This window comes from Moraxella sp. HMSC061H09, from assembly GCF_001809255.1.
In the GTDB taxonomy this organism is placed as follows: Bacteria; Pseudomonadota; Gammaproteobacteria; order Pseudomonadales; family Moraxellaceae; genus Moraxella; species Moraxella catarrhalis.
This window is the reverse complement of the sequence record NZ_KV796838.1, coordinates 1-57,671: the sequence shown is the minus strand read 5'-3', so window position 1 is coordinate 57,671 and position 57,671 is coordinate 1. Positions and strand designations below refer to the sequence as shown.

Below are 57,671 nucleotides of genomic sequence, written 5' to 3'. Positions count from 1 at the left end.
AGCTCTGGTTCATGTTCGTCTAAAGGATTAGCCGTATCAGTAGACGCTGATTGTGTCGCACTTTGGACATCAATGGGTAATTCATTGTCTTGCCCAAGATCATTTTCACTGCGTACTTCGTCAACAAATGCCACAGGATTTGGTACAGCTTGTGCTTGCTGAATGGCTAGGATAGCAAAACATGGCAAAATAGATAAAGTCAATGTAGACAGTGAAACTTTCATGAACGGCTACTCTGGACAACTGATTGCATTAAATGATGACTTAAAATAAAATCCTGCCCATCATAACATACTCTTAAATCCAAACAAAGAAAAAGTTAGGTGGGTGGAGTTAAAGACCATCCAACCTGTCTGTATCACAACAACTACTTAGCCAATGTCACCGCCACCGCATTGGTTTTGATTGACTTTCCCAAAAGTACCTGTTTGGCTATATTAATTTCACGGTCATCAGCAAAACCTGTAAAATGATATTCAATGCCCCGATCAACAATTGTCATTTTGTTATCTTTAGCAGATATTGTTGCCGATGCTGATAAGGTTAGTGATTTGTTATGAATCTCAAAGCGTTTGGGCGTAATCTTTAAGCGACCTTGTGAAAACATATGACAAGTTTTAGCTTTTTGCCTTTGAATATTAAACACAAATACCACAACTGCAAATAAAGCCAACGCACCGATTGCATAAAAAACGGGTGCAATCAAACAAATGATTGCCACCAAGACACCCAGCAGCAGCAATATCATCGACCACCAAAATAATGGGTCTTTTACTTGTCCATTTAATGTGATGATCACGCCATTATCTTCAACGATTAGCATATCACCAGCCTAATACTTGCTTTTGGGCTTCGATAATCTGCCCAATTCCCAGCTCTGCCAAATCAAGCATCGCATTAGCTTCAGCACGAGTAAATGGCTTTTCTTCTGCTGTGCCTTGAATCTCAATAAACCCACCTGCCTGCGTCATGACCACATTTAAATCGGTATCACAAGTTGAATCTTCAGCATAATCCAAATCAAGCAATACACGGCCTTGATTAACACCCACAGAAACCGCTGCCACCAAGCCCAAAAGCGGATCTTGGGTAAGCTTTTTACGACGCTGCAAGTGTTCTAAAGCATCGATGAGTGCCACCGCAGCACCACTGATACTGGCTGTGCGTGTACCGCCATCTGCCTGTATAACATCACAATCGATATAAATGGTATTTTCGCCAAGTTTTGATAAGTCAAGCATGGCACGCAGTGAGCGTCCAATCAAACGCTGAATCTCTTGGGTGCGTCCTGATTGCTTGCCCCGTGCTGCTTCACGCTGTGTACGAGTACCTGTCGCGCGTGGCAACATACCATATTCAGCGGTCAGCCAGCCCTTACCTTGACCTTTAAGCCAACGAGGCACACCAGCTTCGATACTGGCAGTACACAAAACTTTGGTATCCCCAAAACACACCAATACCGAACCTTCGGCATGTTTGGTATATTGGCGGATAAAATGAATGGGACGAAGCTCGTTATTTTGGCGATTGTTGCTACGCATAATTTTTCTCACTATACATTTTTGTTAACGATTGTAAGCATTATTTTATCAGGTTATGTATGATATTACAAAATATCAGGGTAACCTAGGGGTGTACTTAGCCTTTATCGCATCATCGATAGTTTAAACAGCTTATAAAAATAAAATAATTATTTTTGCATGAAATTTGCATGAAAAATGGCTAAATCTTATGTTGCATTTGCTGCATTATAAATACCAAAAACCCACCAACTGTGGCGGGTTTTTGTGGCGGTTTTTAAAAAATTGTCATAACAGATGATTGTTATTTGCTTTGCTCAAGTACTCTTAATTCCTTACGCAAAATTTTACCAACATTAGATTTGGGAAGCTCACTGATAAACTCAATATATTTGGGGCGTTTGTAACCTGTTAGGTTTTCTTTTGCCCAAGCACGCACCTCGTCGGCGGTCAAGGAGGGATCTTTTTTGACCACAAAGACCTTAACCACTTCACCACTGTGATCATCAGGCACACCAATCACGCCACATTCAATGACTTTTGGATGGGCAGTAATGATATCTTCAACCTCATTGGGGTAGACATTAAATCCAGACACCAAAATCATATCTTTTTTGCGATCAACAATTTTAATAAAGCCACGATCATCCATCACGCCAATATCGCCTGTACGAAAAAACCCATCTTTGGTCATAACCTTTTCGGTTTCATCAAGGCGATTCCAGTAGCCGACCATGATTTGTGGACCTTTGGCACAAATTTCACCAGCCTCGCCCATCGCCAACTCGTTGCCCTCATCATCCAAAATTTTAATGTCGGTGGCAGGAATTGGAATGCCAATCTTACCTGTGTATCCACCTGGTGGATTTAGGGTCAAAACAGGCGAGGTTTCAGATAAACCATAGCCTTCGATGATATAATTACCCGTCAAACGCTCCCATGCTTTGGCAGTATCGGATAAAACTGACATGCCACCGCCTAATGATAATTTTAAATTACTATGGTCAAGTGACCGAAATCCTTCATGATGCACCAAACCATTAAATAAAGTATTCACTGCAGGAAAAAATGCAGGCTTATATTTGGCATAATCTTTACACAGTGCTGGAAAATCTCTTGGGTTGGTAATTAATAACATACTAAAACCCATCTTCATCCCCAACAAACCACACGCTGTGAATGAAAAAATATGGTAAAGCGGTAAGGCAACTGCGATATACTGACCAGATAGATTGTCTTTAGAAAATACCAAGCTAAGAAATGGCGCACACTGCTCAACATTTGAAGCAAGATTACGATGGGTGAGCATCGCACCTTTTGCCACGCCTGTTGTACCGCCTGTATACTGCAATACAGCAATATCATCCAAAGCCAAATTAGGGCGATTGTAGTTACCTATCGGCACTTTGTTGAGTGCGTCTTTAAATGATACATGACCAGGGATATTCCATTCAGGCACCATTTTTTTAACATGACGCACCACTGCATTGACCAAAAAGCCTTTTAAGCCAAGCATATCGCCCAAAGATGCAACAATTACATGGCGAACTTGACCTTTATTAACCACTTTTTCAAAAGTATGAGCAAAATTTTCTACAATAAATAACGCTTTAGCTTCTGAGTCATTGAGCTGATGTTCAAGCTCATTCGAGGTATACAAAGGGTTGACATTCACCAATGTCAATCCAGCACGCACAATCGCAATCATCGCAATCGGATATTGCAAAATATTTGGCATCATGACCGCTACTTTATCACCTTTGACCAAGCCTAGCGATTGTAAATATGCCGCCATTTGACGACTATAGTTATCCAGTTGTCGATAGGTGATAGATTTATCCATGCAAGTAAACGCAACTTGATTACCGAAGCGTGCAAATGCCTGATCAAAAATATCCATGAGTGAATTGATATTGTCAGGCAAATCAAAGTTAAAATCAAGACCATGTTCTTGATAGGTTTTATACCAAGGTGCATCCGTTGAAACGGTAAAATCAGTCATGTTACTCATATTCATTTATTTCCTTATATCAAATCAAGCCATCAAAAGCCAAAAAAGAGGCATGATGTATAGCGTATGGTATGCTTGTCAATCTAGCACAAGTTACCTAATTAGACAAGAATTATGACCAAAAAATTACAATTTACTTTGTGATCTTATGTCATGCAACAAAGCAAGAAAACCCCGCTTGATGCCACTGCTATATATTACTCTCAAGTATTCATTTATCTCAAGTATTAATTTAAAGATTTCTTAACTCTTTTCTTAAGATTTTACCGACATTAGACTTGGGTAATTCATCCAAAAAAGCAATTTTTTTGGGGCGTTTATAGCCTGTCAGATTTTGTTTTGCCCAAGTTTTGATATCTGCTTCGGTCAATTCAGGATCTTTTTTAACGATAAAGGCCTTAACCACCTCACCGCTATGCTCATCAGGCACGCCAATAACACCGCACTCCAAAACGCCTGAATGGCTTGCAATCACTTCTTCAACTTCATTAGGATAGACATTAAATCCTGAAACCAAAATCATGTCTTTTTTGCGATCAACGATTTTAAAGTAACCATTTTCGTCCATCACACCAATATCACCTGTACGAAAATAACCATCCGCTGTCATCGCTCGTGCGGTCTCTTCAGGCTGATTCCAATAGCCTTTCATAACTTGAGGACCTTTGGCGACAATCTCACCTACTTCGCCTTGAGCAACTTGATTGCCCTCATCATCCAATAAAAGAATGTCTGTTGAAGGAAAAGGAATGCCGATTTTACCTGTATAACTGCCCAATGGATTAAAGGTCAAAACAGGTGAGGTTTCAGACAAACCATAGCCCTCGATAATATAGTTGCCTGTTATTTTTTCCCAAGCATCAGCTGTGCTTGGTAATACCGACATGCCGCCACCCAATGATACCTTAAGATTACTATGATCTAATGATTTAAAACCATCATGATGTGCTAAAGCATTAAATAATGTATTCACCGCAGGGAAAAACTGTGGGCGATATTTGCCAAATTGCTTGGTTAGATCATCTAAGTCTCGTGCATTAGGAATCAATAAAAGTGCAAAGCCCATTTTCATGCCAAGCATCGTTACCATAAATGAAAAAATATGATACAAAGGTAACGCTACCGCCATATATTCACCATGCTGATGGGATTTTTCAAATCCAGATTTGACATAAGTTGTGCATTGCTCGACATTGGCAATTAAATTACCGTGGGTTAGCATCGCACCTTTTGCCACACCTGTTGTACCGCCCGTGTACTGCAATACAGCAATATCATCCAAACCGACACTTGGCTTAGTGTATGGATATTTTTTATTTAATATATCTTTAAATTTTATTTTATTAGGGATACAATAATTAGGCACCATTTTTTTGACATGACGCACCACAGCATTAATTAGCAAGCCTTTTAGGCGCATCATATCGCCAATGCCTGTGATGATTACTTGTTGAATTTGACCTTTATTCACCACTTTTTCAAAGGTATGGGCGAAATTTTCTACAATAAATAACACTTTGGCTTCTGAGTCATTGAGCTGATGCTCAAGCTCATGTGCGGTATACAGCGGATTGACATTCACCAATATATAGCCTGCTCGTACAATGCCTATCATCACGGCCAAATACTGCGGTGTGTTTGGCATCATCACCGCCACTTTATCGCCTTTTTTTAAGCCCAAAGACTGCAAATAACCTGCGATATTTTGACTAATACCATCTAGCTCATCATAGCCAATATGTACGCCCATAAATGTTATGCCACGCTGCCCTCGATTGGCACGAAAATGAACATCAAAAAAATCAAGTAATGACGATACCTCTTTGGGCATGGTCAATTGAATGTCTAACTTATTTTTTTGATAAGTTGCTTGCCAAGCACGATCCGCTGGCGTAATAAAGTCTGAATAATGAGTCATAAACACTCCTATTTATGATGATGTATTGTATCAAAAGTAATAAAAAAGACAAAAAGCCTCAAACACAAACACGATGCATCATGCACGATCATACCACCCTACAAAGCTTACCGATACTTGACAACCTATTTTTGTGAATCATACTTCATTATTTTTTATTGACAAATGCGTTAAAATCTACCATATGTAGATGATTTAATCTAAATTCTAAATGATGACAAAATCATTCGCCTACAAATGATGAACCCATCATACCGCCAGATGATTTTTTGATTCATTGTTTTTGATTCATGATTTTTACCACACATGCCACCAATTGCTCAGCAATTTTTGATTTATGTGCCTTGGGTAGATTTTGGGGCATTTGGTCGTATTGTTCGGCAAAAAAAACGGTCATCGCATTATTTTCACTACCAAAACCTATGGTTTTATCCGAAACATCATTCACCGCAATCATGTCCAACTGTTTGGCGGCCAGCTTGCTTTTGGCACAATTGTTAGCATCTTGAGTTTCTGCGGCAAAGCCAACGCAGATAAGATCGGGATAAGTATGACAAATTGTGGCAAGCACATCTGGATTTTTAATTAATTGTAGTGTCATGGTCTGCTGGTCTTTGGTTTTTTTGATTTTATGGTCAGCAACTGATGCCGCTTTAAAATCAGCCACTGCGGCAGCTGCAATGAATATATCTGCCTTTTGGCAGACGCTCAAACAAACCTTTAGCATTTGCTCTGCTGTACCCACATCAAGGCGACGAACCCCAAACGGTGTCTTTAAACTGACATGCTTACCTGACACTAAAATAACATCGGCACCTGCATGATAACACGCATTTGCCAAAGCATAACCCATCTTGCCTGTTGAGTGATTGGATAAAAAACGCACAGGATCAATCGGTTCAACTGTTGCACCAGCTGTAATGACAACTGTTTTACCTAATAATGACGGCTGGATATGTCGGCACTTATCAAACGCCAGAATCTGCTGGCACAAGTCTTCAGGTTCGGGCAAGCGCCCCAATCCCACATCACCACACGCCTGCTCACCGCTATCTGGGGTCATGATGTGATAACCAAATTGGCGTAATTTTTTAAGATTATCTTGGACGATGGCATTTGCCCACATTTGCTGATTCATCGCAGGTGCAATGAGTATGGGTGCATCGGTTGCAAGGCAAACCGTTGTTACCAAATTATCAGCAAAACCGCCTGCAAGTTTTGCGATGGTATTGGCAGACGCAGGTGCGACAACCACCAAATCCGCCCATTTAGCAAGCGTGATATGTCCCATACCACGCTCGGCAGTCTCATCAAGTAGCTTAGTATGTACCGCTTGCCCCGTCAAGGCTTGAAATGTCAAAGGTGTAATAAATTCACACGCCCCTGCTGTCATCATAACACGCACCTGACAGCCTGATTTAATCAGCAGGCGAGCAAGCATGGCAGACTTGTAGGCAGCAATGCCCCCTGTCACCGCCAATAAAATTTTTGGTAATTGAGTCATAACCTTCATCTGACATTTGGCAAAAACCATCATTATACACGATAACGCCTTTATCATCACGCACAATCACGCTATGAGACAAGTTTTCAGGCAAATTTTAATCAAAATACTGAAAAATAAACTATCAATTTTTATCAGAGTAATTTTGAGTCATAGCTATTTTGGGACATACCCCAAAATAAAATTTCTCAAATTTTGTAATCAAGCCTTTATCATTACCATATTTTTATGATAAAGTTAATCCCAAATTAATCTAATTTATCAATTTTGCCATCAGCTAACAAAAATTAAATCATCCTAACTGGTCAACTGATTTTTTAGATCCTGTTAGCTGAACGCACCTAAGTTGGGAAGTTTATGTTTGCACAATTCAAACGATTTTTAGAGCTTGAAGCTGCAGGCGGTATTGTACTGGCAGCGGCAGCTTTACTGGCGATGATTATTGCCAATTCACCGCTTGACGAGATGTACCATGCCTTTATTCATGCGCCTGTTGTGGTTCAAATAGGCACATTTCAAATTGCCAAAGATGCCCATCATTGGATTAATGACGGTTTGATGGCAATATTTTTCTTTTTGGTTGGACTTGAGTTAAAAAGAGAAGCCTTAATTGGTGAGCTGTCTGATGTTAAACAAATTTTAATGCCTGCCTTGGCAGCGGTTGGCGGTATGATTATGCCAGCGTTAATTTATGCTGCTTTTAATCAGAGCAATCCTGAACAGTTGGCAGGCTGGGCGATTCCTGCCGCTACCGATATTGCGTTTGCCTTGGGGGTATTAAGCTTATTGGGCAATCGTGTACCAAATGCTTTAAAAGTCTTTTTGGTCTCTATCGCCATTTTTGATGACCTTGGTGCAATTGTCATCATCGCTTTATTTTACACCAGCGATTTATCTTTATCATCTTTGGCGGTGGCTGGGGTTTGTTTTCCATTTTTGTTCATTCTAAATAAAATGAATGTCGTGCGACTGACACCTTATTTATTGATTGGTTTGGTCATGTGGGCGGCATTTTTAAAATCAGGTGTTCATGCCACTTTAGCAGGGGTTTTGCTGGCATTTTTTATCCCCTTGCGTAATAAAAGCGACCCTGAGCATTCGCCCCTAGAAGAGCTTGAACACGATTTACACAATACTGTCGCTTTTGGCGTGCTGCCTTTATTTGCTTTTGCCAATGCAGGCATTGGGTTGGCAGGAACAGGCATTGACAGTTTATTACATTCAGTCCCACTTGGCATCGCCGCAGGATTATTCATTGGCAAGCAAATCGGTGTGATGGCAGCGGTCTTTTTATGTTTAAAGCTTGGGTTAGCGTCCCTACCAAAAGGCACAACCATCAAGCAGTTGTATGGGGTATCTTTGCTGTGTGGTATTGGTTTTACGATGAGTTTATTCATCTCAGGCTTGGCGTTTGGCAACACTCCTAAGGATTTTGATCCACGCCTAGGGATTATTTTAGGCTCAATCATTTCAGGCGTGATCGGTTATATGATTTTACGAGGCAATATTCCAAATGCTGACCATCCCGTCCTTGCCAAAGATACAGGCGAAGGGTTTATTCCCACACAACACGACGCTCAGGCTTAATCCATTTAAATAAGGTATATTTATCTTTGCTAGTTATGATAAAAAATACCTATTTAAACAGTAAAGCCGTCGTAAATTGTTCAAAATCAGGCACGCTCTAACAACCAAAATTATCAAACCAAGCCCACACATCTCTAAGCTTGGTTTGGTGATGCGTCGAAATCTTGACCCACACCAAGCACCAAAGCAACTAACAATCAATAAAAGAAAGAGTTAAGCAACATTTTTCACATGACTATCACAGATTAGCCATCAAAAATCACTCAGCCCATCATGATTTGACCTATAATGAATTTACCAATTCTGGCTTTTTATCTAAATAAAAGGATAACTTATGAAAAAATTACTTTTGAGTTCTGCTGCTGTTATGATGGCAATTACAGGCTGTACAACACCATCAACTGTTAGTGTGCCAGCCAATCAAGCAGGCGTTGTTGTTGTGCCAACAGCTGGTACTCATCATCATGGTACCCAACACCAACATGGCGTTTATGGGCAAGACATCACAGCGGTTTATCAATGTGATGAAGGTGCCAAAGTTGTGGCAAACTATCAACCAGAAAATGATCGTGCAGTATTGACCGTCAGCGCACCAACTTGGCACCTACACAACCAAGAGATCGTGATGCGTCCAGCTGTTAGAGCATCAGGCATGCGTTTTGTTAATGACACCAATCCAAACAGTGTCTATGATTGGCATGCCAAAGGCTCTGAGGCTTTATTATCCGTCATCCTTGGTGAAACAGATCAAGAACATACGCTACATTGCCGTACCGACTCACCTGCTTTGATGTAATCTCATCTAAGATAAGTACCACCATTAATAAAATGCAGTCAAAATTGCTGGCTGCATTTTATTAATATAGAACTGTAAGGAAAACTTTAAGATTAATATCCATCAAACTAATGATTTTGTTGGCTATTTTTTTGAAAGTGCCTTTCGCTTAGCCATTGGATTAATGGTCAAGGGTCGGTAGATTTCTATGCGATCGCCTGCCAAAAGTATGGTATCAAGGCGTTTTTTTTGGCTAAAAATACCCACATACCAAGACTTATGATTTGGGCTGTTGTCCAAATTATTTTGTACCCAATGCCAAAAATCTTCAAACTCTTCGCCATGCACCCAAGGCACAAGCGTCAATGCTTCATAGATGGTTGTACCCATCGGTAGGCTAAGTTCACTATAATACTGCTTACCTGAGGATGCAACATGGCTGATGGCGATGGTCATACATTGCTCTAAACAATCCATTCAAGCACCAAACCGATGATTGCTACAATAATGGCAATAGGCACAATAATGCGTACAAAAACACGCCAAGTATTATATCGAAGCTCACTACTCATATTCAGCGTTTTTCTTAAATGGCTAATTTTCATCACAAATCCTGAAAAAATAGACAACATCAAAACCGCCACCAAGCTTAGACAGATAATGATGATTAATAAAATATTAGCAGGAATAATACTAAACACAATCGCCAATAATAATACCATCGCCACCGCCATCAGTATGCCAAAGCGTGTACTAAGCTGTGTGTACGCATAATATAATAAAAATGCCGCAACCAATAACATGCCTAGGCTGGTAACGACAAATGACGCCACGCCTACCAAAGCTGAGCCTGCTAAGATGGCAATTGAACCAAAGATTAGCTGAGTGAGCCAAACAGGCAAAATATAGCCTGCCAAAGATTTTTTGGCAGTCATCAAACTTGGTGCGGTCGCCATACCCCCAAACCAGTATAAGCCTGTACCAATACCAACGCACAAAAGTGCAAGTATGACTGCACGAGACCACTCAAGCAGTCCAACCTCGGTCATGACAGGAACGCTAACCGCACTGTCATATAACGACAACAGTGAACCCAATAAAATCAACAAGACGCCCACCATCAGCAAACGACTTTTTAATAAGCTTAATATCAATGCAATGACCATCAAGCCTGCTGCCATACCAAATATGGGAATACCTGACTGCTGTAACACCGAACCAAAGTGTACATAAGCTCTTATAGCAATCTGCCCTGAGAGATTGGCTGCGATTAATATTGAGATAACAACAGACAGCAGCGCAAAACCTCGCCAAACTAAGCCTGCATCTGCTTCACGGGTCAGTTTTTGCATACCCTGCCACGGCATATCACCTGAACGCGCCGACAAGGCAAATTCAGCAAATAAGACAGGCAAGCCAACCAAAACCATCGCTGCCACCCAAAGCAGCCAAAAATCCAATTCTCGTGCCATATTTGGTGCAACTTGACCAATGAACATCAAAGGCAAAGCACACGCCACAAAAAAGACCGTATATCGATGAAGCATATTTGATACCATGATAAAGATTTGGCATATTTTAACACAAAAACCAATAAAGCCCTAAAACTGCCATACATTAAAAAACCCCCTTTTTGGGAGCTTTTTAATACAATATTTTTAATACAATAATAGATATAATGGTAGATTTTCTGATACACTTGTTATACCGACCATCAAATCTAAAGTATATGCCTAACGCTAACCGTTGATGGCTATCGTATCGTTGTTATGTTTGTGTTTTAATCATCATATTTAAGACTTAAGCAGCTTGATGTATATCATCGCCTCGTGTATCAGTGAAGTGCTGATAAATATTCAGATAAAATCTTAATATCACGATCTGATAATCGTGATGCCACCATCTGCATCATGCCTTTATCACCTGCCTTGGCAGAATCGTTGGTACGCACCTCTGTATCTGACGAAACATCATCTTCACGACCTGCGGCACGGAACAGTTTTAATTGTGTTGCCAAATAGGCAGCGTGCTGACCACCTAAGCGAGGAAAGCCTGCGTACGCATTACCTGCACCTTTGGGATCATGACAACCTGAACACGGAATAACGCCACGAGTTTTATCACCGCCTAAGTATAGTTTGGTTGCTTCGGCAACTGTTGCTTTATTGCCATAGCCTGGTGTCCAAGGGGTTCTACTGGCATAATAACCTGCCAAATTTGCCAAATCCTGCTGAGTCAATCCAGCCAGCTGAGCTTCCATAATACCATTACGGCGTGCTTTGGTCTTAAAATCAACCAACTGCTTATAAAGATACTTGATATTTTGACCACCGAGGTTTGGCTGAGTAGGCACAGGACTCATGCCATCAAGACCATGACAGGCAGCACAGTTGGCTTCAACGATGGCTTTGCCTGCTTCAATGTCATATGTCGGGACAGTGACAGCAGCATACGCTGAAAAACTGGCAAGACCAATTCCTGAGGCTAGAGTGAGTTTGGCTAAAGTTGCTTTTTTGGCAGGTTTCATAATAATTTCCTACTAACTTGGCTAAGTCTTGGGTGATATTGTGGCTAAATCTTGGTTTATTTAGCCCATCATTTATAATTCAAAAAACTACTTATGGCAATTTATCTGAGTAACTTTTGTTATTATAGCAAGAGTTAGCTAAATTTTCCTACAAAAATTGTGGTTTTGGTAACATTTTTTCAAATAATCGTCATTTTATTGATAAAATGATGGTATGAATGACATTTTGATCACAGCCAAGCAGACCGATTTTTATCATTTAATTTATCTGCTCATATAGTCAATCAGCTTAGCAAAGTCTTCATCTGTGCAATTTTGGCACAGACCCATGGCAGGCATCTGCGGCATGCCTTGGCGGATTGATTTAATCAATGCCTCTTGACCCTTTTGCTGATTTAGGCGATGCCATATGGCAACATCACCTTTTTTGGGTGCATTAAAAGTACCGCTATCATGACAAGTTGCACAGCTTTGAGCGTATATTTTTTCGATATCAGCATACGCATTTGATGCCACGACCAAACCCAAAACCATCAGCGACCATATCAACATTTTCATAAGAGCGTTCTCATATATAAAATCAGCCTTTATTATGGGTATTTTTGGCACAATGACAAGGGTAATTTGGTAAAGAGCAAATTACCCTTTAAAACGCTTATGCCTTATATCCGTCGCCAAGTCGTACCCATACGACCATCTTCAAGCTCAATGCCTTGACGGTTAAGCTCATCACGGATCGCATCTGCCTTGGCAAAGTTTTTTTGAGCTTTGGCTTGTTGTCTTTGGGCGATTTTATTGGCAATCTCGGCATCACTTAAGCCATCAGGCTTATTACCAATATTGGCTTGCAAAAACTCATGGGGCGATGATTGGGCGATATTAAGCACCGAGGCCAGCGTCTTGAGCGTCGATGCTTCTTGAGTGGCTTTTTGGTATTCGCCTGCTTTCATGGCTCGATTAATCTCAGTAACAACGCTAAAAAGCACGCTCACCGCTTTGGGGGTATTAAAATCATCATTCATCGCTTTGGCAAATGCCTGCCCTGCTTCACTCTCCCAAGCATTTGGCATGATTGATATGACGCCAAAGTTTTCGGCCGATTTTAGTGATTGGTAGATGCGTGATAATGCGGTATGACTTTCTTTGAGTGCTGTATCTGAAAAATTAACAGGACTGCGATAATGACTGGATAATAAAAAAAACCGTATCGTTTCAGGATGAAACTTATCCATAACCTCACGAATGGTGAAAAAATTACCCAAAGACTTGCTCATTTTTTCGCCATCAATATTAATAAACCCCATATGCATCCAATGATTGGCATAGGTTTTACCAGTTGCACCTTCAGATTGGGCAATCTCATTTTCGTGATGTGGAAACTGCAGATCATGCCCACCGCCATGAATGTCAAAAGTTTCGCCCAAACAGCAAGTACTCATGGCACTACATTCAATATGCCAACCAGGTCGACCCAAACCCCACGGCGATTGCCAATGTGGTTCAGACGGCTTGGCGGTTTTCCATAATACAAAATCAAAAGGATGGCGTTTATCTTCTGCGGTACTCACACGCTCTGATGCACCTGCTTGCATATCATCTACATGACGCTTGGAGAGCTTGCCATAATTAGGAAATTTTTCGATTGCATAATACACATCGCCGCCACTGCCTTGATAGGCCAAGTTTTTTGTCAGCAAAACATCAATCAGATGCTGCATATTTTCAATATGTTCGGTCGCACGAGGTTCTATGTTGGGAGATTGACAACCCAAAAATTGTTCATCTTGATGCATAGCTGTGATGAAGCGGTCGGTCAGCTCGGTAATGGTCTCGCCGTTATCGTAGGCTCTTTGAATAATTTTATCGTCAATATCCGTAATATTTCGTACATAATTAACCTGATAGCCAATGGCTCTAAGCCAGCGTACAATCACATCAAACCCCACCATGACACGCGCATGACCCATATGGCAGTAGTCATAAACTGTCATACCACACACATAAATCCCAATTTGCCCTGCATGAATCGGTTTAAATGGACGCTTGCTGGCACTTAGGGTATCATAAAGCTGTAACTGCGATTGGGTCTGGCGTAATGCACTCATGGTTTTATTTTCCAAACATCACTATAAAAACTGCCATCATAACAAATTTTGCTGTTAAATTCAGTAAATTTATCAAAACATTTTTACCAAAAAAACAAACCAAACCATCATCAAATGGCCTTAACTTTCAGTAAAGTAACTTTAGCATACATACTGGCATCTTAAAGATTACCATGCCAGATGCTTAATGTCTTTTATCATCAAACTGAGTTTTGATTGAGTTGATGCACGATTGAGCTATTTTGATACGATTATGCTATAATGAGACCATTTTTATAGCAATTTTTTAATGGGATTTTTATGAAAACAAGCCGTAAAATTTTGGTAACCTCTGCCCTACCTTATGCCAACGGACCCATTCATTTGGGGCATTTGGTTGAATACATCCAAACTGACATTTGGGTGCGTGCCATGAAAGCCATGGGGCATAATGTGACTTATGTGTGTGCCGATGATGCACATGGCACCGCAATCATGCTAAAAGCACAAGACAATGGCATCACCCCAGAAGAACAAATTGCTACCGTTAAGGCAAGTCATGAAAAGGATTTTGCAGGATTTTTGATTGATTTTGATAATTACCACTCTACCCACAGCTCCGAAAATCAATATTTTTCCCAAAAAATTTACACCACACTCAAGCAAAATGGTTATATTTTTACCAAAGATGTGGAACAGCTGTTTGATACTGAAAAAGGGCTTTTTTTGGCTGACCGTTTTGTCAAAGGCACTTGTCCTGAATGCGACGCACCCAATCAATACGGCGATAATTGCGAAGTCTGCTCTAGCACCTACAATGCCACCGAACTAAAAAACCCTTATTCAACACTCTCAAACTCATCACCCATCATTCGATCATCTAAGCACTATTTTTTCAATTTACCGCAGTTTGATGAATTTTTAAGGACTTGGACAAAGTCTCAAGGACGACTTCAAAGCAGCATCTATAATAAGCTATCTGAATGGTTTGACGCAGGTCTTGCACCTTGGGATATCAGTCGTGATGCACCATATTTTGGCTTTAAGATTCCAGATACACCTGCAGATGAGCCTGATAAATATTTTTATGTTTGGCTAGATGCCCCTGTTGGTTATATGGCAAGCTTTAAAAATCTGTGCGACCGTACCGATATGGATTTTGATGAATATTTTAATAAAGACAGTCAAACTGAGCTATATCATTTTATCGGTAAAGATATCGTATATTTTCATTCACTGTTTTGGCCAGCCATGCTTGAAGGTGCAGGCTATCGCACCCCAACAGCGGTTAATGCACATGGATTTTTGACCGTCAATGGTGAAAAAATGAGTAAATCTCGTGGCACATTCATCAAGGCAGAAACCTATTTGACGCATTTAGATCCTGAATATTTACGCTATTATTTTGCCAGCAAACTGTCAGCAAATGTCGAGGATATTAACCTTGATCTTGAAGATTTTATGCAAAAAGTCAATTCAGATTTGGTTGGTAAAGTGGTTAATATTGCCTCTCGCTCAGCAGGATTTATTCACAAAAATCATGATGGTAAATTATCAGATGAATTGACCGAACCCAAACTGATTGATGAGATTATCTGTGCAGGTGATGAGATTGCTGCCGCTTATGAGGCGCGTGAGTTTGCCAAGGTCACCCGTCTCATTATGGCCTGTGCTGACAAAGCCAATGAGTATATCGATACCCAAAAACCATGGGCATTAAATAAAGCAGGTAAATTTGATGAAGTTCAAAAGGTTTGTACGGTTTCGCTGAATATTTTTCATAAACTGATCATTTATCTTGCACCCATTTTACCAAAATTATCCGAACAAGCCCGTGAATTTTTAAATATTGACAGCTTAGAGTTTGATACACGCCATCGCCATTTACTCAGCCATCACATCAACCCCTTTACACCATTAATGCAGCGTATAGATAAAGATAAAGTTAATGCGATGATTCATGACTCTAAAGAAAATCTTACCCAAACCTCAGGCACTGATAACACCAAAAAAACAGTTTTAGATGATACGGATACCGCCAAATCGGCATACATTGGTATTGATGAGTTTGCCAAAGTGACTATGAAAGTTGCCCATGTGGTCAAATGCCAAAGTGTTGAAGGTGCCGATAAGCTCCTACAGTTTACTTTAGATGTGGGTGAAGAGCATACTCGCAATGTATTTAGCGGTATTGCCAAGTTTTATCAACCTGAAGAGCTGACCGATAAAAAAGTGATTTGTGTAACCAACTTAGCACCTCGCAAGATGAAGTTTGGTATCTCAGAGGGTATGATTTTATCAGCTGAAAAACAAGGGGTATTAACAGTCATCACACTGCCTGACACCATGCCCATCGGAGCGGTTTTGGCTTAACTTTATCAAGACAAATCAAACTCATAAAAACTGGTTAAACTCGTCTTTGACCAGTTTTTATACTTGATTGCTACTATAATCATTGCCTTCATACTCGACAAGTGCTTGTGTTAGCAATGATGGTAATGATTGAATATTTGGTAGGGCTGTTTGGCATGCCGTAATCCCAAAGTCAATGCAATCTTGATAATTGGTAAAGCTGATATTGAGTGCTTGACCATCAAATAAAACCGAAGCAGGATACATGGCTGTCAGCTTCGCCCCATTTAAATACAAAGGCGTACTGTCACCTGGGATATTGGAGATGATTAGGTTGAATGCCTGCTTAGCTGGATAAAGACGCATTGCCAAATTTATCCCTGCCCAAGCATAATGCACTGCCGTATAATTGATAAATTCAGCTTGTGTCATACGCCCAGCGCGCATCTTGCCTGCTTGCACACTGTCATGAATCAACCTAAGGCGTGCGATGGCATCAGGGTTATTTGTACCCAAATTGGTTGGAATAAATGAGATTTGATTGCCCAAAGCAGTATCATTTTTTCGTAAAGAAATCGGCACAAAAGCAATCAATGGCATATCTGGCAAAGCATTTTGAGACAGCAGGTAGTTTCTGATGGCAGTGGAACAAACTGCCAAAATCATATCATTGGTACTGACATTGAGCCGTTTTGCAACTTGGACAAACCGTGCTTTTTTTAAGGTCAGAACACAGATATGCCGACTGGTGCCAATGCGTTGATTGAGTATTGATGGCGGCGCTTGCAAACTACTGATAAACTGCGTTTTTGATGTTTGGGATGCGGTAGACTGGCTAAGCTGATAATCAGATTTAAGCTCTTGATAGACTGGCTTTAGGCCCGCAATTTGGTCTTTAAAACGCTCAACGATTGGCTTTTTATCCATCACAAAGCTTGATTCTTTGCGGCGAATATTACGAAGCCAAATTGGTTTAGACAGCTTTTCATCAGGTGAGTGCGATAGCGAACGCTGAAATAAACGCATTGCAGCAACGCCATCTATCATGGCATGATGAGCTTTTAGGTACAATAAAAATCGCCGAGTGCCGTTTTGCGTTTCTGGCTCAAGATTATCAAATAAATGCAGCTCCCATAATGGTCTGTTGCGATCCAATTGCTGTTCATGCAGTCTTGAGATTTGAGCGATCGCCTCCGACATCTTGCCAGTCTGTAGGCTGTGCCGATAACAATGGCGGTCGATATGAAATTTGCGAATGGTTTTCCAAGCAAATTTATGGTAAAGCACTTGATTAAATGGGAAATTAGGAATAGCATCAGAGTCAATTTGGTTGGCAAGCTCATTGATAAAGCTGATTTCATCTTGATCGCTGGGTAACTCAAATACACAAATGCCAGCCACATGCATGGGTTGTTTGGTATTTTCTAGCCATAAAAATAGTGAATCCACAATGCTCAGCGCACGCATAATCCAAGTTCCCTTAACCTAAAATCACCCAAAATTTTCTATGATAACAAAATTTTGGGTTAATGATAAGTTTTCAAATTTTATTTTTGATACCATTAAGTATTTCCCAAATCAAGCGACAACCACTCAATTTAAGATACCATCTGGCTATTTAAAAAAGTACCCTGTCTGCGGTGAGCTTGCTTGTGCCATATGGCGTGCAGGCATACGCCCTGCCAAAAACGCTTCTCGACCTGCGACAACTGCATGATTCATCGCCGAAGCCATCATCACTGGATTTTTGGCATGGGCGATGGCAGTATTCATTAAAACACCATCACAACCAAGCTCCATCGCTATTACTGCATCTGATGCTGTACCTACGCCTGCATCGACCAAAACAGGCACTTTGGTTTGCTCAATAATTAAGCTTAGAGTGTGGCGGTTTAAAATCCCAAGCCCTGAGCCAATCAAGCTACCCAATGGCATAATTGCCACACAGCCCATGCTTTCAAGCTCTTTGGCAACAATTGGGTCATCTGAAGTATAGACCATGACCTCAAAACCATCATCAATCAACACCTTTGCTGCTTTTAGTGTTTCGGTGACATTTGGATAAAGGTTTTTTTCATCACCAAGCACTTCAAGCTTAACCAAATTATGGCCATCAAGCAGCTCTCGTGCCAACATGCAAGTACGCACTGCACTATCGGCATCAAAGCACCCTGCAGTATTTGGTAAAATGGTGTATTTATTCGGTGAAATCACATCCAAAAGATTTGGCTCATCTTTATTTTGTCCAATATTGGTTCGGCGAATCGCAACCGTAACAATATTGGCACCACTGGCATGGATAGCGTCTTTGGTTTCATTTAGGTCTTTATACTTACCTGTACCAACCAACAAACGCGAATTAAAAGTTCTGCTACCAATAATCAATTGATCCAACATATTACCCCCATAACATCTAAAATTATTCATACTTTGATTGGTTCATCATCATGAAATACGCCAAATATTGTACAGTAAAGACCTTTTTATGACAATCATTCACCTTATAATTTCAACTATGGCAACAAATAAAAATCCCATCAATAATTTATTGATGGGATTTTGAAAAATGGGGCGACTAATGGGGCTCGAACCCACGACAACCGAGATCACAACCCGGGGCTCTACCAACTGAGCTATAGCCGCCATAGTAATGCAGGCATATGGCGCGCCTGGCAGGATTCGAACCTGCGACCACCTGCTTAGAAGGCAGATGCTCTATCCAACTGAGCTACAGGCGCTCGAGTGTCTTAATGTGTTGACAATGCCAATAAAAAATCCTATCGGCTTTAAATGGTCGGAGTGGAGGGATTCGAACCCCCGACCCTCTGCTCCCAAAGCAGATGCGCTACCAAGCTGCGCTACACTCCGATTTTATCACTTCAAGCTTCTTTATCAGCTCGTCGTTGTGGTGCGTATAATACAACTAAGGCTCCAAGCTGTCAACCACTAATTTATAAAATAAACCATAAAATCTATAACTTATTGATTTTAATATAAAAAATATTAATTTCTTTCTAACGGTTGCTCAGAAATAATCGCCATGCCACTGGCGATTGCCCCTCGGGTACCACCAGTTAAATGAATGATACGACGGTCATTATCCAGCTCATTGATGAGCTTTGCTGCTTTTTGTGCCTTAGTACCGCCGCCACATAAGACATAAATATCGCCTTTTGTGGCATCCAAAAGCGTTTTATCAATTGTGCTAAGCGGATGATTGACCGCATGTTCAATATGCCCTTCTTGGTACTGCTCGGCATCACGCACATCCCAAATGACCTTATCTTTGGTTGGTGTAAATTCAGTTATCTTAAGCTCAGTAATCATTGTTAACGCCTTTAATTATCCAAATAATTCTTATCAATCAGTTTATCACATATACTCAGTTTATCATATATGCTATGATGATTAAAAATTATTTCATCAATACCCATGATACCATTTAAGCCCAATCAGTTACGACAAAAATTACAGCACCCAAATCCATTTGCTAAGCCCAGTTTGGCGGATTTGGCATCTTTTTTACGGCACTTGGCATTTGGGCTATGGAAAATTTGGGCAGTATTAGCGTTGGTGCATAGACCATTTGGCTCAGCAGCTTATCCTGTCATACTAGTATTACCCAATCATTTATCTATACGCTTTTCGACGCTCAGCTGCCACTTAGACACTGTTATTAAAAGCCACGCTAAGCATAACAACCTTTTGGTTATATGCTCAAAAGCCAAGCAATGATCGACCTTGGCAAGATGAAGTTAAGGCACAGATCCAATTTCATCAAATCGGTGATCAAGTTACTGTCAAAAATGTCAGAAATTTTGAATGGATCAGCAAAACCGACTATTTGCCTAGATGGGAAGTACGCCGCTATGATTTATCCCAAATTAAATCACTGGATTTGATTGTCTCAATTTGGGATAACGACAATATCGCACATACTTTGCTTTCATTTGGCTTATTTGTATGCCGCTAAAACTCTTGCCACCCACCCTTCTTGGTATAATACTTTATTAAAAAACAGTACAACAGCAATATTTGATTTAATAAATCCAATACGCACGCGCCCAATGACTATCGCATCTTATTATCGGGTCGTTTGCCTGAATATTTATACGAAATTGGTATAATCGATACAGATTAAGTTTTAATGAGCTTAAAGCTTTGGCATTCATCAATCCAAAAGTTGAACAATACAATCATCACAATCCCATATCATCGGCAGAATTTTCCCACAAAATTCGTGAAAATACCCCTGATTCTCATATAAAATCCAACAAGCAGGCGAAATGAGTTTATAAATAACCAATAAAATCAAAAATTTATAAAATTTTTATGAAATTGTTATCATTTTATCAAAAAAAAGCTTGCCAAAATTTTAAAAATCTATATAATACCCAACATCAAGAATGCGTATATCGCTTGAAAAATAACTTGGGGACGTGGCGGAATTGGTAGACGCACTGGATTTAGGTTCCAGCGCCGCAAGGTGTGAGAGTTCGAGTCTCTCCGTCCCCACCAAATTTAAAAGAGCCAGTGACATTCATCATTGGTTTTTTTCTTATCCAAATTTGGGCCTATAGCTCAGTTGGTTAGAGCAGAGGACTCATAATCCTTTGGTCGCAGGTTCAAGTCCTGCTGGGCCTACCATTTTCAATTCATAAAAAAGGGTTTGTAAGTTTGCAAGCCCTTTTTTATACACAATACTTGATAACAATAACAACTCATATCCTAAGTCTTGATAAATCGGTCAGCTAAGACCATTTATGATATCAATCTCGATGATATTTTAGCCAAAACAAACAAACCGCCATTAAAGGCGGTATGTCTGCTTGAAAGCCAACAAGTTTTGGAGAAATGATTAAATAATAAACGATTAAATAATTTAGTTATACATTTAAGCAGTTAGTGCCAATGATTCACAATGACCTTTGGCAAGTTTTTTTAGGACAGCAGTGATCATCTCGGTGGTGATTGGCTTTTCGGTGCCTTTGGATAAAATATTCATTTCAATGTTTTGGCGTTTTGGCTGATTCATTGTCATATCCTATGTCTATCACCAGCAGCTGTTATAAATTTGCTTTGGTGTTTGATTGATTTGTTGAGATTAGTATAGCTTATGTTTACATATGTACACAACCAATTATTGCCAATTTATGCCCATAAAGTGTAAACACTTGTTTCATTTTTGACATATCTTGTCACATCTTTATTAATTTTAAGACAATCCCCTTAAATTTAATCAATCCCAATAAAAAATAACGCTCAAAAATGAGCGTTACTAGATATGACCATGATACATGCAAAGGCGTTTAGCCCACCAAAGCATTTTCCCAACGCGGTACGACCAATTGCATTAATGGTTTGAGCAATTTGACATTACAAGCAAACACAGAGCCAGTTGTCATCGCATTTGATGCACCTTTGTGATCAACCACCACACCACGCGCTTCGGTGACAATTAGCTCGCCTGCCGCCATATCCCAAGGCTTAAGCGACATCTCAAAATAACCATCATAGCGACCTGCTGCAACATAGCACAAATCTAAGGCAGCAGAACCAAAGCGGCGTACTTGACCACCATTTTCACAGATGGCTTGCAAGCTGGCAAAATGCTGACGGGCAAAGCTGACTCGCTCTTCGCCCACCATACGCTCATAGGGATGACCTGTCGTAAACAGTCCGCCTTCAATGGTCTTGCGTTCACTCACCTGCAAGCGACGCTGATTCATGACAGCACCACGACCACGACTGGCAGAAAACATTTCATCTCGAACAGGATCATAAATCACACCATGCTCAGTGACGCCATTTTTTTGGACAGCGATAGACACACAAAAATGTGGGACGCCATGGACAAAGTTTTGGGTGCCATCTAGTGGATCAATCACCCAACACCAATCAGCATCATGACCCTTACCCTCTTGTAAGCCAAATTCTTCACCCAAATACGAATGATTGGGATAGCTTTCTTTGAGTGTAGCAATCGTCAGCTCTTCAGCATAACGGTCAATTTGGGTAACCAAGCCATCAAGCCCCTTGGATTCTACCGCCAAATCAAGGCGATGGCGATTTTGATGTGCTCGCAAAATTTCATGACCCACTTTTTTGGCTGCGTTTGCCGCCATGACAACCATCGGTTCCATACTACACCTGCTTTATTAAATTAAACTGCTTAAAGAGTTAATTTGCACTCATCACGCAAAAGATTTTTATTATACGCCAAAAACTGCCAAAAAACCAATGAAAATTATGGTCATGGCAACAAATACACAAAACACAACCAACCCGACAAGGATTTAGTTTTTGATGATTAAATTACTTAAAGATTGATAAATACCATCAGTATCCAATCGGCAATACAACAGCTGTTCTTCATGGCTGGCATGATGAATGAACGCATCTTTGATACCGATATTTAACAGCTTAACCAACGCTTGTAGGCTTACGATGAATTCATTCACTGCACTGCCTGCACCGCCTGTGATTTGATGCTCTTCAACAGTAGCAATATGCGTCACACCCATCTCAATCAGCCTTAAAATAAGTGCCTCATCCAAAGGCTTAACCCAACGCATATCCACCACGATACAAGCGATTGCTTGACTTTCTGACAGTCTTTGGGCGGCGGTCAGAGCATCTTTTAGGCGAGTGCCGAACGATAATACTGCCAGTTTTTTGGTGCTTTTTGTATCAAAGTTTGATGACTGCCAGACCACATTGGCCCGCCCAATTGGGTAATGCTCATCTGTCATATCAACCTTACGCCCCACGCCAACACCACGAGGATAGCGTACGGCTGCCACACCGTCATACTGATAACAAGTGTTCAATAACTGATGGCACTCATGTTCATCACTTGGGGCAGCGATTATGACATTAGGCACACAGCGTAAAAATGCCAAATCAAAAACCCCAGCATGAGTCGCACCATCTTCACCGACCAAACCTGCACGGTCAATAGCAAAGGTAACATCAAGATTTTGTAGGGCGACATCATGAATCAGCTGATCATAACCCCGCTGCAAAAAAGTAGAATAAATCGCAACCACAGGTTTAATTTTGCCTGAAGTTGCCATGCCTGCCGCCAAAGTTACCGCATGCTGCTCAGCAATCGCCACATCAAAAAATCGCTTGGGGTATTTGGTGGCATACTCAACCATACCTGAACCTTCCGCCATAGCTGGCGTGATGGCAACCAAGCGCTCATCAATATTTGCCCAATGCAACAACCAATCACCAAAAATCTGTGAATATTTTTTGGCAGTTGGTGCAGATGTGGGTGCTTGATTTTTGCCTGCTTTGGGTAACTTTCCGATAGCATGATAGCCTATCGGATCAGCTTCGGCAGGTAAAAAACCCTTACCTTTGATGGTATGTACATGAATTAAGATAGCACCTTTTAACTGTTTGGCACGCTCAAGCACTTGGATGAGTTTGGGTAAATCATGCCCATCATACGGCCCAAGATAAGTAAAACCAATGGCTTTAAATAGATTATCTGCAAATAATTTATCGCCAATTTTTTCAGCAATTTTATCTGGCAAAGGTGAAGAGGTAACGCCATGAAAAAGCTCACTGATTTTTTCGCTGATTTTACTCGGTAGGCGACTTGAAACATCTTCAAAAGCACCGTTTGCCATATGCAAATAATGACGAATACGGCGGTCATCAGAGGAGATGGTGCGTTTGACCATCAAAATATTACCATGCTTATCAATATCCATGGCAAGTCCACGCTGCCATAGCTTTGCCAAATGGCGTGAAAAACCACCAATTGCCGCTGAGATTGACATGTCATTATCATTTAAGACAACCAGTAAATCGGCATTTTGTTGGACAGCATCATTCATCGCCTCAAATGCCATACCGCCTGTCATCGCACCATCGCCAATCACAGCTGCCACGGTACGATTTTCGCCAAGTAATCGTGCCGCCAAACTCATCCCTAACGCTGCTGATATTGAGGTTGATGAATGACCCACGCCAAAAGTATCATACTGGCTTTCTTCACGCTCAGGAAAGGCGGTCAGACCATCTTTTGAACGGATACTTGGAAGGCGTTCACGGCGACCTGTCAAAACTTTGTGCGCATAAGCTTGATGCCCAACATCCCAAACAAGCTTATCATAAGGGGTATTTAGCACAGCATGTAGTGCAATCGTCAGCTCAACTACGCCAAGATTAGCACCAAAATGCCCTCCGCTTACGCCTGTTGAGTAAAGTAAATACGCACGCAGCTCATCAGCCAACTGAATCAATTGATCGTTTGTCAGTGCCTTTAAATCATCAGGGCTGGCGATACAATCCAAAATCGGCGTGTCAGGACGCATCGTCAAAATCTCATCAAAGACTTTGGCGGTATATGGTTGGCGGTAGGTGGCTGAATCCGTCATGACTGTTTCGCTTCCAATTATCAAGAAATTCATATTTCATCATCAAAAAGAGTATGGCATAATAGCATTTTTGATGATATACCGCCAATCTTTTAACAAAATCACGGCTTTATTATTATCAGTTTACACAATGGTACTGATGCGTTATTTTACAAGACAAGCTTTATTTTTGCTAGAAAAACCCCATTGATTGCTTAATTTTTATTGAAATTGAGATGTTAGTAACACTCAAATCGTAAAAACACTCGTTACCCATCGCTTAAGTGGTTAGACCGACCCAAAGATTTGGGCAATTATTTATGATAAAAAACCGATTTTAAAAATGTTTAAGGTATTTTCCCTTGTATAAGTTTATTACCAAAGCCAAACTGCCGACCATTCATGGTGAATTTGACATTCATATTTTTGAAAATGACGATGGTCAAGAGCATATTTTATTAAGTACAGGGTTACCCAATCATACAGATAAATTACCTCTTATCCGTATCCATTCAGAATGCCTAACGGGCGATGCGTTTGGGTCACTAAAATGCGACTGCGGCCCACAGCTAAATGCTGCCATGAGTGCCATTCAATCACATGGCGTGGGTGCAATTTTGTATTTGCGACAAGAGGGGCGCGGGATTGGATTAACCAACAAAATACGCGCCTATGCGCTACAGGATCAAGGGCATGATACACTAGAGGCAAATTTATTATTAGGTCTGCCAGCTGATGCACGCACTTATGAGATGTGCCAAGCAATGCTTGCACATGTAGGCATTAATCAAGTGGCTTTAATGACAAATAATCCCAATAAAGTCAATGAGTTAAATGAATTGGGCATCACAGTGGTTGAGCGAATTCCTCTGATTGTTGGCATCAATCAACACAACACTTCTTATTTAACCGTTAAAGGTGAACGCATGAATCACTATATCAATACAGATGATTTGAGCCAAAAACCCTAATCCAGCAGGAACATCTTATGCAAGCACAAATCCAAGCAGTCAGAGATTTTTTGTTAAACTTACAACAAGCCATCGTTCACGCCCTTGAAAACCAAGAAAATTCAGGTGGCTTTGATGGTCGTACTGATACCAAATTCATCGCAGATACTTGGGAGCGTCCCGAAGGTGGCGGGGGTCGCTCTTGTGTCTTATCAGGCGGGCAAGTCATCGAAAAAGCAGGCGTCATGTTTAGCCATATTCATATCAAGCAGATGCCTGCTTCTGCGACAGTACGCCACCCTGAGCTGGTTGGTGCTCAAGCACAAGCACTGGGGGTCTCTTTGGTTGTCCACCCCAAAAACCCCTATGTACCGACAAGTCATGCCAATGTACGGTTATTTGTTGCCACGCCCACCGATGGTAGTGCACCAATTTGGTGGTTTGGTGGCGGATTTGATTTGACACCCTTTTATCCAAATCTCAATGATGTCAAGCATTGGCATCAGGTGGCTTATGAGTTATGTCAGCCTTTTGGCGATGAAGTTTATCCCAAGTATAAAACTTGGTGCGATGAATATTTTTATCTTAAACATCGTCATGAGCGTCGTGGCGTGGGTGGGTTGTTTTATGATGACATGAATACAGCATCCACAAACTGGGACTTTATGACATGTTTTAAGTTCATGCAGGCCGTCGGTCAAGGATATCTCGATGGCATCATACCAATCTTTGAGCATAATAAACACCAAAGCTATACCGAGCATGAACGCCAATTCCAACTATATCGCCGTGGTCGTTATGTGGAGTATAATTTGGTATTTGACCGTGGTACACTCTTTGGTTTACAATCTAATGGGCGTACCGAATCAATTTTGGTTTCTATGCCACCGCTGGCAGCTTGGGAATACAGATATGAACCCAAGCAAGGGACGCCCGAATTTGAGTTGACCGATTTTTATCTAAAACCCCAAGATTGGCTAAACTTATCAGATAAGCCATAACATAAATTGCCGTTGTCTTGGCTGGTCAATCAAATTTGGTCAATTTTTTAGGTATTGTTTCATCAAAAAACACTGTTATCCTGATTGCATGTCATCATTGTTTGTAATCAGAATAGACATTTCATCAATCATTTTGGTAAATAATATTAGGTTACCAAATAACCTGTTTTACCAAAATAAGGTATTTTAACAAAACGGAGCCGCCGCCATGTTTCATAAAATTACCTTAGCTGCTGCATGTTTTATGACTGTTATTTTAGCAGGTTGCAACAGCTCAGGGACTGCCACCGCCAATAATCCACAGGTTGAAGACCGTGCCAAACTCATGAAAGATTGGCGTCATGCCAATGAAGGTATGAAGGCAATGATTGAAGACCCAAGTCGCTTTGATGCCATCACCTTTAAAGAGCGAGCTGATTTTATTGCTGATACCAATGCCACCATGTGGGTACACTTTGAAGGAGAAATGGCTCAAGGTGGTCATGCTAAAGATGAGATATGGACAGACCCTGAAGGCTTTCAAACCAAAATCGAAGCGTTTACCAGCTCAATTAATGCACTTGCCTTAGCAGCATCAGAAGCTGCCTCGGCGGCTGATGTTGAAGCAAGCTATGGTGAAATGGCCAGCCAGTGTGGTTCTTGCCATAAGGCTTATAAGAAAAAATAGCACGCCCAGCAGTCGTTTAATCTCCCTATCAATGCCCCTAATATATGGGGGTATTTTTAGTACAATCATGGATAGGGTTTTAAGTTTTGATCGTATGTTATAAAAATATCATCAATGCTAAGCGTGCTTGATGCCAAAGCCGTAATACCCCAAATCAATCACCCAAATTGACGCTGAATAAATTGCACCGTGCTATCTTTTGCTTTTTTGATGGCAAGCTTTCGGTTGGCACCGAGCATCAGTTTGATCTGCCAAAGCTTTTCTTGATACAGTGCCAAATAATCTTGCCGCTGCGTGGTATTCATCACACGCTTGCTTGCAAGTACTACATCAGGTGAACGCATCTTGATGGCATCTATCAAAGATATCGCCATACAAACAGGGTCATCGCTGATATGCGTCAATAGTCCATAATCCTTGGCAATCGGTGCACCCATCATCTCAGCGGTCATGGCAATCTGCTGCATCACATCTCAGCGAATATCACAAGCGGTATGCGTAATGCCCATATCAGCAACCAAACCCCACTTAGTCTCAAGCACTGATAAGCAAGCATCCATCGCTGCGATACGAATATCCGCCCCAAGTGCCAGCTGAAGACCGCCGCCAACGCACACACCCTGTACAACAGCAATGACTGGCACAGGCAAACTCTGCCAAATCAAGCAAACCTTTTGAAACTTACTGGGTGTCGGTTTGGCAAGTTCATACAAAGCAAGACCTAAATTTTTAGGATCATTTAAATCCACCAAATCCAGCCCTGAGCTAAAATTCCCATCTACACCCATCAAAATCACCGCTCGAACTTCACGATTACGCTTGAGTTTATGAGCAACCTTAATCAGCTCATCCATCATCTGAAAGCTGATGGCATTTTTTTATTGGGGCGGTTGAGTGTGATGGTGGCGATTTGGTGTTCGATTTGTACAGTCAGTGTCTTTAACTGTTCCATCATTGCCCTTTTTTGGTTTGGTAATGGCGTCATACTTAATACATATTGAAATAAAAATCAATAACCAATCAGTCCATAAATAAGATGATTATCCAATATTTTATCTTTTTTTTGTATCAAAGCAATATAAAAAAGTACGGCGTTTATCCACATTTTGCCACTTGACAGGACAATTTACCCAGCGTATCTTATGATTATTGGGCTTTATGCACAAAAGCACCCGATGAAGGGACACGAGAATCTGCGGCAATCTTAGTACGCAGTGCTTTTGCTTCTTCTTCTGTTTTTTCGTTACCAACCAAGATACGCAACCCACGACTTGTATTGCTGGTTGTGACTTTATAGCCAGCATCACGATACTTTTTAACCACCTCATCAACCCGATCTTTATCTGGAGAGATTGCCACTTGAACCATGTACCGCTCAGATGTTTGGGAACTTTGAGATTTTGATTCAGTTTTTTTATCTGTCTTAGATTGAGGCTGATTGTCAGATTTTTTATTACCGTCTTTAGATGCGGATTCTCTGGCTTTATTATCACGCTCCAAACGAGCTATTTGAGATGCAGATGGTATCTTGATACGACGCTCTGCTCTTAAAATATCATTGCGTGTCACGCCATTAGCTTCAACCAAGGCGGCAACCGAAATGCCGTAACGATTCGCAATACCCTGCCAAGTTTCACCACGCTGAACATCGTGAGTACCCGCCTTCACAGGTGCTTTGGTTTGGGTGTTTTTATTCTCTTTTTTATTTTCAGCTTTATTTTCGGTGGGTTTATCAGCGGTTTTGGCTTTTTCATCCTTTGTTTCTTGTTCAGAGTTCTTAAGCATCTCAGCAGCCTTTTTGGCTTCTTCGGCCTTACGGGCAGCTTCGATTGCTTCGGGGCGTGTCTGAACTGTTGGTGCTGCGATCAACTCACTTTTGGCAGCACTGTCCGCTGAAACTGTTTGGGTATCGTTCGTCATGCGTCCATTAGCTTCAGCACTGGCTTTTTCAAGTGCTTGTTTGCGTGCATTATTTTGTTCTTCAAGCAAGGCAGCCGCTTGCTTTTGCATTTGAAGCGTATGTGCTTCACGCACACGCTGCTTTTCGGCAAGTAGCTTTTCTTCGGTAGCTATATCTGCCGTCAAAGGCTGAACCACAGGTTTTGCCACCTTGGTATCACTTGGTATCTGCTGGGGCGTTTGTACTGATTTGGTTGTTTGAGTGTCATTTTTTGCCAAGGCAAAAAAAGCCACGCCGCTACCAATGACCAGCGTAATGCCCAATGCAATTTGTTTAGAAATCATAACCAAACCACCGACCTGTTATTGACTTTATGGATAGAATTTGCATGTGTAATCATAAGGCTAATTTTATCCCAAACCATTAAAAATATAGTTTTTTTATCAAATTGTCAAGATTATCATGGATAAAATTTGTGTGATATGACCAATCTGCCACCAAAATATTTTATTTTATCATCAATCTTATCAAAATACCTTTGATTCTATCAAACCTCTTAGATGAATGTCATATGATAATTAATTTTAAAATCATGTGTTATTTTGAAATGAATTGACTATAATATACTTATGATTTAAATCATATATGTGATGAATTTAAATCAAAAATTTGGCGAGTAAGGATTTTTTGATGAATAAAATGCTTCCGAATCTGGCAGATCGAGCAATTTTTAATTTGGGTTTCCGAATATTTTTTGCAAGTGCGGCGGTATATGCTGTGATTAGTATGGTGCTTTGGCTATTTGTATATCGTGGCGGCGTGTTTAGTGCCCATATGAGCATTGCACCGCAATATTGGCATGGTCATGAAATGGTTTTTGGCTACTCAATGGCAGTTGTGGCAGGATTTTTATTGACCGCTGTTGGTAACTGGACAGGAAAAACCATGCCGAGCGGACAACAACTTTATCTTATTTGGTTGCCGTGGTTATTTGCACGCATTATTTTCATTGTTTTACCACAGTTTTTATGGCTAGGTGTATTGGCAGATATTGTATTTACGATTTTATTTTTAATAAGTATTACAAAGCCTGTGATAAAAACCAAACAATGGCGACAAATGGGCATTTTATCAAAAATTATCCTAATGCTGATTGCAAATTTATTCTGTCTTGCAGCAACATTAGGCTGGCACATTGGTTGGTATTATGCACTTTATTTAGGGGCTTTTGTGATTATCGGTCTTGTCCTTACCATAGGAAGGCGGGTAACGCCTTTTTTTATCTCACGGGGTGTGGGCTATGCGTTTGAACCACGCAATAATCACTACATCGATCGCATCAGCTTGATTAGTTTCGTGATTTTCTTCTTGCTTGAGGTTTTTGCCTCACAGCAGCTGCTTGCCAGTTTATGTGCGTTGGTTTGTGCATTAGTACAAGCTTGGCGGCTTCAAGGGTGGTATACGCGAGGGATTTGGAAAAAACCTTTGCTCTGGAGTATGTTTATTTCGATGGCCTGCATTGTATTTGGGCAGCTCATGTATTTTTTGCGAATTTTCCAATTTGGCATCACCAATTCATTAGCAATGCATATGATGGCAGTTGGCGGCATTGGCATACTCAGTCTTTCTATGATGGCACGCGTCAGCCTTGGACACTCAGGGCGTAGCATCCATCAACCACCAAAAACAGTGCCTTGGGCTATCAGTTTATTAAGCGTGGCAACAGTTTTTCGTGTGATTTTACCGTGGCTTATGCCACAACATCTGGTAATATGGATCATTCACGCACAAATATTATGGTTGATAGCCTTTTTCTTGCTTAGCGTCAGCTACATGAATATATGGCGAACACCTCGTATTGATGGCAGAGCAGGATAGCATCACTATCCACCAAAATAATAGCGTAAATCTTGCATACGCTATTATTTTTGGCATTATGATTACTGCCCAAAGCGATAACAATCACACTTGTCTAAATGACCAGTACATAAAAAGCTGATTGATGTCCTAATACGGTCTGCCCAATAACGCCACCAAAGTTTCGCTGATGGTGTGAAAAGAGCCAAAAACCACAATCAAATCTTGGGTGCTGGCATCGGTTGAGACACTTTGGGCAGCTTGTGCTAAATCTTGGTATATTTTAAGGTTTGATGGCTGGATATGCGTATGAACATGGCCCAAAAGCGTCTGTAAATCCATCGCACGAGGATGATTAATTGCGGCGACAGACCAATCATGGATGCTTATTTTTTTATCATCAAGGGCAGCTTTAATCACCTCAAGAACCGCATCAACATCTTTATCGCCCAACATTGAAAATATGACCTTAAGCTTAGCATCCGGATATATTTTTTTGTGTTTATGCCATTCATCAGCCCATTGTGCCAAAAAAAAGCTTATTCCATGTGAATTATGCGCCACATCAAATATCCAATGCCGATCATTAATGATACGCTGATCAAATCGCCCTGCCAGTTGTACCTGATGAAGTCCGTCGATCACGCTATCTAAATGAATTTTTATCCCACTTTCTAGCACCGCTGCAACAGCATTAACAGCATTTTGTAACGATAATTTTGGTTTGGGTAATTGTATGGTTAACGCTGCATTTGAAAAAATCCATGTCTCATCTTGCTCCATATAATCATAGTTGACACCCAACTGATGCACATGCTTTGTCAAACGATTTGCAAGTTCATGCACACTATTTGGTAACTGCCTTGCACCCAAGATGACAGGAATATTTTCTCGAATAATACCCGCTTTTTCTTGACCGATACGCTCAATGTCATCACCCAACCAATCCACATGGTCAATACCAATATTGGTAATCACTGCCACATCAGGATTGATGATATTAACCACATCCAATCGCCCACCAAGCCCAATTTCTAGTACCCAAACATCACATTTTTTTTGATTAAAATGCCAAAATGCCGCCAAAGTCGTCATCTCAAAAAATGACAGCGTGACATTTTTGGCCACTCGTGCATTTTCTACCGCCTCAAACGCTGCCACCAAATCACTTTCACTAATTTCATTGCCATTAATACAAATGCGTTCTGTAAAAGATACCAAATGTGGCGACTGATACAGTGCTGTTTTTAGACCACAAGCTTCACAAATGGCAGCGATAGTTTTCGTGGTTGAGCCTTTGCCGTTGGTGCCTGCGACAGTAAAAATGATTGGTTTTTTGTCCGTCTGATCTTGTTGGGTCTTTATCGGAATAATGCCCAAATAACTTGCCACAGGCAGCACCCGCTCAAGCCCCATATCAATGGCAGACACATGAATGCCGCCAATATATTCTAGCCACTGGCTTAAAGTTCTTGTCATAATTATGATTCCCAAATACTTTAGGCTATTGTACTTGGTTTGGTGGGCTTTTAAAACAAAAATCACTCAGGGTTGGAGGATTTTATTCAAGGCAGTAGCGTGACTTTATTTTTCAAAAATTTGATGTAATTGCGGGAACAATTTATCATATATCGCTTCAAGCTCTTCTTTGGGCGTACCCAATTCATCCATCTCCATGACGATATTTGATAAGCTATTTATGAGATCTCGATTAAACGCCATTTGTTTTTTGTGTATACTTTTACCTATTGGTGAACTATAAAACTCAATCAAAGCATCCATCTGTTGTTGCGTGAAATGCTGTTTTACCGTCTTATTAAATACTTGTTGCACTTTCTGATAAAAGTGTGGGTTTTCAGAAACTCGTTCGGCGGGTTGCTTAAGCATATCTTCAATTAGCTGATCGGCAGCGGCAATTTGTTCAGCCGTGGCATCAGGATAAGCTTTTTTAATGGATAATAAGATTCTTGTTTTAGCAGAGTTGATATAGCCAATTACCACGCCTTGCTCAAAATCATTTTTAAAATCAGTAATCCGCGCCCACTGAGCGATCGATTCATCGCTGGGCGTTTGTGCGTATGTATTTTGACTTAATAAACCCAAACTTAATAAGCTTACCATCATAGCCATTTTTATATGCATAAGATTCTCCATAACCAGTTTTCATTTACAAATAAGAAGTAATTCTATCAAGATACAATTCATTATTCAAGATGATCTTTTGATAATAAAAAAGACGCCCACAAAGCGTCTTTAATGCATCAAATTTAAGTGAAGGCTAAACGGCAGATTTTGTTAGTTTTGCTAAAATACGATGCGTGGTATTGATAAGCTCATGGCGATGCACCACCATATCCACCGTACCTTTTTCAAGCAAAAACTCAGCACGCTGAAAAGGCTCACCCAGCACTTCTCGCACAGTCTGCTCAATCACTCGCTTACCTGCAAAGCCAATCATTGCTTTAGGTTCGGCGATATGTACATCGCCAAGCATTGCCAAAGATGCTGTCACACCACCATAGACAGGGTTGGTCAAAATAACCACATAAGGTACGCCTGCCAGCCTCAATCTTTCAATAGCTGCTGAAGTGCGGGCCATTTGCATCAGTGATAATAAGCCTTCTTGCATACGAGCCCCACCTGAGGCAGCAAAGCATACCAAAGGCTTGTTCTCTGTCAAGGCTTTTTCGGCGGCTTGTACAAAGCGGTCGCCCACGACAGAACCCATCGAACCGCCCATAAACCGAAAATCAAACGCACAAGCAATGATATCCAAATGTTTAAGCTTGCCTGCCATGACCACCAAGCCTTCAGACTCACCCGTCTTATTTTGAGCTTCTTTCATGCGTTCAGGATATGGCTTAGAATCAATAAAATTTAATGGGTTGCCTGTTATAAATTCTTGACCAAGCTCTGTTTCTACACTACTTAAAAACCACTCCAAACGCTGGCGAGCCGTCATGGTCAAATGATGATCACATTCAGGGCATACATACTGATTTAAGATTAATGCGGTATTGGTAATCAGTGCATGGCAGTTTGGGCATTCGGTTGATGGCTCAGTTTCAACAGCCGTTAGTGTCGGAACGGTTGTGCGTTTAACGCCCGGTACTTCACGCTTTAGCCAAATAACTGGCTCTGTCGGTTGGGTTTGACTCATAATTCATCCTTTAAACATACTTGGGTATCCACCCAATACGGCATATAGTTTACACTTGTAAATTAATTTTGGCAAACACTATTTACCCAATCACTCTTTGGTCTTATGATGCATTTATTATAAACCAAACTCATCAACCAAACTTTGTAAATTTTTAGTACCACTTAATCATGATAAAACTAAATAACTTGTTAAAGTTAATTTAATATTAATTGGTACTTGATGTAAGCTCGTCAAGTGATTTTCTAAGCTCATCCATTTTGTTTAATAACCCAGCCTTGGCTTGCTGAATTTTTTGTTCATCATGACCACAATCAGCAAAATGCTTGACCAATTCAGACCCAACAATGATGCCATCAGCAACCGCACCCAATGCCTTGGCTGAATCACCATCACGAATCCCAAAGCCCACACACACAGGTATTGTGGTTTGTTGCTTAATTTTTGCTACCTGCTCACGCACGGCTGCGACATCAAGCGCGCCTGAACCTGTGACACCTTTGAGTGACACATAATAAATAAACCCACTACAGTTTTCGATAACCTTGGCACGGCGATCTGATTTTGTGGTTGGTGCCAGCAAAAAAATTTGATTCATGGGATGGTCGGTACGCTCGGTCAGTGATTTTGCATAGCCATCTGCTTCGTTGGGCGGTAAATCCACCATCAAAATTGCATCAACGCCAGCATCAGCACACAAATTAGCAAAATTATCATAACCAATGATTTCAACAGGGTTTAAATAACCCATGACTAAAACAGGCGTTGTTTGGTTGGTTTGACGAAATTTAGCAATCATATTTAGTGCATCACGAGTGCTAACGCCTACCGCCAATGCCCTTTCGGCAGCATGGGCAATGATGGGACCATCTGCCATCGGGTCGCTAAAAGGCAACCCCACCTCAATAATATCCGCACCATGCTCAACAAGCTTATGCATTAAATCAACCGTCACATCAGGACATGGGTCGCCTGCCATGATATAAGGAATCAGGGCTTTTTTGCCCGCTTGACGCAATGTCTCAAAAGTCATTTCAATTCTTGTTTTCATCATATTCTCATCAAATCATTCGCTATCGGTCGCTTGGGTGGCTTAATCAATTTGCATGCCATCTTTTGCCATAACCGTATGTAAATCTTTATCACCACGACCTGACATATTAATAATCATTGATTGCTCAGGCTTCATGGTCGCCGCCAATTTTAGCCCATAAGCTACCGCATGTGAGCTTTCAAGTGCTGGAATGATACCCTCCTTTGAAGTCACTTCTTTAAAGGCGTGTAATGCCTCGTCATCCGTTACACCGACATAATGAACACGCTCAATATCTTTTAAAAAGCTGTGTTCAGGGCCAACACCTGGATAATCTAAACCTGCCGAAATCGAATGCGTACCTAGAATTTGACCATCATCATCTGCCATTAGATAAGTTCGGTTGCCGTGCAATACACCGACACGCCCAGCCTGCAAAGGAGCGGCGTGATTGGGTGTATCAATGCCTAACCCATTGGCTTCCACACCATACATCACCACCTCATGATCATTTAAAAAATCATAAAATAGCCCAATGGCATTGGAACCGCCACCAACACATGCAACCAATGCATCAGGCAAGCGGCCTGTTTTTTGTAAATGTTGTATGCGTGCCTCACGACCAATAATCGCCTGAAAATCACGCACAAGCATCGGATATGGGTGCGGGCCTGCGACTGTACCAATGATATAATAAGTGGTGTCAACATTTGCCACCCAATCACGCATCGCCTCATTCATGGCATCTTTTAAGGTGCGAGAACCTGAAGTAACAGGCACAACAGTTGCCCCCAAAAGGCGCATGCGATATACATTCATCTTTTGACGCTCAACATCATCTGCACCCATATAAACCACGCATTCCAAGCCAAGGCGTGCGGCAATGGTAGCGGTTGCAACGCCATGTTGTCCTGCACCTGTTTCAGCGATAATGCGTTTTTTGCCCACCATTTTGGCGAGCAATGCTTGACCGATGGTATTATTGACTTTATGGGCACCTGTATGGTTTAAATCCTCACGCTTAAAAAAAATCTGAGCGCCACCAACTTGTTGGGTCAAGCGTTCAGCAAAATATAGCGGTGTCGGACGACCAACATAGTCCGTTAAATCCGCCATAAATTCATCCCAAAACTTAGGGTCAGCTTTGGCAGTTTGATAAATTTCGTCAAGCTCTTCAAGTGCCGCCATCAAAGTTTCGGACACAAAACGACCACCGTGTCTACCAAAATATCCATTGATATCAGGATATTGTCCAAACTTAAATTGTGTTGTCATATATTGCCCTTTTTAATCGTTTAAATTAGGTGTTATTCAATTTAAATATCTCATGCAATCGCAAGTTTTGCATAGGTTTGAGCAGATTGATACCACCAATCCAGCCACCATCTATTTTCAAGCAAAATCTATCTAACCGCTTCAATAAAAGCTTTCATTTTATCAAAATCTTTGATGCCCTTGGCTAATTCGATGCCACCGCTAACATCCACTGCATAAATTGGCAATTGCCGAGTTAGTGCAACATTGTTAGGCGTCAAGCCACCCGCTAAAATAATCGGTAATGATGACTGTTTTGGAATAATTGACCAGTCAAAACGCTCGCCTGTACCACCAAATTTATCAGCGTGATAAGCATCCAGTAAAATCGATGCAGCACCTTTGGCATGATAATCATCGATAATCTTTTGAATGCCCTTGGCGTCATAGCGTAATGCATCAACACGCACAGCTTTAATCCAACGCTTATTTACAAGTGCCGCCTGCCGTTGGCATTCATCCGCCGTTTCATCGCCATGAAACTGAATGATATCAAAGCTGACTGCTTGGGCAATTTTAATCAGCATATCATCATCGATATTTACCACAAGGGCAACAACACTGACAAACGCAGGAATATTTGCCACAAGCTGTTTGGCTTGTAAGACATCAACCGCTCTGGGGCTGGGTGGATAAAATACCAGTCCAATCGCATCAGCCCCTGCACAAACAGCAGCACTGACATCTTGAGGGCGTGTTAAACCACAAAATTTGACTTGTTTCATATCACCTTAATCACGCAATCAGCCAAACACATTTGACAGCTGAAAATAATAAGTGCTTAAAATACCACAAAAGCTTACAAATGTATGCAAAATCAACAAAAATTTGTTGCATATTATCTAAGATTTACCGTAATATAAGTCATTGAATGCTGATTTTTGAAGTGCCATGCGTTGATTGTATGATCTTTTCATCAAATTGGCTGAATCAGGTAAACTTTTATTGTCATTTTTATCACACTTTATTGGATAAAATCCAGTAAATACACCTTAATTTTAAATCAAATTATCAATTATCTTGTTTAAATTATCTTGTTTAAATATTTCATCTTATAAGAGTTATTTTATGAAAGCTAGCCAATTTATATTTGCCACTTTAAAAGAAACACCCAATGATGCCGATATTGCCTCAAGCCAGCTGATGCTTCGTGCAGGTCTGATTCGTAAGCTTGCCTCAGGGTTGTATGTTTGGATGCCGATGGGGTTGCGTGTACTAAAACGCGTTGAGCGTATTGTCCGAGAGGAAATGGAGAAAATCGATAGTCAAGAGCTTTTGATGCCAGTTACCCAGCCAGGAGAGCTGTGGCATGAATCTGGACGCTGGGAGGATTACGGTGCTGAGCTTTTAAGATTCAAAGACCGTCACAGCCGTGATTTTGTGCTAGGGCCGACACACGAAGAGGTCATCACTGATATTGCACGCAATGAGCTTAAAAGCTACAAGCAGCTGCCGATTACCTTTTATCAGATTCAAACCAAATTCCGTGATGAAATCCGTCCTCGTTTTGGTGTGATGCGTGCGCGTGAATTTACCATGAAAGATGCGTATTCTTTTCATATTGATAAAGAATCGCTCGCCAACACTTATCAAGACATGTACGATGCCTACAACCGCATTTTTACACGCTTAGGATTAAATTTTCGAGCCGTACAAGCAGATACAGGCTCGATTGGTGGCTTTGCGTCACATGAGTTTCATGTGTTGGCAGACAGCGGTGAAGATGATATTGCGTTCTCAAGCGATTCTGATTTTGCTGCCAATATAGAGCTTGCCGAGGCGGTTTGTTATGATAAGCGAGCAGCACCAACACAAGCACGCACCGATGTGGATACACCAAATATGACCACATGTGAAGCGGTTGCCGAGCACCTAAATATTCCTCTCAGCCAAACCGTCAAAACACTGATTGTCAAAGGTCGTCATAGCCAAGATAATCCAGAAGCACCCAAATTTATTGCTTTGGTTTTACGAGGTGACCACACGCTCAATGAAATCAAGGCTGAAAAAATTGCCGATGCTCATACGCCTTTGACGATGGCAACCGAAGATGAACTCAAAGAAATTGGACTTATCAAAGGCTATATCAGTACCGATTTGCAGCTGCCTGTTTATGTCGATCGTGCGGCGGCGGCATTATCTGACTTTGTGTCAGGTGCAAATATTGAACACAAACATACCACAGGCATGAACTGGGATCGTGATGCCACCATCACGCAAATTGTTGATATTCGTAATGTCGTTGATGGTGATCCTTCTCCTGATGGTAACGGTGTCATTAGCATCAAGCGAGGGATTGAGGTGGGTCATATTTTCCAGCTTGGGGATAAATATTCAAAAGCCCTAAACTGCTCTGTCCTTGGAAAAGAAGGCAAACCTGTCACTTTGATGATGGGTTGCTACGGTATTGGTGTCAGCCGCATCATCGCCGCTGCCATTGAACAAAATCATGATGATAATGGCATCATTTGGGCAGAACCAGAAGACAAGGCTGATAGCATCGCTCCTTTTTATGTTGCCATCGTACCGATGAAATCCAAAGATGGCGATGCGGAAGCTAAGGCCCAATCGCTATACCAAACCCTAAAAGCTCGTGGTATTAATGTATTACTTGATGACCGTGATGAGCGAGCAGGAGTCAAATTTGCTGACCTTGAATTGATTGGTATTCCGCATCGTATTGTAGTTTCACAAAGAAATCTTGCCGAAAATAAATACGAATACACCAACCGAGCCACAGGTGATCAGCAAATGCTAAGCCTAGATGAACTATTGGCATTATTTTAATTTAAATCATAAAATCAGTGCTATAAAAAACCTTGTCATAAAGACAAGGTTTTTGAATAATTTAGCAAATTTATCCATCATTCATTGACGCACCTGTCTGGTTACAGCTGGCAAAGCATGGTTTAGCACACGGACAGGATTGATATCAATACCCCCACGGCGAGTGTAGTTGGCTTGCACCATCAAGGCCGATGGCTCAAAATTCACTAAAAAATCTGCAAAAATACGCTCAACGCATTGTTCATGAAAACCATTATGCTGACGGAAGGTAAGTACATATCTTAGGATTTTTTGGTAATCTAAGGCTTTGTTGGTTGTGATTGAAACTGACAGCGTCCCCCAATCTGGCTGGCTGGTCACAGGGCAATTTGAGCGTAATAAATTGGTATGAAATTGATAAGTCATCATCTGATGCACAGGTGGCTGACTTAATATCGCTGAATTAATATCATCACAAGCAATAACCTCACCTTCTGTATCAAGCACCTCATCAATACAGACACCCAGTGGCTCTTGTACCTCAAAGCCGCTGCCGCCAAGTGGTACAATCTCAACACTCACCTTGATCCCCACACAAGCCGACAAGTCTTTTTGGATGAGTGCTTGAACCTCTGCCATGTCACCAAATTTGGTAAAATTCAAGCTATTTAGATAAAGTTTTAATGATTTGGATTCCACAATATTGGGTGAGTTGGCAGGAATGCGAATGCGAGCAATCGCAACTTTACAAATACCTTGTAAGTTTAGCCATGACAACTCAAACGCTTGCCATACATCCACGCCATCTGTCAGCTGATCAGCTTGAATGCCAGTTTGTTTTAAAACTTCATCACGACCCAAACTACGAGAAATGGCAAATAATATACTGGCATCATAATTTTTTGGATAACTTGTTGTCTCACCTAAAACACCATGAATACTCATTGTTTAGCTCCTTTATCACTCAAGCTAAGTTTATACTTTAAATTGTTGATTTTATTCATTATTTTTTAATAATTTTGGTTAATAGATTATAATCTTAGTCTCGACCCATTGACCAACAAGCGATACGCCCAACCATAAAGCAGAATACAAAATACCAAAATTGCAATTAGCGACCACCAAACATTGACATCACTATGCCCCAAAATACCAAAGCGAAACGCATTCACCATATAAACGATGGGGTTAAGTAAAGATAAATTTTGCCAAAATGATGATAAATTATCTAACGAATAAAAGACACCGCCAAGATAAGTCAATGGCGTCAGCACAAAACTTGGAATAATGGAAATATCCTCAAATGAGCGAGCAAATATCGCATTAATCAACCCACCAATTGAAAATAGTACTGAAGTACCTAAGATAGTCATCAGCATCACACCCAAATTCACCACCGTCAACTGAGTAAAAAACTGTGCAACTATCGTTACAAGCAATGCAATGACAATGCCACGAAATACACCGCCACCCACATAGCCTAATAAAATCGTATGTTTTGAAAGTGGAGAAACCAAAAGCTCTTCAATACTACCTTGAAATTTCATACTAAAAAAACTTGATAAAACATTAGAGTAGCTATTGGTAATCACCGCCATCATAATCAAGCCTGGGACGATAAATTGCATATAAGACACGCCGCCCATCTCACCGATGCGACTACCGATCATCTGCCCAAAAACCACAAAATACAAAGTCATCGTAATGACAGGTGGCAATAAAGTTTGTAGCCAAATCCGTAATATTCTTTTAATCTCTTTTTTTAAAATGGTGAAAAATGCTACCGATTGCTTACTAAAATCCATGGCGTACTCTTAAATTGGCTGGTTATCTGATGAGTGGTTATTAACGATTTGGTCAAAATTAAGTCGGCATGACTAACCAAGCTGATTGGAGATATCTTCTTCAACCAAATTCATAAACAACTCCTCCAAACGATTTGATTTATTACGCATGCTGGCAATTTGAACGCCCTGATTGGATAATTGTGCAAAGACATCATTTAAACTTTCACCTTTTTTGAGCGTGACCTCAAGGCTTTGTGCATCAATTTTTTGATAATGTAAGACTTGCTCAAGCACAATGGGCGGCTCAAACGGTCTTGAAAAGTCTAAAATAAAGCTTTCAACATCCAAGCTGGCAAGCAGGCTTTTCATGTCGGTATTAATACGAATTTCACCCTTATCCAAAATAGCGATATATTTACACAGCTGCTCAGCTTCCTCAAGATAATGCGTCGTTAAAATAATCGTGGTTTTTTCTTCTTGGTTAATGCATTCTATAAATTCCCACATCGAGCGACGCAGCTCAATGTCCACGCCTGCGGTTGGCTCATCTAAAATTAATAATTTGGGGCGATGCATCAATGCACGAGCTATCATCAAGCGGCGTTTCATGCCCCCAGAAAGCATTCTTGCGGTCGTATCTTTTTTATCCCATAAACCCAATGCTTTGAGCAACTCTTCTGCTCTTAGCTTGGCATCTTTAGCGGTAATGCCAAAATATCCTGCTTGATTGATTAAAATATCTTGTACTGTTTCAAATTGCATAAAATTAAATTCTTGGGGAACAATACCCAAAAATTGCTTCGCCTTTGCAGGGTTTTTGACCAAATCAATACCAAAAATTTCTACAGTCCCAGCAGAAGGGGGAAATAAAGAGCTGATAATACTGATGGTGGTTGATTTGCCCGCTCCATTAGGACCAAGTAACGCAAAAAAACTACCTTGTGGTACAGTCAAATCAATACCTTTTAGAGCAGTAAAACCATTATGGTAGGTTTTACTGAGTCCTTTTAGTTGCAAGGCGGGTATGTTTGGTTGGGCATAATCTGGGCTTTTTGTCATAATGGCACTCTAAAGATGAATCACAAATTTTAGGCTTTGGCACATTGGTTGATGCTTTTGGATTGATCAGACAAATCATAATACCACAAAAGATAAATAAATATAGACAAATGTAAAATTTTCAAGGCTTACCATTCAAGACTTATAATGACTGGCATAAAAAAATCCCAAATCATCAAACAATGATTTGGGATAGTTTAAATAGATAATTTATATGATGGCTTAGCTTGACTGCTGGATAATATAATCAACCGCATTTTGAACCTCTTCATCAGAGATATCAGCACCGCCACGAGCAGGCATCGCATTAAAACCATTGATGGCATGATTATATAGCGTTGCTGTACCTTTACCGATTCTTGATGCCCAATCGCTGGTACCAATTTTTGGTGCACCAATCAAGCCTGCATCATGACAAGTTGAGCATATGGCTTTATACAAGCTCTCACCATCACGAGCTTGACCTTCAACGGCTGGTGCAAGTACTGTGATATTAATATCACATTCTTCTCCATCAAAACAAACTTTACCATAAGGTGCTATACGAGCGATCAAATTGGGATACATCGCCACAAGCTTTTGAACCTGTGGACTTTCTTTTGGTGCTTCTTCTACAGGCGCTGCCGCTTGAGCAGGGGCTTCCGCTGTAGTTACTTCAGTTGCATCAGCAGTCTGAGTTTCTGCAGGTGCGACAGCTTCTTGTGCTTGGGTTGCCATTGTTGACACTGCTAACAATGCAGCAACAGAAAACATAACAGCTTTTTTCATTGTCATCATCTCGTTTTAGCCTTGAGCAATCGCTCTGGGGGTGTCGAACAGCGGTGCAAGTCATTGTGCAAAGCCACCATCCCTACAATATAAAATTCACCCTATTATTATAAGGGAAAAGTCAGGTAAAAAGCCATATTTTTTATAGAATCTGTTAAAATTTAGCAAGAATTGCATAAATTTGTCATTATTTTATCAGCTTAGGTGGCATTTTTCCCAAAAACTTGCTACAATTGAGCGGTTTATATTTATGCATCCAAACGCACCCAAAAAATATTTCTGTGCTTGTAGCTCAGTTGGATAGAGTGTCAGCCTCCGAAGCTGAAGGTCGCGGGTTCGATTCCCGCCAAGCACACCATCTTATCAAAACGCTGGACAATGCCAGCGTTTTTTGTGTTAGTGTTATCATCTATTTAGCGATTATTATTAATCTCAATAATTTCAATCCAATATCCATCTGGGTCTTTGATAAAGGCGATGTCTTTCATCGTACCCTCTTCAGGACGCTTTTTAAATTCTACGCCATTTTCATCAAACCAAGCGACCGCTTCTTTTAAACTTGGTACGCTAAAACAGATATGACCAAAGCCTCGTGGTTCACTATTGCCATCATGATAGCTAAAATCTGCCTGATTTTCGGTACCGTAATTATGGGTCAACTCCAAAATACTGCGTTGGCGTGATACAAAATCTTTCAGCTCATCACCAGCAGGTAGATTTGCTCGTTCATCTTCGGTTAATCGGGCCAAAAAGTACAAATCAAACCCACTGTCAGCAAAACGACTGTGCTTTAGCAAAGTCATACCAAGTATGCCAGTATAAAATTCCAAAGATCGAACTGGGTCTTTGATTCTTAGCATGGTGTGATTAAGAATATAACCCTCTGACTGCACAGGAATGTCTTTAACACCTTCTGCAGCCAAAGCATTTTTGGGTTGTTGAATACTCATCATACTCTCCTTTTGTCATTAATCATGGGTTTGTTTTTGGTCAGTCATCTAAAAAATGTACTTTGCCTGTGGCGACATCATATTCAGCACCAATAACCAGCAAATCCCCCTGTCTGACCATGTCTTCTAAAATACGCGATCCATACTTGATTTGACTAACTGACATACCAACATTGGCACGCACAGAGCGTTCAATCAGTTCATCCATATCCACATCATCACCTGATGCCGTCGCAATTTCATGCAAGTTTAACACACTGGGGCGGATACGATCTACAATAGATTGTAAATTTGGTGAATAATATTGATCTGGATTGATTAAAGCTTCAACACAAGCGGTCACAGCACCACAATGCGAATGACCGAGCACCACCACCAATCGTGTCCCAAATTTTTCAGCAGCAAACTCAATTGAACCAATTTGGCTGGGTGCAACAACATTGCCAGCAACCCGAATCACAAACAAATCGCCCAAACCTTGATCAAAAATCAGCTCAACAGGTACACGCGCATCTGAACACCCCAAAATAATGGCATTGGGTTTGTGCTCTTTAACCAAAGTTGGTGGTGATAATGGCGTTTTTTTGGTACTTGATAGATTTTCCACATATCGATCATTGCCTGCCTTAAGTGCATTTAAAATCTGTTTTGCATATTCATTTGACATAGGATATCCTTGCCCATCTTTTATTGCGATTCTGTCTCTGCCGAATGGCTTTGGGTTGGTGCAGTGCCTTTAGATATTTCATTTTTGGGTACTATATCGGCTGTTTGCTGCGGTGACTGTGGGCGTGCAGTTGGTGCCATAGGCAAATCGCTAGAGCTGACTTGAGATCTTTGATTAGACAAACGATTGATATCGTTTTGGATATCCAAATCAGTCGGCTGCCTGACCGACTCAGTTTGCTGGGAAATTTGTGTTTGTAATGCACGCTCACGGCTTAGGCGTGCCAATTCTTCATCTGCTGGCGTGGCCGCTTTGACTGGAATTTCGGTACGCGTCGCTTGCAGGCGAACTCGGCGAGGCTGGGAGTCTGCCAAATCCACCACATCTTGACCCAATTCATAATTGTCCATTACTGCGACCAACTCAGAGATTTTGGTGGTCTTTTGTGTCACTGATTTTGGCAGTCTAAAATTTACGGTTTGCAAAGCAGATTCTGCATCAGCTGGACTGGTAAATTTACCATAAGTCAGTACATATCGCTTATTATCATTGGCATCAGTATAGCGAAAATAAGCAAAATTGTTACGATCTTCTCGGCTGTTTAGATAATCCACGATAACTTCATTTTCGGTAACATCCATCAGCTCAATGGTATAACGACCACTAATACCATTAAAATAAACTTTGTCCTTAAATTCAGGTGGATAGTTGCGTAAGTCTCGCACAAGTGCCGAATTATCCATGGGCTTAACAACATGATCAAGCTCATTTAACGCTGTGATTGTGGTCGGCAATGTCGCAACATAGGACGATGTTTGATTGGCGTTTTGTTTATTAATCATTGCTGGTACGGAGCTGGTCAACCAAACAATCAACCACAAGCCTGCCATGATAGCCGCCGCAATCAACCAATAAAGTGCCTGACGACGAAAATACTTTTCATTCATCATGGGAATTTTTGACATAATTTTACCCACTCATTCATCAACTAAAAGACTTGCGGTCGTTATTTGCCCTGCCAGCACAGCCTCTAAGTCTGATAACTCAAAATCCGCTGTTACAAACGCATCACCGATACGACGCAGTAGCACCAAGCGGATTTGACCTTGTTTAACCTTTTTGTCATGCCCCATCAGATCCAGCGCTTGTGCGACATCTATCTTAGGAGGCTTGGTCGGCAGATGATATTTTTTAATGATATTTTCAATACGCTCGACATCACAAGCACGAATTAGACCCAATCTGTACGACATTTGGGCAGCTTGCACCATGCCAGCTGCCACCGCCTCGCCATGTAACCATTTGCCATATCCTTGATGTGTCTCAATGACATGACCAAAGGTATGACCAAAATTTAACAACGCACGCTTGCCAGATTCACGCTCATCAGCAGCGACAATTTGAGCCTTAAAATCACAGCAGCGATAAACCATCTCTGCAAGTAAATGCCTATCTTTGGCATTGATTTGATCGGCATGTTCTTCCAGCCAAATCAAAAAATCATCATCCATAATCAGTGCATATTTGATGACCTCTGCCATGCCTGCTGCAAATTCACGCTCAGGCAGCGTTTGAAATGTCGTCATATCTGCCAAAACACAGCTGGGCTGCCAAAATGCGCCAATCATATTTTTGCCACATGGATGATTAATGCCCGTTTTGCCACCAACACTTGAATCCACTTGGGCAAGCAGCGTGGTAGGTACTTGGATAAAATTTACCCCACGCATAAAACTTGCAGCTGCAAATCCTGTCATATCACCAATCACACCACCGCCCAGTGCAATCAATGTGCAATCTCGTGCAAAATGCACCCCAAGTAGCACATCATAGATTGCATTAATACTGTCTTGATTTTTATAAATCTCGCCATCAGGCAGTACGCATACCTCAACATGAAATCCAGCAGATAATAGCCTTTCTTGCATTTGTGCCAAATATAAAGGTGCAACCACATCATTGGTCACAATAAGGACTTGTTTGGCGGTGATAAATGGGATAATTTGGCTAACCAAGTCAATTTGATCATCACTTGCTCGGATAAAAATGGGATAATCATGGCGTTGGGTTTTGACAATAAGTGGTGCTTGGGTCATGAATTTTCCTTAGCGTGTTGATCGGTTTTTAATTTATTGGGTGCATGATCCAAAGCATAATTTCCAAGCACTTCTAAAATCTCTCCGATCATTTGCTTGGGATATGCTCGTCCAGTCAATATGATGATATCTGCTACTTCACGATACAGCGGATGACGCTTTTTGTACAAAGACTCAAGTACTGCTCGTGGATTTTGTGCCTGTAGCAGTGGGCGGTTTTTATCCTTTTTGGTACGAGCCAGCTGTGTATCGACACTGGCATCTAAATAAATCACCAAGCCTTTTTTAAGCAGTTCTCGATTTTTGGTGCGTCCAACCGCCCCACCACCTGTTGCCATGATAATATTAGGCAGTGCGGTCAGCTCTTGTAGTGCGCGTGTTTCACGATCTCGAAAGCCTTCCTCACCTTCTTTTTCAAAAATCCATGGGATATCAGCACCCGTTTGATCAACGATATACCAATCGCAATCAATGAAATTACGCCCCAAATGTTTGGCAAGCAGCTTTCCTATCGTTGTTTTGCCTGCACCCATAGGTCCCACCAAAAAAATCGCAGGTAGTTGTTTTGATAAGGCATTACCTGCTTTTTCGACCATCACCTCTTCAATGAAAGCCGAATCGTCATCAAGCATTGTGATTTTCCAATTAATATAACATATTCGCCATGATGGGTATTTATGCACCAACTTGACTTAATAAAATGAATGAAAATTATCTTATCATACAATGTTTGGCAATTTGTTACCAGTATTTTTATGTATTGACCATTCAGATACCGATTACTTAGATAAAAATTTCATTTATTTTATTGACCAATATAATGCCAGCTATCTTACCAATTTGGGTGTAATAAAAATCAAAAGCTCCGACTTATCATGCGCTTTGGAATCATGCCGAAACAATCGTCCAAGCACAGGCATATCACCCAATCTAGGCACTTTATTTGCACCTTCATTCTGGCTGGTGCGATAGATACCACCAAGAACGACGGTTTGTCCATCTTCGATGATGACATTCGTTTCGATGGCATCTTCTTGGATGGCGATATGACCAAGTGTTGGTACTGGATTGCCATTTTTGATATTTAGCTTAAGACCAATTTTACCATCAGGTGTGATATTTGGTGTCGCCTCCAAAATTAAAGACGCTTCTTTAAATTTTGTTGTGCTGGCACCTGAATGCGTGGTTTCTTGATAAGGAATTTGTAGCCCTGATGAAATACGCGCGGTTTGTTTATCAGCCGTCAAGACTTTTGGTGTTGAGATAACCTCACCTTGATTTTCTGCCTGCATGGCGGAGAGTTCTAAATCTAAAATGATATCAGGTAAATTTAACAGCCCAAAAGCAATGCGTCCCATGGCGTTATCTACGCCCAAATCAACATTCAGATGACTGTTTTGATGACCACCTGCCGCCACACCCTCTTGCCGCATCGCCCATAAACTTCCCTGAGAGCCGCCATAATGCACTTTACCATTTTGACCATGCGCCCCAAAACTTACGCCAAGCTTTCGCCCAAAATTTTCATTCGCAGAAACAATTCTAGCTTCAATCATCACTTGTTCAACAGGGATATCAATACGCTCAATCAGTGCCTTGATATTGGCAACGCTTGCAGGCACATCTTGGATAATTAAAGTATTGGTACGCTTATCCACCGTCACTGTGCCACGCTCAGACAGTAATGTCCCACGCACAGCGGTGGTAATAAGTTCATCAGTCTGGGTATTATAGGCCCGTGATAATGGTGCTTCAGGATAAATAACATCACGGTGATTGGTTCGATTGACATTACCACGCTGGGTTTTTTCGCCCATGATGAGTGTTGCCACATCATCGGCAAGTGCATAGTTTAGACGAATGTATTCGGTTATTGTCGGCTGATTGGATTGGATAGATTTTGAGCTGATCAGCCATACATTACCATGCTTTAATACTGATAAATTTTGTGTTTGCAAAATCACATCAAATGCTTGATCCCAAGGGATATTCATCAAGCGAATGGTCATACTGCCTGTCACACTATCATCAGTGATGATATTAATACCTGTAAAACCTGCTAAAATATCAAAAACCGCTCGTACAGGAATATCGGCAAACTCAAGGCTAATAGGCTTGCCTGTATAATGTTGCTCTGCTGTTTGGGTAACAGACACATGATCGATATGAGTATCAGCACGTACCTCCATATGAACCACACCGAGCATCACGGCGATTACCAAGCTATTTTTTAAAAATTTTTTGTCCATGTGTCATTGCTTATGAATAAAATGAATGTTTACATCACGGCGATAATAGCCACCTTGTGTATCAGCGACCGCTTCAATCAGATGTATCGTACGACTGTCAATATGGGTAATTTTTCCGTGATTTTTACCAAGATATTGTCCAGTACTCACACGATGAACGATGCCATCAGGACTCATAATGAGTGCCACAAGTCTAATATCATCAAAAATACGACCATGATAGCGTAGGCTTGATAACTCATAGCTTTCTAAAGGCTCTCGAACACGGTTGGTATCAATGACTATCGGATCGCCTTTGAAGACTTGTGCCTGAGCCTTGGCAGACTGATGAGTATCAGATGGCTGAGATGGCATAGTGTCTGCCATAGGCCAAGCTTTGGTAGATTCGGTTTTTGGCTCATCTTGCTGATCAGCGGCATGATTGGTATCAAGAACCTCAACATTTCTATAAGGATTGATAAAAGGATCTTTGCCTTGCTGATATATCATCGGCACAGATAAGGGTATCGGCACAGGCTCACTGATCGCCATACGCTCTTCATGGGTAATATGTGCAAGCTTATCATCAACAACTTGACTGGTGCTATCAGCACATCCAATCCCAACCCAAATCCAAGCACCCAAAATGCCCCACCGATAATATTCATTGAACATCAGGCACCTGCTGAGCAACTGGTTTTGGGCGTTTGTTTGCTTGATAAGTTTTCATCTGAACAATCATCATCAGCTGATGGTTCAAACCAGCCTTCAGATCAAAATCATGCACTGTCAGCAAATGGTTAGCCTCTGACAACTCAAGCAACCATCGACCCAAAGCATGATAATCCCCTGTCGCACTCACTGCGATAGGGCGTTCGGTATAATAATCCTGTTCACGACCTGCTTGAACTGATGCACTCACCACCTGCACATTAACCGCTTGTGCTTTGGTATTTATCATTCCGATAATCTCGCTCATCGGTGCTGTGCGTGGCAGAGCATTGAGCTGATTTTCAAGTTGTGTATTTTTTTGTATGACCTGATGGCTTAGATGGTCAAACTGCTGGGCTTTATGATATTTAGTGGCAAATTCATCAATTAAGGCAGATTCTTGACTTTGGGCTGCATTAAGCTTTTGAATGGTTGGTAAAATCGCAAGTAGCCAGCCAAAAATGCCAATGATCATCATGATCAAACCAAGTACCGTCAGCTGTATATATTTGGGTGATTGAGCAATGGTATGACGATTGACCTGATTAAGCTCATACCAAAAACTTTGTAGCTGATACACAAAATTATTCATTACCACGCTCGTTCACATCAGTATTTTCATCGTGATTTGTTATGTTCGCTGGCTGTATCATATCTTTGGCATCAAGTGGCAGCTGAGTGGCAGTGAGCGTAAAACTCATCGCTTGATCTGCTTGTTGCAAAGACACCACAAGTACATCAGTATACAGCCCAGACAACTCAAGCCGATGGGCAAATGCAGACACGGATTGTGTCGATACCGCCTTTCCTGTCAAGCTAAGCATATCTGCCGCCTGACTCATTTCGTCTAGATACACACCCTCAGGTATTAGGTTTGATAATTGTTGCCAGCGATACGCAACTTGTCGATCTTCTGATAAAGCATTTAACGCCTCACTGTGTTTTTGGGCAGTATCTAGCTGTTCTTTGAGCTGCTGCATTTGATGGATCTTATCGTCCAAGGTGCTGATGCGTGTTTTAATCTCATCATTGATTGCTTGTTGTTGATTGAGCCGATAATAAATTGCACCAAAAATCAGCATCATCACCAAAACAGCAAGCCCCACCACCGACACAAATATTTGACGAAACTTAGCATCAGCTTGACTGCGACGCTCTTCACGCCATGGCAAAAGATTAATCCCCTCAGATCTTGTCAAAGCCAGTGCCGCTGCTGCTGTTAACATGGGTGCTTGCTCCATATCATTATCTTCGATGGCATGATTGACCGCGTATTTAGGATGCATGGGCAGACACAAAATATCAAGCTTTGCCTGTAAAGCCTCTGCCAACTGTGATGCTTTTGTCCATGTTGTGCCGCTGATGTATAGCCGCTCAATCGGTAAAACAGTTTGTGCCTGACAATTCTTGATCAGTGATAAGATTTTTGTGGCCATCTGATCAACTCCCAATTCAGACCGATCAGATGATTTGATATGTGGCGTATTTGCCGACGCTTCGCCAAATGAAAGTTCATCGGCTGCCATGTCATCCACCCAATCATCAAAGCGGATATGGTAGTCGCCAGTTTGAGCTTTTATCGCAATATCTGGTGTTTTTTGGATAAAATTGTCTTGCAAAGGCTGTACAAAGTCATTTTGGATTGATGCATTCGTCTTGGACAATCGATCTGTCAAATCGCCAAAATTCATCGTTAAGGTTGACTGATTGGGCCAATTTTTAGGCGTATCAACATCATGGGTAAATTGAGAAAACTGATCAAGTTCTGATTGCTCATCCAATGGCTGATTGCCAAAATTTGTCAATGCATGTATTGGCTCATTTTGCTGATATAGCAATACGCCATGATGAGTGATATAACCGCCAATATCGTGATCGGTAATCTCCACCAAAGCACTGACTTGTGCTGTCATTTTAGCCATCATGCGTGCCAGGCAAGATGTATGGACATCAACTGCTACAGCCTCTATTCCCACCATGGCAAGTACTTCACAGCAGTCATGGATACTATTTTGGTGTGCCACTGTCAGAGTGATTTGAGTTGCTACTGATGATCGCTCAAGTACTTGAAAATCAAAATAAACATCTTGGATATTACGCCCAATATAACGCTCAGCATCAACTAAGATTTGTGCTTCGATATCCTCATCTGATAAATCAGCTGGCAGATCGATGAGCGTCTGCATGACTGCATCATCAGGTACACAAGTGATGGCATTTGCCTGACTTAACCCAAGCGTTTGCATCATCTGTCTTAGCGTCTGGGCAAGTTTTTCTTTATCAACAATTTTGCCAGAAACCACCACATCGGTATAAAACACACATGCCGAACCCAACCAGTGATAGCGTCCATCATGCTCATCTAGCCAAACTGCTGTTGCCGCCTTTTCTCCAAAGTATATACCAATGGTTGGCGTATCAGACTGCCCTCTTAACCAAGCACGCAGCTTATTTAATCTCACATCCCACTCCGTGCCTGTATCTATCAAATTAGCCCAAGACCTCAACCAACTCGCCTTCAACTAAATGCATGCTGATGGCCTTGGTGATTTTAATCATAACAAACTTGCCCAAAAGATCAGTATCTGCTTTAAAAATTACCGAACGGGTATTATCCGCTGTACCGTGTAAATATCCCTGACGGCGATTTGCAGGCTCTTCGGCCAACACACGCAGCGTCTGACCGACCATGGCTTGTGTTTTATCAAAAGTTGAACGCTTAATAAGCTCTTGAAAAACTGCCAAGCGTTGTTTTTTGGTTTCAAGGCTGACATCATCAGGCAAATCAGAGGCGGGCGTACCAGGCCGTTTAGAATAAATAAAACTGTATGAATGATCAAAATCTAAGTCTTTTGCAAATTGAAGCGTCTGTAAAAAGTCTTCGTCTGTCTCTCCAGGAAATCCAATGATAAAATCACTTGATAAATGTAAATCAGGACGAATTTTGCGTAATTTTGCAATTTGATTCATGTAGACATCGACCGTATGGTTTCGCTTCATGGCGGCTAAAACTTGGTTTGAACCGCTTTGAATCGGCAAATGCAGATGTGATACCAACTTATCAATACTTTGGTAAGCTTCAATGATATCATCGGTAAATTCCAAAGGGTGGCTTGTGGTGTAGCGAATGCGTTCAATCCCATCAATGTATGACACATAATGTAGAAGCTCGCTGAATCGGCAAATACTGCCATCATCTTTTTCACCACGATAGCCATTGACATTCTGACCCAAAAGATTGACTTCTCGCACACCCTGTTCAGCCAAGCTATCAATTTCAGCCAATACATCATCCAAAGGGCGTGATAATTCCTCACCACGAGTATAAGGCACAACACAAAATGAGCAATATTTTGAGCAACCCTCCATAATAGACACAAAGGCAGTATAACCCTCAACTCTTGGCTCAGGCAAAAAATCAAATTTTTCAATACTTGGAAAGGAGACATCAACCACACCGATACGATTTTTGGGGATTTGACCCATATCAGTTTTGGCTTGATTTGTTGTACTTTCATACAACTCAGGTAGGCGATGCAAGGTTTGAGGACCAAAAACCATATCCACATATGGCGCACGCTTTTGGATATTATCACCTTCTTGAGAGGCAACACAACCACCAACACCAATGACAAGATTTGGGTTTTTTTCTTTTAATTTACGCCAACGACCCAATTCAGAAAAAACTTTTTCTTGTGCTTTTTCACGGATTGAGCAGGTATTCATAATCAACACATCAGCATCATTAATATCATTGGTAATGACCATACCATGGCTACTACCCAAAACATCGCCCATCTTTTGGCTGTCATATTCATTCATTTGACAACCTTGGGTAACGATATAAACTTTTTTTGGCACAGCGGTATCACGATCAGCTTCCCTGATTTCATGTAAGGCTGTTGCTGGATTTTTGATGGCGGTTGCTTGAGTTTTAGGATTGAAAGTGCCAACGGTCATGGTTTTCTCCAAGGGTCTGCAAAATAAAAAATTTGTCTATTATATCATATCAATATGCCAGTGTCATTTTGTCAATATCAATTTGATGCATGTATTGGATAATTTTGGACTTTTTTATCAGTGATTGGTAGAATAAGCAAAATTTAACTCATTTAAGCTAATAATGAAAACAGCAAATAAATTGACCATCACCGCACTGCTTGCCACAATCAGCATTATGCAAGCTGCCTGTGCACAAGGTCATGCCAACGACGGTAGTATTTATCAATTTTTTGATGTCGAACGCCAAAAAAGTAGCCCAAATGCCCTACGCCAATACGAAAAAAATATGCAAGGCACACTATTTGGGATGTATCCTACCTATTGGCGGCTAAATTATAACCTATCTGGTCAATCACCCGAGGCAGTCAATCAGTTTGTCCATCAATATCCAAGCACTGTCATGAGTGAAAAACTCGCCGCTGACTATGCTGAGATTAAGGCTCGCCAAGGTGACTATGCGTCTGTGCGTGCCGTAGCAGACAGCATTGAAAACCCTGATGAATCTGAAGCTTGTGCGATTGCCTTAGGATTTAACCAAAGTCGTGATTCACTGCGAGCTTTATACCAAAAACCCAATGTATGGCTAAATACTCAAATCCGCCAATCTTTATGTGATAAACTGGCCACCGAAATGGTTTATAACCCACGCATCACCAACATCGATAAACATGAACAACTTTTGCGTATGCTACGCATTGATAAACGGCAACTTTCTAGCCGCCAAGCACCTTTGGATAAAACGGGCGATATCATCTCATTGCTTGGACAATTAAACATATCCGTCAGCTACCAAACCATTAATGAAATTCGCAATAATCCCAATGAATTTTTGACACGCTTTTCTCAAGAAAGCTACAGCAACACCAATCAATATCTATATGTTTATGCCATCAGTTTGCTGGCACACCGTTCATACTCAGAAGCTGCCATACAGCTTAATTATGACATTGCTCAAGACGAACTTAGAACACAAAAGCTCATCTCTGATATGGCTCGTCAGTATGCTTGGCGTAGCATTGCGGTCAAGCGTATGAATATGAACACCAATGATGGCTATAGTATGGATGCGGTACATTGGTTTAGAAATAGCTTGGGTGAAACTTTTAATTACGAAGAAGCAGAAGACTATGCCCAAGCAGCAATTTATTTTGGTCAATGGTCAGATGTCATTACGGCAATTAGTGCCATGACAGCCGTTGAACAACAAGAGCGGATTTGGCAGTATTGGCTGGCTCGGGCTTATGAACAGCTGGGTCAGCAAGCCAAAGCACAGCATATTTATCACAATCTTGCAAAAGGGATCGATTACTATGGGCTACTTGCCAAAGATCGCATCGGACAGCGTTTAAGTCTATCTGATATTGGTGGCAATGTATTACCATCAATCAGCACCAGCGATGAACAGCGTATGATGGCAGATCAGCACTTTGCCCGTGCAATACTACTTATGCAAAACAATGCCAGCCTTGAACATATTAATCGTGAATGGAATTGGGCGGTCAAAAAAGCACGCGACTTAGGCAATACCACTTTACTGCTGAGTGCCGCCAAAAAAGCCCATGACTTAGGATTTTATCACCGTAGCATCCATGCCATCGAAACTACCGATTATCTCCGTAATGCGGCATTATCACACCCAACCCCTTATCAAGACAGTACTTTAAAACACAGCCGCAATGCAGGTATTGATCCTGCTTGGGCGTATGGCATCATGCGTCAAGAAAGCCGATTTCAGCCATCTGCTCAATCTGGTGCAGGTGCAGGTGGTTTGATGCAAATCATTCCCAGCACAGCCACCCAAATTGCCCGAAGCTTGGGTGAATCTACAGGTAATATGAGCAATCCTGATACTAATATACGCTATGGAACTTGGTTTTTAAATGATTTGGCAAACCGTGCCAGAGGACAAATTGCGGTCGCAACCGCAAGCTATAACGCAGGTCCTAATGCTGCTCGTCGCTGGGTACCAACACATGGTGCCATCAGTGCCGATCAGTATGTAGAAGCCATCGCATACGCTGAAACCCGAGCTTATGTCAAGCATGTTATGGAAAATGTGACAATTTATAGCCTACTTTTAGGTCAATATACCCCAATTTCTCAGCGTATGGGTACAGTTAGCCCTTACTAATTATTCTAAAATCTAAAAAGGCCAGTGTGGCGACTGGACTTGGGAGTCTATTTGACTGATTAAATGCCAGTTTTTACGAACTCATATCCAAAACTTGCCATCTTATACACACCAAAAAGGTTTGTCTTTAAATCCATAAAATGATACACTAACAATGATTTGACATTTTTATCGATAATATTATTATTAAAAATGTATAATCAATCTATTTTTTAAAATTTCTTAATAATTTAAACAAGGATTTTTATTCATGAAACAACCTGTACGAGTTGCTGTCACTGGTGCTGCTGGTCAAATTGGCTACAGCTTACTATTCCGTATCGCATCAGGTGAAATGCTGGGTAAGGATCAGCCTGTCATTTTACAATTACTTGAAATTCCTGTTGAAAAAGCACAACAAGCACTACAAGGCGTTATCATGGAACTTGATGACTGTGCTTTTCCATTATTAGTTGATGTCATTGGTACCGATGATCCTAAAGTAGCATTTAAAGATGCTGATTATGCACTATTGGTTGGTGCTCGCCCACGCGGTCCTGGCATGGAGCGTGCTGACCTGCTTCAAGAAAATGCAAAAATCTTTACTGTTCAAGGCAAGGCGCTTAATGAAGTTGCAAGTCGTGATGTTAAAGTATTAGTCGTTGGTAACCCAGCAAATACCAATGCTTATATCGCCATGAAATCAGCACCCGATTTACCAGCCAAAAATTTCACCGCCATGCTGCGTCTTGACCATAACCGTGCGTTAACGCAAGTTGCCAAAAAAACAGGCAAAGCTGTCAAAGACATCAAAAAATTAATCGTTTGGGGCAACCACAGTCCAACCATGTACGCTGATTATCGCTTTGCTACCATTAATGGCGAATCAGTCAAAGAGATGATCAATGATCAAGACTGGAATGCTAATACATTCCTGCCAACCGTTGGTAAGCGTGGTGCAGCGATTATCGAAGCGCGTGGCTTATCATCAGCTGCTTCTGCTGCCAATGCAGCCATCGATCATATGCGTGATTGGGCATTAGGCTCAAATGGTGAATGGGTAACTATGGGTATTCCATCTGATGGCTCGTATGGCATTCCTAAAGGTATCATGTTCGGCTTCCCTGTGACTACCGAAAATGGTGAATATCAAATCGTCCAAGATTTGCAAATTGATGACTTCAGCCAAGAGCGTATCAATATCACACTAAACGAACTTGAAGAAGAGCGTGCCGCTATTGATCATTTATTTTCTTAATTCTAGAAAATACATTCAAATATCCAGCTGGTTTTGGCTGGATATTTTTTATGTTAAAAACAACACTTAAAAAACACAAACTATACAGACTTGCATTGCTCAAGTATTGGCAAATTGCTAAAATAAATTTAATCACAATAAAAGGAGATAGTCATGTTAGGTGATATAGAATATACCATGAACGAGCTGTTTGCTCAATTAGGTCTTGCAAGTAGCGATGAAGCCGTTGAAAAGTTCATTGCAGAAAATCAACTTGATGAAGAAACTAATCTAAAAAATGCCCCATTTTGGAATGACTCACAAAGAGCATTTATCCAAGAAGAGTGGAAAAATGATGCTGTATGGGCAATGGTATTAGATGAACTAAATACCAGATTACACGAAGAACATCAATCCTAAATCTCAATAGACACTTTAATAAAATCCTGCTGTTAGTAGGATTTTATTTATTTTCATTAAATTTATCCATCATAATTTAGCAGGATTTTTTCTATCCAGCAAGATTTTGCCACGATTAAGCTCTTTATAAAAATAGATATTTAATCATCTCACTCCAATTCCAAAAACTTTCTTTAATTAATAAACACTAAAACAGCTACTGTCCATAAGTTTATAACTGTCTGAATTTCTTTTGAAAATAAACTTTAGTCATTGGATTGTACACCAAGGCCAATACCATAAAAATCCAATGTAGTATTTTTTGCTGTCTTTTAAGACTGATTCAACCCCCAAACAAA

Annotated in this window: 52 protein-coding genes and 6 tRNA genes (1 of these 58 running past the window's edge); 15 read left to right on the top strand and 43 right to left on the bottom strand. The window is 41.0% G+C overall.

All coding sequences use genetic code 11. The features are described 5' to 3' along the window. The 6 genes from HMPREF2573_RS02370 to coaBC all read right to left on the bottom strand — a co-directional run. Positions 1-224, bottom strand: the start of a protein-coding gene (locus tag HMPREF2573_RS02370; protein ID WP_070472433.1) for a phospholipase A. The gene continues 1,105 nt to the left of window position 1, outside the view; the window shows 224 of its 1,329 coding nt (coding positions 1-224); the start codon lies at positions 222-224; its stop codon lies beyond the left edge, outside the window. A gap of 143 nt (positions 225-367) precedes the next feature. Then, positions 368-823 carry a hypothetical protein gene (locus HMPREF2573_RS02365; RefSeq protein ID WP_003660341.1) on the bottom strand — a complete coding sequence of 152 codons (456 nt, stop codon included), beginning with the start codon at positions 821-823 and terminating at the stop codon, positions 368-370. A 1-nt stretch (position 824) separates the two neighbouring features. Then, the gene (rph, locus tag HMPREF2573_RS02360; protein ID WP_003657605.1) at positions 825-1,541 is read right to left on the bottom strand and encodes a ribonuclease PH; all 717 of its coding nucleotides are present in this window, start codon (positions 1,539-1,541) and stop codon (positions 825-827) included. A 283-nt stretch (positions 1,542-1,824) separates the two neighbouring features. Beyond that, positions 1,825-3,531: an AMP-binding protein gene (locus HMPREF2573_RS02355; protein ID WP_003660343.1), complete on the bottom strand. Its 1,707-nt coding sequence runs from the start codon at positions 3,529-3,531 to the stop codon at positions 1,825-1,827. 232 nt (positions 3,532-3,763) lie between these two features. Beyond that, on the bottom strand, positions 3,764-5,449 hold the full coding sequence (locus HMPREF2573_RS02350) for an AMP-binding protein (protein WP_070472430.1): 1,686 nt from the start codon (positions 5,447-5,449) through the stop codon (positions 3,764-3,766). 274 nt (positions 5,450-5,723) lie between these two features. Next, positions 5,724-6,986 (bottom strand): bifunctional phosphopantothenoylcysteine decarboxylase/phosphopantothenate--cysteine ligase CoaBC, encoded by a 1,263-nt coding sequence (coaBC, locus tag HMPREF2573_RS02345; RefSeq protein ID WP_003660345.1) that lies wholly within the window; start codon positions 6,984-6,986, stop codon positions 5,724-5,726. A gap of 324 nt (positions 6,987-7,310) precedes the next feature. Between coaBC and nhaA the strand changes: the two genes are divergently transcribed. Together nhaA and HMPREF2573_RS02335 are read left to right on the top strand one after the other, a co-directional pair. Beyond that, complete coding sequence (nhaA, locus tag HMPREF2573_RS02340) at positions 7,311-8,540, top strand: Na+/H+ antiporter NhaA (protein ID WP_003660346.1); 1,230 nt, start codon at positions 7,311-7,313, stop codon at positions 8,538-8,540. Positions 8,541-8,874: 334 nt separating this feature from the next. Next, positions 8,875-9,336: an MliC family protein gene (locus HMPREF2573_RS02335; RefSeq protein WP_003657612.1), complete on the top strand. Its 462-nt coding sequence runs from the start codon at positions 8,875-8,877 to the stop codon at positions 9,334-9,336. Between the two features lie 123 nt (positions 9,337-9,459). Here the strand turns inward: HMPREF2573_RS02335 and HMPREF2573_RS02330 are convergent, their stop codons facing one another. The 5 genes from HMPREF2573_RS02330 to cysS form a co-directional block, all read right to left on the bottom strand. Further along, positions 9,460-9,792 (bottom strand): RnfH family protein, encoded by a 333-nt coding sequence (locus HMPREF2573_RS02330; RefSeq protein ID WP_003664370.1) that lies wholly within the window; start codon positions 9,790-9,792, stop codon positions 9,460-9,462. After that, positions 9,780-10,862 carry a hypothetical protein gene (locus HMPREF2573_RS02325; protein WP_003657614.1) on the bottom strand — a complete coding sequence of 361 codons (1,083 nt, stop codon included), beginning with the start codon at positions 10,860-10,862 and terminating at the stop codon, positions 9,780-9,782. Before HMPREF2573_RS02325 ends, HMPREF2573_RS02330 begins: the two co-directional genes overlap by 13 nt. Positions 10,863-11,149: 287 nt before the next feature. After that, the gene (locus HMPREF2573_RS02320) at positions 11,150-11,842 is read right to left on the bottom strand and encodes a c-type cytochrome (RefSeq protein ID WP_003657615.1); all 693 of its coding nucleotides are present in this window, start codon (positions 11,840-11,842) and stop codon (positions 11,150-11,152) included. A 264-nt stretch (positions 11,843-12,106) separates the two neighbouring features. After that, on the bottom strand, positions 12,107-12,400 hold the full coding sequence (locus HMPREF2573_RS02315; protein WP_003657616.1) for a c-type cytochrome: 294 nt from the start codon (positions 12,398-12,400) through the stop codon (positions 12,107-12,109). A gap of 104 nt (positions 12,401-12,504) precedes the next feature. After that, positions 12,505-13,947: a cysteine--tRNA ligase gene (cysS, locus tag HMPREF2573_RS02310; RefSeq protein WP_003664367.1), complete on the bottom strand. Its 1,443-nt coding sequence runs from the start codon at positions 13,945-13,947 to the stop codon at positions 12,505-12,507. Between the two features lie 300 nt (positions 13,948-14,247). On the opposite strand from cysS, the gene metG reads away from it, so the two are divergent. Continuing rightward, positions 14,248-16,299, top strand: a complete 2,052-nt coding sequence (metG, locus tag HMPREF2573_RS02305; protein WP_070472427.1) for a methionine--tRNA ligase — start codon at positions 14,248-14,250, stop codon at positions 16,297-16,299. Between the two features lie 57 nt (positions 16,300-16,356). On the opposite strand, the gene HMPREF2573_RS02300 is transcribed toward metG, so the two are convergent. The 6 genes from HMPREF2573_RS02300 to HMPREF2573_RS02275 all read right to left on the bottom strand — a co-directional run bounded on the left by HMPREF2573_RS02300 (position 16,357) and on the right by HMPREF2573_RS02275 (position 19,605). Further along, positions 16,357-17,745, bottom strand: a complete 1,389-nt coding sequence (locus HMPREF2573_RS02300) for a wax ester/triacylglycerol synthase family O-acyltransferase (protein ID WP_070472424.1) — start codon at positions 17,743-17,745, stop codon at positions 16,357-16,359. Between the two features lie 147 nt (positions 17,746-17,892). Then, positions 17,893-18,675 (bottom strand): thiazole synthase, encoded by a 783-nt coding sequence (locus tag HMPREF2573_RS02295; RefSeq protein ID WP_070472421.1) that lies wholly within the window; start codon positions 18,673-18,675, stop codon positions 17,893-17,895. 170 nt (positions 18,676-18,845) lie between these two features. Next, positions 18,846-18,921 (bottom strand) — tRNA-His (locus HMPREF2573_RS02290). A gap of 18 nt (positions 18,922-18,939) precedes the next feature. Continuing rightward, positions 18,940-19,016 (bottom strand) — tRNA-Arg (locus HMPREF2573_RS02285). 53 nt (positions 19,017-19,069) lie between these two features. After that, a tRNA-Pro gene (locus HMPREF2573_RS02280) sits at positions 19,070-19,146 on the bottom strand. 135 nt (positions 19,147-19,281) lie between these two features. Beyond that, on the bottom strand, positions 19,282-19,605 hold the full coding sequence (locus HMPREF2573_RS02275; protein ID WP_003657621.1) for a rhodanese-like domain-containing protein: 324 nt from the start codon (positions 19,603-19,605) through the stop codon (positions 19,282-19,284). 105 nt (positions 19,606-19,710) lie between these two features. On the opposite strand from HMPREF2573_RS02275, the gene HMPREF2573_RS02270 reads away from it, so the two are divergent. The 3 genes from HMPREF2573_RS02270 (at position 19,711) to HMPREF2573_RS02260 (ending at position 20,925) form a co-directional block, all read left to right on the top strand. Continuing rightward, a complete protein-coding gene (locus HMPREF2573_RS02270) occupies positions 19,711-20,013 on the top strand; it encodes a hypothetical protein (RefSeq protein WP_003657622.1) in 303 nt (100 codons plus the stop codon). 698 nt (positions 20,014-20,711) lie between these two features. Continuing rightward, a tRNA-Leu gene (locus tag HMPREF2573_RS02265) sits at positions 20,712-20,796 on the top strand. Positions 20,797-20,848: 52 nt separating this feature from the next. Further along, positions 20,849-20,925 (top strand) — tRNA-Ile (locus tag HMPREF2573_RS02260). Positions 20,926-21,172: 247 nt separating this feature from the next. On the opposite strand, the gene HMPREF2573_RS09290 is transcribed toward HMPREF2573_RS02260, so the two are convergent. The 3 genes from HMPREF2573_RS09290 to dxs form a co-directional block, all read right to left on the bottom strand. After that, positions 21,173-21,313: a hypothetical protein gene (locus HMPREF2573_RS09290; RefSeq protein ID WP_003657625.1), complete on the bottom strand. Its 141-nt coding sequence runs from the start codon at positions 21,311-21,313 to the stop codon at positions 21,173-21,175. Positions 21,314-21,587: 274 nt separating this feature from the next. Beyond that, complete coding sequence (locus tag HMPREF2573_RS02255) at positions 21,588-22,421, bottom strand: inositol monophosphatase family protein (RefSeq protein ID WP_003660355.1); 834 nt, start codon at positions 22,419-22,421, stop codon at positions 21,588-21,590. A gap of 153 nt (positions 22,422-22,574) precedes the next feature. Continuing rightward, on the bottom strand, positions 22,575-24,671 hold the full coding sequence (gene dxs, locus HMPREF2573_RS02250; RefSeq protein ID WP_070472418.1) for a 1-deoxy-D-xylulose-5-phosphate synthase: 2,097 nt from the start codon (positions 24,669-24,671) through the stop codon (positions 22,575-22,577). A 341-nt stretch (positions 24,672-25,012) separates the two neighbouring features. On the opposite strand from dxs, the gene ribA reads away from it, so the two are divergent. The 3 genes from ribA (at position 25,013) to HMPREF2573_RS02230 (ending at position 27,268) form a co-directional block, all read left to right on the top strand. Next, the gene (gene ribA / locus HMPREF2573_RS02240) at positions 25,013-25,621 is read left to right on the top strand and encodes a GTP cyclohydrolase II (RefSeq protein WP_003657629.1); all 609 of its coding nucleotides are present in this window, start codon (positions 25,013-25,015) and stop codon (positions 25,619-25,621) included. Positions 25,622-25,638: 17 nt separating this feature from the next. Beyond that, a complete protein-coding gene (gene hemF / locus HMPREF2573_RS02235) occupies positions 25,639-26,601 on the top strand; it encodes an oxygen-dependent coproporphyrinogen oxidase (RefSeq protein WP_003657630.1) in 963 nt (320 codons plus the stop codon). Between the two features lie 208 nt (positions 26,602-26,809). Further along, positions 26,810-27,268 (top strand): c-type cytochrome, encoded by a 459-nt coding sequence (locus tag HMPREF2573_RS02230; RefSeq protein ID WP_003657631.1) that lies wholly within the window; start codon positions 26,810-26,812, stop codon positions 27,266-27,268. A 158-nt stretch (positions 27,269-27,426) separates the two neighbouring features. On the opposite strand, the gene HMPREF2573_RS09540 is transcribed toward HMPREF2573_RS02230, so the two are convergent. From HMPREF2573_RS09540 to HMPREF2573_RS02220, 3 genes are all read right to left on the bottom strand, one after another. Beyond that, a complete protein-coding gene (locus tag HMPREF2573_RS09540; protein WP_050809227.1) occupies positions 27,427-27,735 on the bottom strand; it encodes a Clp protease/crotonase-like domain-containing protein in 309 nt (102 codons plus the stop codon). A 6-nt stretch (positions 27,736-27,741) separates the two neighbouring features. Next, complete coding sequence (locus tag HMPREF2573_RS09535) at positions 27,742-28,125, bottom strand: enoyl-CoA hydratase-related protein (protein WP_051009461.1); 384 nt, start codon at positions 28,123-28,125, stop codon at positions 27,742-27,744. A 289-nt stretch (positions 28,126-28,414) separates the two neighbouring features. After that, positions 28,415-29,512 carry a LysM peptidoglycan-binding domain-containing protein gene (locus HMPREF2573_RS02220; RefSeq protein WP_003674109.1) on the bottom strand — a complete coding sequence of 366 codons (1,098 nt, stop codon included), beginning with the start codon at positions 29,510-29,512 and terminating at the stop codon, positions 28,415-28,417. 346 nt (positions 29,513-29,858) lie between these two features. Between HMPREF2573_RS02220 and HMPREF2573_RS02215 the strand changes: the two genes are divergently transcribed. After that, a complete protein-coding gene (locus tag HMPREF2573_RS02215) occupies positions 29,859-31,046 on the top strand; it encodes an NnrS family protein (protein ID WP_070472416.1) in 1,188 nt (395 codons plus the stop codon). Between the two features lie 129 nt (positions 31,047-31,175). Here HMPREF2573_RS02215 and folC read toward each other — a convergent pair whose 3' ends face one another. The 6 genes from folC to HMPREF2573_RS02185 all read right to left on the bottom strand — a co-directional run bounded on the left by folC (position 31,176) and on the right by HMPREF2573_RS02185 (position 37,257). Beyond that, positions 31,176-32,504, bottom strand: a complete 1,329-nt coding sequence (gene folC / locus HMPREF2573_RS02210) for a bifunctional tetrahydrofolate synthase/dihydrofolate synthase (RefSeq protein WP_003670170.1) — start codon at positions 32,502-32,504, stop codon at positions 31,176-31,178. Between the two features lie 105 nt (positions 32,505-32,609). Then, on the bottom strand, positions 32,610-33,167 hold the full coding sequence (locus tag HMPREF2573_RS02205; protein ID WP_003657637.1) for a DUF2059 domain-containing protein: 558 nt from the start codon (positions 33,165-33,167) through the stop codon (positions 32,610-32,612). A gap of 136 nt (positions 33,168-33,303) precedes the next feature. After that, positions 33,304-34,185 carry an acetyl-CoA carboxylase, carboxyltransferase subunit beta gene (gene accD / locus HMPREF2573_RS02200; protein WP_003657638.1) on the bottom strand — a complete coding sequence of 294 codons (882 nt, stop codon included), beginning with the start codon at positions 34,183-34,185 and terminating at the stop codon, positions 33,304-33,306. Positions 34,186-34,393: 208 nt separating this feature from the next. Further along, on the bottom strand, positions 34,394-35,236 hold the full coding sequence (gene trpA / locus HMPREF2573_RS02195) for a tryptophan synthase subunit alpha (RefSeq protein WP_003657639.1): 843 nt from the start codon (positions 35,234-35,236) through the stop codon (positions 34,394-34,396). 42 nt (positions 35,237-35,278) lie between these two features. Then, entirely contained in the window at positions 35,279-36,493 is a 1,215-nt protein-coding gene (gene trpB / locus HMPREF2573_RS02190; RefSeq protein ID WP_003657640.1) for a tryptophan synthase subunit beta, read from the bottom strand. A gap of 128 nt (positions 36,494-36,621) precedes the next feature. After that, positions 36,622-37,257, bottom strand: a complete 636-nt coding sequence (locus HMPREF2573_RS02185) for a phosphoribosylanthranilate isomerase (RefSeq protein ID WP_003660372.1) — start codon at positions 37,255-37,257, stop codon at positions 36,622-36,624. A 343-nt stretch (positions 37,258-37,600) separates the two neighbouring features. Here HMPREF2573_RS02185 and HMPREF2573_RS02180 point away from each other — a divergent pair, with 343 nt between their 5' ends. After that, on the top strand, positions 37,601-39,319 hold the full coding sequence (locus HMPREF2573_RS02180; protein WP_003665139.1) for a proline--tRNA ligase: 1,719 nt from the start codon (positions 37,601-37,603) through the stop codon (positions 39,317-39,319). Positions 39,320-39,400: 81 nt separating this feature from the next. Here the strand turns inward: HMPREF2573_RS02180 and queF are convergent, their stop codons facing one another. The 4 genes from queF to HMPREF2573_RS02160 form a co-directional block, all read right to left on the bottom strand. Beyond that, the gene (gene queF, locus HMPREF2573_RS02175) at positions 39,401-40,243 is read right to left on the bottom strand and encodes an NADPH-dependent 7-cyano-7-deazaguanine reductase QueF (RefSeq protein ID WP_003657645.1); all 843 of its coding nucleotides are present in this window, start codon (positions 40,241-40,243) and stop codon (positions 39,401-39,403) included. Between the two features lie 86 nt (positions 40,244-40,329). Further along, positions 40,330-41,103 (bottom strand): ABC transporter permease, encoded by a 774-nt coding sequence (locus tag HMPREF2573_RS02170; protein WP_003657646.1) that lies wholly within the window; start codon positions 41,101-41,103, stop codon positions 40,330-40,332. A 72-nt stretch (positions 41,104-41,175) separates the two neighbouring features. Further along, the gene (locus HMPREF2573_RS02165; RefSeq protein WP_003674118.1) at positions 41,176-42,144 is read right to left on the bottom strand and encodes an ABC transporter ATP-binding protein; all 969 of its coding nucleotides are present in this window, start codon (positions 42,142-42,144) and stop codon (positions 41,176-41,178) included. A gap of 222 nt (positions 42,145-42,366) precedes the next feature. Next, the gene (locus HMPREF2573_RS02160) at positions 42,367-42,921 is read right to left on the bottom strand and encodes a c-type cytochrome (RefSeq protein WP_003657648.1); all 555 of its coding nucleotides are present in this window, start codon (positions 42,919-42,921) and stop codon (positions 42,367-42,369) included. A 272-nt stretch (positions 42,922-43,193) separates the two neighbouring features. On the opposite strand from HMPREF2573_RS02160, the gene HMPREF2573_RS02155 reads away from it, so the two are divergent. Continuing rightward, a tRNA-Arg gene (locus HMPREF2573_RS02155) sits at positions 43,194-43,270 on the top strand. A gap of 55 nt (positions 43,271-43,325) precedes the next feature. On the opposite strand, the gene gloA is transcribed toward HMPREF2573_RS02155, so the two are convergent. The 10 genes from gloA to miaB form a co-directional block, all read right to left on the bottom strand. Continuing rightward, the gene (gene gloA / locus HMPREF2573_RS02150) at positions 43,326-43,862 is read right to left on the bottom strand and encodes a lactoylglutathione lyase (protein WP_003660374.1); all 537 of its coding nucleotides are present in this window, start codon (positions 43,860-43,862) and stop codon (positions 43,326-43,328) included. Between the two features lie 40 nt (positions 43,863-43,902). Beyond that, on the bottom strand, positions 43,903-44,529 hold the full coding sequence (locus HMPREF2573_RS02145; protein WP_003657650.1) for a carbonic anhydrase: 627 nt from the start codon (positions 44,527-44,529) through the stop codon (positions 43,903-43,905). A 20-nt stretch (positions 44,530-44,549) separates the two neighbouring features. Further along, the gene (locus HMPREF2573_RS02140) at positions 44,550-45,494 is read right to left on the bottom strand and encodes a hypothetical protein (protein WP_003657651.1); all 945 of its coding nucleotides are present in this window, start codon (positions 45,492-45,494) and stop codon (positions 44,550-44,552) included. 12 nt (positions 45,495-45,506) lie between these two features. Next, positions 45,507-46,625 carry a 3-dehydroquinate synthase gene (gene aroB / locus HMPREF2573_RS02135; protein ID WP_003657652.1) on the bottom strand — a complete coding sequence of 373 codons (1,119 nt, stop codon included), beginning with the start codon at positions 46,623-46,625 and terminating at the stop codon, positions 45,507-45,509. Continuing rightward, positions 46,622-47,221, bottom strand: a complete 600-nt coding sequence (locus tag HMPREF2573_RS02130) for a shikimate kinase (RefSeq protein ID WP_369801712.1) — start codon at positions 47,219-47,221, stop codon at positions 46,622-46,624. Before HMPREF2573_RS02130 ends, aroB begins: the two co-directional genes overlap by 4 nt. A 231-nt stretch (positions 47,222-47,452) precedes the next feature. After that, positions 47,453-48,874, bottom strand: a complete 1,422-nt coding sequence (locus tag HMPREF2573_RS02125; RefSeq protein WP_003674122.1) for a type IV pilus secretin PilQ — start codon at positions 48,872-48,874, stop codon at positions 47,453-47,455. 3 nt (positions 48,875-48,877) lie between these two features. Next, complete coding sequence (locus tag HMPREF2573_RS02120) at positions 48,878-49,528, bottom strand: pilus assembly protein PilP (RefSeq protein WP_003674124.1); 651 nt, start codon at positions 49,526-49,528, stop codon at positions 48,878-48,880. Next, a complete protein-coding gene (locus tag HMPREF2573_RS02115) occupies positions 49,518-50,156 on the bottom strand; it encodes a type IV pilus inner membrane component PilO (protein ID WP_003664344.1) in 639 nt (212 codons plus the stop codon). The genes HMPREF2573_RS02120 and HMPREF2573_RS02115 overlap by 11 nt, the downstream gene beginning before the upstream one ends. Further along, positions 50,149-52,026 carry a pilus assembly protein PilM gene (gene pilM, locus HMPREF2573_RS02110; RefSeq protein ID WP_070472483.1) on the bottom strand — a complete coding sequence of 626 codons (1,878 nt, stop codon included), beginning with the start codon at positions 52,024-52,026 and terminating at the stop codon, positions 50,149-50,151. The genes HMPREF2573_RS02115 and pilM overlap by 8 nt, the downstream gene beginning before the upstream one ends. A gap of 28 nt (positions 52,027-52,054) precedes the next feature. Beyond that, the gene (miaB, locus tag HMPREF2573_RS02105) at positions 52,055-53,524 is read right to left on the bottom strand and encodes a tRNA (N6-isopentenyl adenosine(37)-C2)-methylthiotransferase MiaB (RefSeq protein WP_003662052.1); all 1,470 of its coding nucleotides are present in this window, start codon (positions 53,522-53,524) and stop codon (positions 52,055-52,057) included. A 163-nt stretch (positions 53,525-53,687) separates the two neighbouring features. On the opposite strand from miaB, the gene HMPREF2573_RS02100 reads away from it, so the two are divergent. The 3 genes from HMPREF2573_RS02100 to HMPREF2573_RS02090 all read left to right on the top strand — a co-directional run bounded on the left by HMPREF2573_RS02100 (position 53,688) and on the right by HMPREF2573_RS02090 (position 57,333). Then, a complete protein-coding gene (locus tag HMPREF2573_RS02100; RefSeq protein ID WP_070472410.1) occupies positions 53,688-55,697 on the top strand; it encodes a lytic transglycosylase domain-containing protein in 2,010 nt (669 codons plus the stop codon). Positions 55,698-55,947: 250 nt separating this feature from the next. Next, complete coding sequence (locus tag HMPREF2573_RS02095; RefSeq protein WP_003657661.1) at positions 55,948-56,934, top strand: malate dehydrogenase; 987 nt, start codon at positions 55,948-55,950, stop codon at positions 56,932-56,934. 153 nt (positions 56,935-57,087) lie between these two features. After that, a complete protein-coding gene (locus HMPREF2573_RS02090; protein ID WP_003660383.1) occupies positions 57,088-57,333 on the top strand; it encodes a DUF2789 domain-containing protein in 246 nt (81 codons plus the stop codon). Positions 57,334-57,671: the final 338 nt, after the last annotated feature.

Excerpts from the sequence above, each read along its gene's own strand:
- HMPREF2573_RS02165 (WP_003674118.1), bottom strand. The coding sequence starts at position 42,144 with ATGACAAAAAGCCCAGATTATGCCCAACCAAACATACCCGCCTTGCAA.
- HMPREF2573_RS02170 (WP_003657646.1), bottom strand. The coding sequence starts at position 41,103 with ATGGATTTTAGTAAGCAATCGGTAGCATTTTTCACCATTTTAAAAAAA.
- HMPREF2573_RS02355 (WP_003660343.1), bottom strand. The coding sequence starts at position 3,531 with ATGAGTAACATGACTGATTTTACCGTTTCAACGGATGCACCTTGGTAT.
- HMPREF2573_RS02120 (WP_003674124.1), bottom strand. The coding sequence starts at position 49,528 with ATGTTCAATGAATATTATCGGTGGGGCATTTTGGGTGCTTGGATTTGG.
- cysS (WP_003664367.1), bottom strand. The coding sequence starts at position 13,947 with ATGAGTGCATTACGCCAGACCCAATCGCAGTTACAGCTTTATGATACC.
- HMPREF2573_RS02255 (WP_003660355.1), bottom strand. The coding sequence starts at position 22,421 with ATGGAACCGATGGTTGTCATGGCGGCAAACGCAGCCAAAAAAGTGGGT.
- nhaA (WP_003660346.1), top strand. The coding sequence starts at position 7,311 with ATGTTTGCACAATTCAAACGATTTTTAGAGCTTGAAGCTGCAGGCGGT.
- HMPREF2573_RS02300 (WP_070472424.1), bottom strand. The coding sequence starts at position 17,745 with ATGCGTGCGCTGAGCATTGTGGATTCACTATTTTTATGGCTAGAAAAT.
- HMPREF2573_RS02330 (WP_003664370.1), bottom strand. The coding sequence starts at position 9,792 with ATGGATTGTTTAGAGCAATGTATGACCATCGCCATCAGCCATGTTGCA.
- HMPREF2573_RS02320 (WP_003657615.1), bottom strand. The coding sequence starts at position 11,842 with ATGAAACCTGCCAAAAAAGCAACTTTAGCCAAACTCACTCTAGCCTCA.
- gloA (WP_003660374.1), bottom strand. The coding sequence starts at position 43,862 with ATGAGTATTCAACAACCCAAAAATGCTTTGGCTGCAGAAGGTGTTAAA.
- HMPREF2573_RS02215 (WP_070472416.1), top strand. The coding sequence starts at position 29,859 with ATGAATAAAATGCTTCCGAATCTGGCAGATCGAGCAATTTTTAATTTG.
- HMPREF2573_RS02270 (WP_003657622.1), top strand. The coding sequence starts at position 19,711 with ATGATACCATTTAAGCCCAATCAGTTACGACAAAAATTACAGCACCCA.
- HMPREF2573_RS09535 (WP_051009461.1), bottom strand. The coding sequence starts at position 28,125 with ATGATGGATGAGCTGATTAAGGTTGCTCATAAACTCAAGCGTAATCGT.
- queF (WP_003657645.1), bottom strand. The coding sequence starts at position 40,243 with ATGAGTATTCATGGTGTTTTAGGTGAGACAACAAGTTATCCAAAAAAT.
- trpA (WP_003657639.1), bottom strand. The coding sequence starts at position 35,236 with ATGAAAACAAGAATTGAAATGACTTTTGAGACATTGCGTCAAGCGGGC.
- HMPREF2573_RS02220 (WP_003674109.1), bottom strand. The coding sequence starts at position 29,512 with ATGATTTCTAAACAAATTGCATTGGGCATTACGCTGGTCATTGGTAGC.
- HMPREF2573_RS09290 (WP_003657625.1), bottom strand. The coding sequence starts at position 21,313 with ATGAATCAGCCAAAACGCCAAAACATTGAAATGAATATTTTATCCAAA.
- miaB (WP_003662052.1), bottom strand. The coding sequence starts at position 53,524 with ATGACCGTTGGCACTTTCAATCCTAAAACTCAAGCAACCGCCATCAAA.
- HMPREF2573_RS02160 (WP_003657648.1), bottom strand. The coding sequence starts at position 42,921 with ATGATGACAATGAAAAAAGCTGTTATGTTTTCTGTTGCTGCATTGTTA.
- trpB (WP_003657640.1), bottom strand. The coding sequence starts at position 36,493 with ATGACAACACAATTTAAGTTTGGACAATATCCTGATATCAATGGATAT.
- rph (WP_003657605.1), bottom strand. The coding sequence starts at position 1,541 with ATGCGTAGCAACAATCGCCAAAATAACGAGCTTCGTCCCATTCATTTT.
- HMPREF2573_RS02185 (WP_003660372.1), bottom strand. The coding sequence starts at position 37,257 with ATGAAACAAGTCAAATTTTGTGGTTTAACACGCCCTCAAGATGTCAGT.
- HMPREF2573_RS09540 (WP_050809227.1), bottom strand. The coding sequence starts at position 27,735 with ATGCAGCAGATTGCCATGACCGCTGAGATGATGGGTGCACCGATTGCC.
- HMPREF2573_RS02365 (WP_003660341.1), bottom strand. The coding sequence starts at position 823 with ATGCTAATCGTTGAAGATAATGGCGTGATCATCACATTAAATGGACAA.
- HMPREF2573_RS02350 (WP_070472430.1), bottom strand. The coding sequence starts at position 5,449 with ATGACTCATTATTCAGACTTTATTACGCCAGCGGATCGTGCTTGGCAA.
- hemF (WP_003657630.1), top strand. The coding sequence starts at position 25,639 with ATGCAAGCACAAATCCAAGCAGTCAGAGATTTTTTGTTAAACTTACAA.
- folC (WP_003670170.1), bottom strand. The coding sequence starts at position 32,504 with ATGACAAGAACTTTAAGCCAGTGGCTAGAATATATTGGCGGCATTCAT.
- HMPREF2573_RS02205 (WP_003657637.1), bottom strand. The coding sequence starts at position 33,167 with ATGCATATAAAAATGGCTATGATGGTAAGCTTATTAAGTTTGGGTTTA.
- HMPREF2573_RS02230 (WP_003657631.1), top strand. The coding sequence starts at position 26,810 with ATGTTTCATAAAATTACCTTAGCTGCTGCATGTTTTATGACTGTTATT.
- dxs (WP_070472418.1), bottom strand. The coding sequence starts at position 24,671 with ATGACGGATTCAGCCACCTACCGCCAACCATATACCGCCAAAGTCTTT.
- HMPREF2573_RS02140 (WP_003657651.1), bottom strand. The coding sequence starts at position 45,494 with ATGTCAAAAATTCCCATGATGAATGAAAAGTATTTTCGTCGTCAGGCA.
- HMPREF2573_RS02095 (WP_003657661.1), top strand. The coding sequence starts at position 55,948 with ATGAAACAACCTGTACGAGTTGCTGTCACTGGTGCTGCTGGTCAAATT.
- HMPREF2573_RS02295 (WP_070472421.1), bottom strand. The coding sequence starts at position 18,675 with ATGTTGGATCAATTGATTATTGGTAGCAGAACTTTTAATTCGCGTTTG.
- HMPREF2573_RS02100 (WP_070472410.1), top strand. The coding sequence starts at position 53,688 with ATGAAAACAGCAAATAAATTGACCATCACCGCACTGCTTGCCACAATC.
- HMPREF2573_RS02180 (WP_003665139.1), top strand. The coding sequence starts at position 37,601 with ATGAAAGCTAGCCAATTTATATTTGCCACTTTAAAAGAAACACCCAAT.
- HMPREF2573_RS02315 (WP_003657616.1), bottom strand. The coding sequence starts at position 12,400 with ATGAAAATGTTGATATGGTCGCTGATGGTTTTGGGTTTGGTCGTGGCA.
- HMPREF2573_RS02335 (WP_003657612.1), top strand. The coding sequence starts at position 8,875 with ATGAAAAAATTACTTTTGAGTTCTGCTGCTGTTATGATGGCAATTACA.
- aroB (WP_003657652.1), bottom strand. The coding sequence starts at position 46,625 with ATGACCCAAGCACCACTTATTGTCAAAACCCAACGCCATGATTATCCC.
- coaBC (WP_003660345.1), bottom strand. The coding sequence starts at position 6,986 with ATGATGGTTTTTGCCAAATGTCAGATGAAGGTTATGACTCAATTACCA.
- HMPREF2573_RS02275 (WP_003657621.1), bottom strand. The coding sequence starts at position 19,605 with ATGATTACTGAGCTTAAGATAACTGAATTTACACCAACCAAAGATAAG.
- HMPREF2573_RS02325 (WP_003657614.1), bottom strand. The coding sequence starts at position 10,862 with ATGCTTCATCGATATACGGTCTTTTTTGTGGCGTGTGCTTTGCCTTTG.
- HMPREF2573_RS02125 (WP_003674122.1), bottom strand. The coding sequence starts at position 48,874 with ATGGACAAAAAATTTTTAAAAAATAGCTTGGTAATCGCCGTGATGCTC.
- HMPREF2573_RS02090 (WP_003660383.1), top strand. The coding sequence starts at position 57,088 with ATGTTAGGTGATATAGAATATACCATGAACGAGCTGTTTGCTCAATTA.
- metG (WP_070472427.1), top strand. The coding sequence starts at position 14,248 with ATGAAAACAAGCCGTAAAATTTTGGTAACCTCTGCCCTACCTTATGCC.
- accD (WP_003657638.1), bottom strand. The coding sequence starts at position 34,185 with ATGAGTCAAACCCAACCGACAGAGCCAGTTATTTGGCTAAAGCGTGAA.
- HMPREF2573_RS02145 (WP_003657650.1), bottom strand. The coding sequence starts at position 44,529 with ATGTCAAATGAATATGCAAAACAGATTTTAAATGCACTTAAGGCAGGC.
- HMPREF2573_RS02115 (WP_003664344.1), bottom strand. The coding sequence starts at position 50,156 with ATGAATAATTTTGTGTATCAGCTACAAAGTTTTTGGTATGAGCTTAAT.
- HMPREF2573_RS02130 (WP_369801712.1), bottom strand. The coding sequence starts at position 47,221 with ATGGTCGAAAAAGCAGGTAATGCCTTATCAAAACAACTACCTGCGATT.